This window comes from Methylomonas sp. Uni0011, assembly GCF_056850255.1.
On the sequence record NZ_JBVVNO010000025.1, the window covers coordinates 1 to 55799 of the forward strand.

Consider the following 55799-nt stretch of genomic DNA (forward strand, 5'->3'; position numbering starts at 1 on the left):
GTACAGATGAAAAATGCTTTTTGCCGTATCCAGACCCACCACGTTACTATTCATTTCGGACTCCTCGTCGCTCCGTTTAAATTCTCTGGCGCAGTATGACACCGCGTGGGGTGGGGAGGAGTCCATGCCATCATCCTACGTTCCTGACGTAGTAATTTCCAGACGATTTGAACGAAGATCACCGAACAATCGAGAGGATTAGCTTGTCATGAAAAACCGTCGCGCGTTAATCTGAGTTTCTTTAAACGACACGCCTTCAGAAACCAATCATGCACCAAGACATCCGCTGGAAACGGCGCTTCGCCAATTATCAAAACGCGCTGGCGCAGTTGACCAAGTTCATCGACAAGGGCGAACTCAACGAGCTGGAAGAACAAGGCTTGATCCAGGCCTTCGAATATACCCATGAATTGGCCTGGAACGTGTTACGCGATTATTTGCTGGAAAAGGGGCATCATCCTACGTTCCTGACGTAGTAATTTCCAGACGATTTGAACGAAGATCACCGAACAATCGAGAGGATTAGCTTGTCATGAAAAACCGTCGCGCGTTAATCTGAGTTTCTTTAAACGACACGCCTTCAGAAACCAATCATGCACCAAGACATCCGCTGGAAACGGCGCTTCGCCAATTATCAAAACGCGCTGGCGCAGTTGACCAAGTTCATCGACAAGGGCGAACTCAACGAGCTGGAAGAACAAGGCTTGATCCAGGCCTTCGAATATACCCATGAATTGGCCTGGAACGTGTTGCGCGATTATTTGCTGGAAAAGGGGCATCAGGACATACACGGCTCGAGGGATGCCACGCGCCTGGCATTCAAGCTGGATTTGATCGAAGACGGCGACAGCTGGATGGATATGATTCGCGACCGGAATCGCACCAGCCATACGTATAACCAGGAAACCGCTCAATCCATTGCCGGGAATATCAAGCAACGCTTTTTCGGCTTGTTCGTCCAGTTGCAACAAAAACTGAAAAATTTACCGGATGACACCGTTTAACTCTGAGATCAGTGACCGGTTTGGTTTAAAGCCGCACATCATCAGCGCGATTCAATGCGTATTTGCCAAACATCCACAGGTTGAACGCGCGGTTTTGTACGGTTCGCGGGCCAAGGGTAACTATCGCCCTGGTTCCGACATCGATTTGACGCTACTCGGCGAAAGCTTGACTTATGCCGACCTCTGCCGGATCGAAACGGAAATCGACGATTTGTTGTTGCCTTACACGCTGGATTTATCGCTTTACGCGCAGATCGATAATGCCGATTTGCGCGAGCATATTCGGCGCGTCGGGCAAGAATTCTATTCGTCCTGACTAACCGGTTTTCTTACCTAACAAATATCACCCTCGGCAACCGCGCTTGCCGGCTCAATTCCCGCCCTTCGCCGTCCAGCGTTTGCCAGACGATCACGTCTTCGGCGGCTTCATCGACCGTGGTTTTGAAGCTGTCGCCGCCGAGTTGCAGGTAGGCGACCAGTTCCGCCAGGCCGTGTTGCAGCGGGCGGGCGCGGCAGAGTTCGGCCAAGGTGATTTGCGCTTTGTCTTGCAGGGCGTGGCGGATGTGGCGGGCCAGTTGGGCTTTGTCGATGACGATTTGCGAGAACAGCGCGGCGGCGTCCAGGTCTTCGTCGCCGGTTTGCGGGACGATGCTTTCGATGCGCGGCTTGACGGCGGGCGTATGCAGCGGGCGTTCCATCGGCAGCTCGATGTCGGCGGCGGCTTCGGCGATCGCCATGACTTCGCCGGGCGGCTGGTTGTCGCGCAAGGCCAGGGCCTTGGCTTCGATGCCGTGCAGGATTTCCATGATGCGGCGATTTTCCAGCCAGGCTTGATCGTCGAGAAAGCGGCGCAGTTGCCGGCTGAGTTCGGCGACGGTGCGCTGGGTGTGTTCGCCGGCTTCCAGCCAGTCGTAATGCACCCGACGCAAGCGGGCGTCGGGCCTTAGTTCGGCGACCGGTTGCAGGGCCAGAACCTTTTCCAGCAGGCTCGACAGTTCCTCCTGGCGGCGGCTGGACATCAGAAAATCCCAGAAGGCGCGGAAACTCCGACCTTGGTCGGAGTCGGCGATGGTGTCGCGCTCGCCCATGATGTCTTGCAGTAATTCGCCCTTGCCGCCTTCCCATAAGGCGATGCGCTCGCGCACCCGACGGTCCAGGCCGCGAAAATTATGTTCGACTTCGCGAAAGTCGCCGAGCAGTTCCCTGGCCATTGCGGTGAATTGCTGGAAGCGGTCCTTTAACGCGGTGTCGTCCAGCAGGGCCAGATCGCCGGCGCGGATGCGGGCGATTTCGGCGTCCAGTTCGGTGCGGCGTTTTTCCAGTTCGGCGATGCGGGTTTCCGGGTCGGTTTCGCTGCCTTCGCTGATTTGTTTGAGCAATTCGAACAAGGTCAACAACCGCGATTCGGTGCCGACGAAGGCGCGTTCAGTCAGGCTGCCCAGCCAGGCGATGGCTTTTTCGGTGGCCGGCGTCAGGTCGAAAAACGGCTCGTCGGAACCTTGCCGGTAAAACTTGCGCAACCAAGCCTTGTCGTTGCCGGCCCAATCGTTCAGGTAGTCCATTGCGGGCTTAGGGAAAGTGTCGTTGCCCAGCCGTTCGCGTAACGCAAACAGCTCGTCTTCCAGCGCTTCGGCCAAATCGGCCTGACCGATCAGACGCTGGTTGGGGGCGACAAAGGTCCGGTGTAGAAAACCAGCGATCAGCGGGGCATGGTCGGAGCGCAGCAAGCGCCAGGCCGGATGGTTTTGTTTCAGCAGCTCCAGCGTGGCGTAGTCCAAACTCATGCGTCGTCACCGGCGTCCATTTGTTCGGTCAGGCTCTTGGGCAGTTTCTTTTTCACTTTCACGCCCAGTTCTTCGAGCGCGCCGGCTTGGCGCAACAGATTGCCCTGGCCGCTGCTGAGTTTGTTGACGATGCCGTCGTAAGTTTTTTGCACGGTGCTGAGTTGGTTGCCGAGTTTTTCGATGTCTTCGACGAAGCCGCGGATTTTGTCGTACAGCGCGCCGGCCTTGTCGGCGATCAGCCGGGCGTTCTCGTTTTGTTGTTCGTAGCGCCAGATGTTTTGAATCGTGCGCAAAGTTGCCAACAGCGTGGTTGGGGTAACGACGACGATCTTGTGTTCGAAGGCGTCGTTGAACAGTTTTTCGTCGCCTTGAAAGGCGGCCATGAAGGCGGCTTCGATCGGCATGAACAGCAGCACGAAGTCCAGCGAGCGCAGGCCTTTCAGGCTGGAGTAGTCCTTACCGCTGAGACCTTTGATATGGGCGCGCACCGCTTCGACGTGTTGCTTCAGGGCTTCGGTGCGTTCGGCATCGTCGTCGCTGGCACAGTAGCGCTCGTAAGCATTTAACGACACCTTGGAATCGATCACCACGTCCTTGTTATCCGGCAGGCGCACGATCACGTCGGGTTTGAACAACCGGTTGTCCTCGTCACGGAACGCGCCCTGAGTTTCGTATTCGATGCCCTTGCGCAGGCCGGATTGCTCCAGCACTTTTTCCAGAATCATCTCGCCCCAATTGCCTTGGGCCTTGTGGTCGCCTTTCAAAGCGCGGGTCAGATTCAACGCTTCCTGGTTCATTTTCTGGGTATCGCGGCGCAATGAAACGATTTCCTCGCGCAGGCTGATGCGGTCCTTGGTTTCGTTGTCGTAAACGCTTTCCACCCGCTGTTTGAACTCGCCGAGCTGCTGCTTCAGCGGCGCCACCAGGGTTTCGATACTGGTCTTGTTATGCTCGACGAATTGCTTGCCGCGTTCCTCGAAGATTCGATGCGCCAGATTTTCGAACTGGGTTTTCAGTTGATTTTCCGCATCCTGCAGCAAGCGGATTTTTTCTTCGTTATGTTTGTGCTGTTCCTGCTGGCGGGTATTTAGCTCGGCGTTTTCGGTTTTCAGAACCAATAATTGTTGCTGCAACTCTTGCACATCCGACTCGCGTTGAGCCAACAAGACCAGGCGTTCTTCGGCCACTGCCAGTTTTACTGCTTGCTGCTGTATCTGCTGTTGCTGCTGCTCAATTTGGCTAAACCAATTACGTTGCCGTTTGCCGGCTCGCCACGCACACAGCGCGTAACCTACCAACGCCGCCAGCAGCGACGCGGCCAACAGCAATCCATTCCCTGTTTCCATCAACGAGAGTCTCTTAAGTAAATTTGCAATTTATTTCGGTTTGATCGACAAATCGCCAATGGTAAAACCGATATCGAAACCCTGGCCTTTACCGATCAACACCAACGATATCTCGCCACGGGTTAGCACTTGCCGATCGATCGAGTTCTTAAAACCGAAGTGATTACCCAACGAAATGTAGTCGCCGTATATTTCGCTGAGGTATTTGACGTCGGTGAAATAGCCTTCACCTTCGATCTTGGAATAGCCGATGGTAAAACCGATGCTTTTCGACGACAGCGAGACTTTTGCCTTTTCGCCGTTACGGCAGCTTATTTCGCCGCTGCCGTCGTATTGCTTATACGCCAGAGAAAATCCCTCCAATTTGTAGGTCATGCTGCAAGTGCCCAATTTCTTTGCGCCGAACTGCGCCTGCATATCGGTCTGGCTGGGTTGAACCGGCGGCGGGGTTTGAGATGAAGGCGTTGCCGAGGTTTCGGCCGGCTGCGCTGGCGGTGCCTGGTCGAGCGGGTGAGTGATAAATTCGGCGCGGCCGGTAAGCGGAAAGACAGCGGCGAGGCAAACCAGGCCGAAAATCGCAGATCTGGTAGCCGATAACGAGCCGCCGCCCTTATTTAACCGGCCGTTAAATACCGTTCGCTTCGAGTTAATCGAAGAGTATTCCGCTGCGGGTTTCGACAGCCTCGGCCCACACCGAAAACCAGCGATAAATAGGGCCGAGTTAAGAATCGGCGCTGGCGCCCAACTTAGCCTTGTTTTCAGCGAAGCAACAAAACTCGGTCCGCCTTGAGTTTGCAGTGTGTTCATCGTTACGCTCTGATCGGATTGGAAAGATAAATGCCGGCAGCTGTCGCTAAACCGCGAACGCAACCGAAGTCGCATCTGCGGTTGGTGCTTAGCTTTGCGGATTACTTTACTCGAAAGAAGGTAAAAAAGTTACACCGGGCGGTTTTCATCAGTGGCGTCATGAGAAAGCCGCTACCGATGCTGCAACTCTGTTTAAGCGGCGAGCAACCCTTTGTCAGACCATGGTCGCCGCAAGTTCAAGCCTGACGGTTAGAGAATCGATGAATCGGCCATCACGGAGTGCCGAAACTTCTAGCCAAACAGGTCAATACCCCGGCCTGGGTTAAATTCTGCTCGCCGCAATCGACACCGGGCGTGCAACTCAGATTTTGCCAGTCGGCGGCATCGTTGGTGACTATCGCCTTGGCCCAATCCACGAACCGGATGCCGTTCAAGGCCGATGTATAAAATTCGTCGAACCGGAATATCGTGTGATTGCACCCCGGATCGATGTAAGCCCGGTAGTTTTTCGGCAAGGCCGTTTTTAAACCGGCGGCAATTGTGTTCATTCTAAAACTCCAACTCCCGAAACCGGAGACTTGGTCGGCCGGCACACCGTCGCTTTGTTCCATGATGTTCAAGAATAATTTTTGCACCACATCGTAAGCCGTAGTGTATTGAGCAAATCGTTCCTTCGGATATTGCGCTGCCAGGGTTCTGTAGACTTTCGGCAGGAAATCGGCAGCCGGAGCAGCCGGCAAGGTTTTGAATATCGGATGCAGATTGGTATCGATGTTCCAACCCGAACTGGGGCCGAATACGCCGGAAGCCAAAAAGCCGTCGGTAATCACTCCCATGCCGCCGTCGCCGAGCAACGAAACTTTGGCGTCCTTGCCCAACATTTTTTGGACCCAGGGATAGTTCAATGCAGCGCCGTAGGAACCGGCACTGGAACCGGCGACCAGGATTTTATCGATGTCTACGCCGCCGGCATTCAACGGACTGAATTTGTTTTTCCGCTCACGTTTAAAGTAATCCAGTACGTAAAGAAAGTTGTCGAAGCCGCGGTGTTTAATGGCTACCGCATCGGTCGGATCGGGATTAAACGGATTTTGGTAAACCGTATCCTTGGAGCCTAAAAATACGTCGCCAGTACAATAAGACACAAACACCATGGTCCAATTTTTATACGGGTTCTCCGGATCTTCGGCGTCCAGCAAACCGGCCATTTGATTCGGATCATTCGCCACATCGGCCGACGGCACATAGCTGGCCTGTTGGCCCGGCACAATGTTACATGTCTGGTAATTCCAGCAAGCGCCGCCGCCATTCATATACAACAAGACTTTGTCGGCCTTACCCGGTTTTACGTAAAACGAATAGGGTTGGCCGAATGCGCAACTGGGCATCACCAGTTTTTGCGTATCGCCTATTTTCACCGGATATTGGCCCGGAGTTACTTCGACTTTTTGCCAGACGTCGGCAGCTTGCGCTGCAACGGCAGACCCCAACAAACCGGCAAGTACCGCATTCAATAGAAATGGTTTCATGGTTTCTTCCTTTATTCTTTTACAGTCACTGGACATTCACCTTTCGGCCTTTCCGGCGTCGGGTTGACTCACAAGTGTAGTCCGCTGCCGGTAAGTACAGGAATGAATCAGGATGAAACGAAAGTGGTTACGAGCGCTAACACTTGCCCGCTGCCAAACTACGCGCTTTTTAGGGACAGTTTGGAATTAAAAAATAACGATCGGATCGTCATTTAGACTGTGCCCGATCGTCGGTGTGTAACGCACGAAACTGGTGCAAATCGGCCGATCGATTGGTTGAATTAAACCTAGATGTACAGGTAATAACCAATTAAAAAACCGCCGGCCCGATTTCTGACTGTTGTTTTTCAAGAGCTTAGGTCTGGTATACCTTTTTGGCGCATTTCTGGCTTAACTGTAATGGAGTCGCCACAATAACCAGGATGATGAATGGAAACGTCTAAGCGTCACTACTATGAATTAATCGGTCTGGCCGTGCTGGCCGTGGCCACAACCTCATTGTTTTGGTTCACCAATTTGGACCGTTGGGCGGCCGGTTTGTTTTTTTACCCCGGTAACGCCGGCGGGGTTTGGCCGAAACAGGATTGGTGGTTCTGGCGACTTCTTTATGATTACGCTTTTCCATTCACCATCACTGCCGGCGGGTTTGCACTTCTGACGTACCTGCTGAGCCATCTGTACGACGATTTCCGCAGTTTTCGGCGTCAGGCCTTGTACATCTTGCTGGTGATCGCGATAGGTCCGGGGTTGGTCGTCAATCTGATCGTCAAAGATCACTGGGGCCGGCCACGGCCGGTGCATACCAAGGAATTCGGCGGCGAATACGCTTACGTGCCGCCGGCAAAATTGGGCCATAGCCCGGACAAGTCCTTCGTGTGTGGACATTGCTCGGTCGGATACGCTTTTTTTGCGCTGTATTTTTTGGCACAAAACTACAAAACGCTGTATTTGGTTCTCACGTTGGGTTTGGCCTGGACTATGGGTTTTACCCGGATGACCGCCGGCGGCCATTACTTGTCCGACATACTCTGGTCCGGGTATCTGGTGTTTTTGGTGGCTTACGCCTTGTATTACGGTTGGTATCTGCGCAACCAACCGGTAACGGTGCTGGAACCGAAAATCGCGACCGGTTAAACCGCTGGGCTAACCCGACATGGCATCCGGGGCTGTGACCGAATGCCGTTTTAACATTCGATCAAATTCACCGCCAAACCGCCACGCGAGGTTTCCTTATATTTGGTTTTCATGTCGGCGCCGGTTTCGCGCATGGTCTTGATGACTTTGTCCAGCGAAACGAAATGTTTGCCGTCGCCGCGCAAGGCAATTCGCGCCGCATTGATGGCTTTGACCGAGCCCATCGCGTTGCGCTCGATGCAAGGCACTTGCACCAAGCCGCCGACCGGATCGCAAGTCAAACCCAGATTATGTTCCATACCGATCTCGGCGGCATTTTCGACCTGCTCCGGCGTCCCGCCCAACACCTCGGCCAAGGCGCCGGCCGCCATCGAACAGGCCACGCCAATTTCGCCCTGGCATCCGACTTCCGCGCCGGACAGCGAAGCGTTTTCTTTATATAAAATCGCGATGGCCGCCGCGGTCAATAAAAAGCGGATCACGCCGTCCTCGTTGGCGCCGTCGCAATATTTCCAGTAATAATGCAGTACGGCCGGAATAATCCCGGCCGCACCGTTGGTCGGTGCGGTGACGACGCGGCCGCCGGCCGCATTTTCTTCGCTGACCGCCAGTGCAAACAAATTCACCCACTCCATCGTCCCAACCGGCATGCTCGGAGTCTGCCGCGGAATTTCGCCGGTCAGTTGCCGATACAGATTGGCGGCGCGGCGTCTGACTTTCATGCCGCCGGGCAGAATGCCTTCGTCGCGTAAGCCGCGTTCGACACAAGCTTGCATCACCTGCCAGATCGTCAGCAACCGCTCGCGGATCTGAGATTCGTTGAGCCAGGCCTTCTCGTTGCTCAGCATCAATTCGCTGATCGATTTACGATGGGTCGCGCACAATTTCAGCAAGCCATCGCCGGTGTTGAACGGATAAGGCAGGCAGGTATCGTCGTTGCTCAGGCGATCTATCGCCGCTTCCGGTCCGGTCACAACGAAGCCGCCGCCGACCGAATAATAATCGGCCTGCACCAATTCGGCGCCGGATGCATCGAACACGGTCAGCCGCATGCCGTTGGAATGGTAGGGCAACACTTTACGTTGAAACAGCAAATCGGACTTTTCATTGAACGCCACCGGATGGAAGCCCAGCAACCGCACCGAACCGGTTTCGCGAATCTGCGCCAACCGCTGCGGTATCGAATCCGGATCGACCGCGTCCGGCGCTTCGCCTTCCAGACCCAGCATCACCGCCTTGTCGGTGCCATGGCCTTTACCGGTAGCGCCCAGGGAACCGTACAGTTCGACCTGAATCCGACGGACTTTGGCAATCGCGCCTTGCTGCTCCAGCTTCCGGGCAAAAGCCATTGCGGCGCGCATCGGCCCTACCGTGTGCGAGCTGGAAGGGCCTATACCGATTTTAAAGATATCGAAAACGCTGATTGCCATGGTTAACGCCTGCGGTTGGATAGAGCGGAAATATAGAGAAACTTAGCTGCCAGGACACGCCGACCGTAAAAGCTTCCCCAACCGGCGTAAAACCAAGCAATCATCGTACCGGGTAAGGCGGACGAGTAATCGCAACGCCAAAGCCGGCTGGCTTACCCCGGATTAAAGTTTCGATTTGGCAAACAGTGCGGCACCGACGATGCCGGCCTGGTTTAAAAATGCGGCCGGTTTTACCGGTGTGCTGAGTGCGAGCTGGTCCTGGAATTTATCGAGCTTTTTGCTGGCGCCGCCGCCCAGAATGATCAAGTCGGGCCAGAACAACTTTTCCATCGTCGTTAAATAAATATTGAAACGCTTACCCCAGGTCTTCCAACCCAAGTCCTCGATCTTGCGCGCCGCATCGGATGCATAACGTTCGGCTTTGACGCCGTTCTCCAAAAAGATATGGCCCAACTCGGTATTGGGCAATAACTTACCGTCGGTGAACAACGCGGTCCCCAAACCCGTACCTACCGTCACCAGCAACACCACGCCGGCTTGATCCACGCCATGACCGAAACGCATTTCGGCAATGCCGGCGGCATCGGCGTCGTTGACGTTGAAACAAGCGCAAGTTGTCGCTTCCGAAAACAATTTGTCGATATCGGTTTGGATAAACGCCTTGGAAATATTGGAGGCCGTCAAGGCGACGCCGTGTTGCACCGCGGCCGGAAACCCGCAGCCTACCGGTCCGTTCCAGTGAAAATGCACCACCAATTGCGCCAACACCGCAGCCACCGCTTCCGGAGTCGCCGGCTGCGGCGTGTCGATCCGATGCCGTTCCGACACCAATTCTCCGGTTTCGGTGTTGACTATCGCACCTTTGATCCCGGATCCGCCAATATCCACGCCAAGTACCAGCATAAGTTCTCCTTGAAAAAATGAGCCGTTACCATTTTAGGCCAATCGGCCGGCTTACAACGGGTTTATCGGCTCGAGCCCCAAATTCAGCTCATCGGACTTATAAACATTGTTGATAAGCGTGTCGGCAAAATTTGTTAAATCTTGTGGATAACATCCGGATAAAACCCACCTGAGGTGTTATCCACAATCTTGCAACAGGCGTCGATGCGCAGGATGTACAGAGTTAAAGGGACTACATCCATATGAAAAATATTATAAAAATTGACTTATCCACAAATTTTTGGCTCCTAATAGTAATAACAAAAATAAAAGATTTAATAAGTTATTTATGATTGGCTGTTGGGAGGTCGGTCCGGCTAACCAACTGTGAAGTGGCGGAAATTTACGATGATGCATCAAGGTCGACAAATACGCGGTACGAATCCGAACAGCCACAGACGAATCCAAACAAACCACATTTCCAATGAGAGACATGTCTGTTTCCTCCATAATAAGGAGAGCGAACTGTTGAAAAGAATGTTGGATAATGTCGGCAAAAGATGTGGACAACTTGTAGCCTTGTTTGCCGTTGCCGGTTTTCCACAACTGCTCAACAAGCACGGCGACGGTTAGCGTACAGAATCAATATGCTGTAAAGCTATTGATTTTTAGAGATAAAAACTATTTTTCCACAGGTTTTGCTTTCATAGTAATAACAATAGAGAAAAGATATTGATATGAAATTTATTATTGGCAGAGATCAAATTCTCGCTCCATTGCAGCAAATCGTTAGCGTTATCGAGAAACGGCAAACCATGCCCATTCTTTCCAACGTGCTGTTGCAAGCCAGCGACGACCAATTGGTAATGACCGGTACCGACACTGAAATCCAAATTGTCTCGAAGATAAATATCGAATCAATATTAAAGTCGGGGGAGATCACGGTCCCGGCGCGGAAGTTTCTGGATATTTGCCGCTTGCTGCCGCCTGCGGCCGAAGTCAGTTTCGAGTTGCAGGACGATAAGGTGAAATTGGTATCGGGGCGCAGCCGGTTTTCGTTGAGCACCTTGCCGGCCGAACACTATCCGGAGTTCAACGAATCCAACTACGAATACGATTTCATATTGAACGCCGGCAAATTAAAGAAAGCGCTGGAAAAAACCGTGTTTTGCATGGCCAACCAGGATGTGCGTTACTATCTGAACGGCTTGTTGCTGCATGTCAGCAATTCAAAATTGAAATTAGTGGCGTCCGACGGCCACCGCTTGTCGATTTACGAGGACGACATTGGCCAGGCTACCGGCTGTGAAGCCCGCATTATTTTGCCGAGAAAAGCGGTACAGGAATTGAGCCGCCTGTTGGACGACCCGGAAGCCGAGTTGAATATCCAGTTCTCCAATAATCACATCAAACTCTATTACAAGGATGTGGTGTTCTCGTCCAAATTGATAGACGCCAAATTTCCGGATTTCAGCAAGGTGTTCAACCAGAGTTTCATGTCGCCGCTGTTGATACAAAAACAATTGTTGCGGGAAGCCTTGACCCGGGTGGCGATTTTGTCCAACGAAAAATACAAAGGCGTTACTTTCGATATTGCCGACGATTCGCTGAAGCTGAGTACCCACAATCCTGAGCATGACGAAGCCGAGGAAGAATTGGTGATCGATTACCAGGGCGAGCCTTTGACGATTTCGTTCAATTCGCAATACATGCTGGATGCGGTGACCAATCTGGATTCGGAAATGGCGGTTTTGACCATTGCCAGCAATGCCAGCAGTTGTTTTGTCGAAGAGCCCGAACAAGCCCTGTTCAAATTCATCGTAATGCCGATGCGGATGTAAACCGCTTCCCGGCATGACTTTGTTAAAGTTGGATGTTCTGGCGGTGCGGAACATCCAGTCCGCCAGCATTTCGCCGTCGCCGTCCATCAACTTCATTACCGGGGCCAATGCCAGCGGTAAAAGTTCGTTGTTGGAGGCCATCTTCATCTTGGGTCGCGCCCGGTCGTTTCGAACCACCCATATCAAGCAAGCCATCGCCTTCGATCAATCGCAATTGACGGTCGCAGCGCAAAATCGGCAGCAAAACGGCTCGGTCAGCCAGCTCGGTATCCAAATCGATAGCAAGCAATGCGAAATCCGTATCGATCAGGAAAACCGCCAAAAAGCCGATTTGGCTTATGCGCTGCCGGTGCAGCTGATCCATCCGAAAAGCTACCGTTTACTGGATTCCGGACCGCAAATCAGAAGAGAGTTTCTGGATTGGGGGATTTTCAATCAAAACAGGAATTTTCTGTCTTGCTGGCGTAATTACAGTAAAGCCTTGCAGCAGCGCAATGCGTTATTGAAGAGCCGGCAAGTTCGGCAAATTTCGGCTTGGGATCGGGAACTGGCGGAATATGGCCAGATGATCAAAGATTTCCGCCTGAGCTATTTGAACGCTTTGCAGCCGGTGTTTCTGGAAATGGCCGGGTATTTTTTAGGCAGCGACGACGTGACATTGCGTGTCCTTACCGGCTGGGACGACAAATTGAATTTGGAGCAGGCGTTAAAAACCGATCTGGACAAGGACATGCGCTACGGCTTTACCCATAGCGGTCCGCATCGAGCGGATTTCCAAACCTACTTCAGCAGACGCTTAGCCAAGGACTACTTGTCCCGCGGTCAGCAAAAGCTGTTGGTATTAGCTTTGTTGTTAGCGCAAGTTACCTTGCTGAATCGGGATAGTCCCAATACCTGCTGTATCCTGATAGACGACCTTACCGCGGAATTGGATGCAGATAACAGGGCAAAATTGCTAAAATACTTGGTCGGACTTGAATGCCAAATATTTATCAGCAGCACTGGAATAGCCGACTTCGGCGATTTGAGTAACATCGATAACTACAAATGGTTTCACGTGGAACAAGGCAAGATTACCGAGCATTGATGTTTCACGTGGAACGAACAATAAAAACTAGAATCCTCCATCACCAACGCATGATCTGTCGAATGCTCTAGCAAACGACAAACCACCTTGCGGTACAACACACTGGATACCCTCATGAGTGAACAATACGACAGTTCGAATATCACAGTACTGAAAGGTCTGGACGCGGTCAGAAAACGTCCGGGCATGTATATCGGTGATACCGATGACGGTTCCGGTTTACATCACATGGTATTCGAGGTCGTCGATAACTCGATAGACGAGGCATTGGCCGGATATTGCAAAGGCGTCGACGTGGTGATTCACGAAAATGGCTCGGTGTCGGTGTCCGACGACGGCCGCGGCATCCCGGTCGACATTCACAAGGAAGAGGGCCGCTCCGCCGCTGAAGTGATCATGACCGTACTGCATGCCGGCGGAAAATTCGACGACAACGCCTACAAAGTCTCCGGCGGTTTGCACGGCGTCGGCGTATCGGTGGTAAATGCCTTATCCGAAGAACTGACCCTGAAAATCCGCAAGAACGGCAAACTGCATATGCAGAAATACGTACTGGGCGAACCGGTGGCACCGCTGGCGGTGGTGGGCGATGCCGAAGGCAGCGGCACCTATATCAACTTCAAGCCCAGCCCGACCATCTTTACCAACATCGAATTCCATTACGACATTCTCGCCAAACGCCTGCGCGAACTGTCTTTCCTCAACTCGGGTGTCAGAATCTCGCTGCGCGACGAACGCAGCGGCAAGGAAGACGTGTTCGAATTCGAAGGCGGCATCAGCGCTTTCGTGCAACACTTGAACAAAAACAAAACCCCGCTGTTCGAGAAAGTGTTTCACTTTCAAGCCGAAAAAGAAGGCGTCACCGTCGAAGTCGCGATGCAGTGGAACGATTCCTATCAGGAAAACGTATTCTGCTACACCAACAACATTCCGCAACGCGACGGTGGTACCCACTTGGCCGGCTTCCGCGCCGCGCTAACCCGCACCATCAACCAATACATCGAAACCAACGGTCTGGCGAAAAAAGAAAAAGTCGCCACCACCGGCGATGACGCCCGCGAAGGTTTAACCGCCGTGTTGTCGGTCAAAGTACCCGACCCGAAATTCTCGTCTCAAACCAAAGACAAACTGGTGTCGTCGGAAGTGAAGCCGCTGGTGGAATCGACCATGAACGAAAAACTCCAGGAATTCCTGCTGGAACAACCCCAAGTCGCCAAAGCCATCGCCGGCAAAATCATCGATGCGGCGAGAGCCCGCGAAGCGGCCCGCAAAGCCAGGGAAATGACCCGTCGCAAGACTACGCTCGACATCGCCGGCTTGCCCGGCAAACTCGCCGATTGCCAGGAAAAAGATCCGGCCTTGTCCGAACTGTTCATCGTGGAAGGGGACTCGGCCGGCGGCTCCGCCAAACAGGGCCGCGACCGCCGCACTCAAGCCATCCTGCCCTTGAAAGGTAAAATCCTTAATGTGGAACGCGCCCGCTTCGACCGGATGATTTCATCGGAAGAAGTCGGCACCCTGATCACCGCGCTGGGCTGCGGCATCGGTAAAGACGAATACAACGTCGACAAACTCCGCTACCATCGCATCATCATCATGACCGATGCCGACGTCGACGGCTCGCACATCCGCACTTTGCTGCTGACCTTCTTCTACCGGCAACTACCGGAACTGGTTGAACGCGGCCATATTTACATTGCCCAGCCGCCGCTCTACAAAGTCAAAAAAGGCAAGCAGGAACATTACGTCAAAGACGACAACGCTTTAAACCAGTATCTGATCCAAATGGCGCTGGATAAAGCCCAGTTGCAAACCGACCCCGACACACCGATTATTCAGGGGCCAGGACTGGAAAAACTCGCTACCGAGTTTGCCGACGTCATGAACGCGATTCAACGCCTGTCCAGACGTTACGACGACCTGTATCTGGAACAAATGACCTACATGCCGGTATTGAACGCCGAGATCAGAGCCAACCCGCAAATGTTGTCGGCCTGGGTCGCGCAACTGGAACGCAACCTGAATGCCGGCGACCACAAAGCCGTATTCACTAGCGAACTGAGTTACCGCGACGGCGAAGACTTCGACGTCACCGTCAACAAACGCCTGCACGGCATCACAAAAACCTTCGTTTTGCACGCACCGTTCTTTTCCGGCAACGATTACCAAAAAATTGCCGCCTACGTCGAACACACCACCAACATGTTCGGCGAACATTCGGTCATGCGCATGGGCGAACGCGAGCAACACGTCGCCAATTTCAAACAAGCTTTCGAGTGGATGATGCGGGAAGTAAAAAAAGGCCAACACATCCAGCGCTACAAAGGTTTGGGCGAAATGAACCCGGAACAACTCTGGGAAACCACGCTGGACAGCAACAGCCGCCGCCTGCTGCAAGTCACAATCCAAGACGCCATCGCCGCCGACGAAATCTTCACCACCCTGATGGGCGACATCGTCGAACCCCGCCGGGATTTCATCGTCAAGAACGCTTTGGACGTGGCGAATTTGGATGTTTAAACATGAAACCTGTGTCAGATCTCAAAATAGATGAAAAAAATCTCACAATTGCGAAATGAAATCTCATAACTCGTGAAATGGGCTCTGGCTTGGTTAACTGATCGACAAATTGAATTTGGGGGGATTAGGCAGGTTCTGAACTCAACCTAAATAACTACAAAACTTGTTCAAATGAGATTGATTGTTATTTGTTGCCATTGACGGGTAACCGGGTTGGAGTTTGAAGACACTGCCTTCCGTATTCAGCTTAGTGAGCAGGGAGTTTTTGCTAGCGGATAAAGTTGTTATCCCTGCATGCTTTTGATGGCGCCTTCGGGCGCCATTAGTATTTCTGGAAAGCCGGATTCGTTCCAAATGAATCGGCGATGTCAAATAGTAAGAACCACCAAACAGATCCAATTAGCAAGTAATGTCTAGCGACAAATCATGATCGATCTGCTTGGCGGCCAGACTTGTACGATTTTATGACTTGAATGCTTGATGCAGCGCCGGTGAACTCACTTACAACTAGATGGTAAGTGCTTTAAAGTGCGTAACTAAGCTATCATTCCCGCCATTTTTTGATAAAGCCAAGAACAAACCATGCATTGGATTGCTGCCTCCGAAAAGGACACCAACACCGCCACATTGGAAAAGCGTCTGTGGGATGCTGCCGACCAGTTCCGAGCCAACTCGGGCCTTAAAGCCCAGGAATATTCCGGCCCCATTCTCGGCCTGATCTTTCTGCGTTTTGCAGAAGTGCGCTTTGCGATACTGCGCAACAAGCTCGATGCCGCAGGCGCATCGTCCAGACGCGGTAGCCGGGTGGATGAGCCGGCTGCCTATCATGCGGAAGGCGTACTTTACCTGGAACCGGAAGCCCGCTTCGATTACCTGCTGACCCTGCCGGAAGCCTCCGACATTGGTGCCAAAGTCAACGCGGCCATGCGCGGCATCGAAAAGCACAACCCGCAACTGGCCGGTGTACTGCCCAAAACCTATAACCTGTTTACCAGCACCCTCCTCAAGGAATTGCTGAAAAAAGTCTCCGAGATTCCTGCCACGGTCGACTACGACGCCTTTGGTCGCATTTACGAATACTTCCTCGGCGAATTCGCCCGCACCGAAGGCCAAAAAGGCGGCGAGTTTTACACGCCAAGCTGCATCGTGCGACTGCTGACCGAAATAATCGAACCTTTTCACGGCCGGATTCTCGACCCGGCTTGCGGCTCAGGCGGCATGTTTGTGCAATCGGCGCGCTTTGTCGCAGAGCATCAGAAAAACCCCGCCGCCGAACTGGCGATATGCGGCGTGGAAAAAACCGATGAAACTGGACGCTTATGCCGTCTCAACCTGGCAGTGCATGGCCTGGAAGGCGACATCAAACACGGCGGCAACGTCAACAGCTATTACGACGACCCGCACAATGCCACCGCCTCATTCGACTTTGTGTTGGCCAATCCACCGTTCAACGTCAATGCCGTGGATAAAGAACGGCTCAAGGACATGGTCGGTGCTGGCCGTCGCTTTCCGTTTGGCCTGCCGCGTACCGACAACGGCAATTATTTGTGGATACAACTGTTCTACTCCGCGCTTAACGCCAAGGGCCGCGCTGGGTTTGTTATGGCCAACTCTGCCTCTGATGCGCGATCGTCTGAACAGGAACTCCGCCAGCAATTGATCGAAGCCCGCGCGGTAGACGTGATGGTCGCCGTCGGCCCCAACATGTTCTACACCGTCACTCTACCGTGCACCCTATGGTTTTTTGATAAGGCCAAAGCCCAGTCAACGCGCGCCGACAGCGTGTTGTTCATCGACGCCCGTCATATCTATCGACAAGTGGATCGCGCCCATCGCGAATGGACGCCGGCGCAAATCGGTTTCATCGCCAACCTGGTTCGCCTGTATCGTGGCGAAGCGCTCGACTTGACCGTTGGTGGCGAGGAGACTTTAAGCAAACTCAAGGAAGTCTTCGGCGAAATTACTGCCTACACCGATGTGCCCGGCCTCTGCAAAGCGGCGACGCTAACCGAAATCGAGGCCCAGGGCTGGTCACTCAATCCCGGTCGTTATGTTGGTGTCGCGCCGGGAGAAGACGTCAGCGACGAAGATTTCAAGGAACAACTCGAAGCGTTGAACGAGGAACTTGAAGTGTTGAATGCGCAGGCGCGGGAGTTGGAGCAGACGATTGCCGTGAACGTGGCCGGTATTTTGGGGGCTTGATGTTAACGTTATCAGTAGGGCGCAATAACCAACGGGCATTGCGCCGCAAGGCTTCAAACATGCGGCGCATTACGCTATCGCTAATGCGCCCTACGGATCTGGAGGCATAGGGTGCAGCTCCAGGATGTTTGTGATCTCATCATCGACTGCGAGCACAAAACCGCTCCAACACAAGAAACAGGTTATCCGTCCATCCGCACGCCCAATATCGGACGTGGTCGTTTTATTCTTGATGGTGTGAACCGAGTTTCCGAAGAAACTTATAAGCTGTGGACGAAACGCGCCGTTCCATTACCTGGTGATCTAATCATGGCGCGTGAAGCACCGGTCGGAAATGTCGCTATGATTCCCGAAGGGCTTCGTCCTTGTTTGGGGCAACGCACTCTCTTGATTCGCCCTAATCGCGCCAAGGTTGAGCCATCATTCCTCAATTACTTTCTGAACGGTCCGCATGTTCAAGGATTGATTCATGCAAAGACGAACGGAGCCACCGTTGCACATCTAAACATGAAAGATGTTCGGACGATGGAGTTGCCGTCCCTTCCTCGGCTCCCAATCCAGCGACGTATCGCCAGCATCCTTTCGGCCTACGACGAACTCATCGAGAACAACCAGCGGCGCATCAAGATTCTGGAGACGATGGCCCGTAACCTTTACCGTGAGTGGTTCGTCCACTTCCGCTTCCCCGGCCATGAGAATCATCCGCGTGTTGATTCGTCGCTTGGCGAGATTCCGCGGGGATGGGATGTGAAGAAGCTGGGCGAAGTGGTTGAACTGAACTATGGGAAAGCGTTAAAGAAGGAAGATCGGCGCGATGGTGATTATCCAGTGTTTGGCTCAAGCGGCATTGTTGGTACACATGATGCCGTGTTGGTTGAAGGTCCAGGCATCATCGTTGGCCGAAAAGGAAATGTCGGTAGCGTCTTCTGGTGTGACAACGATTTTTTCGTGATTGATACGGCTTTCTTTGTGACATCGTTGTTGCCTTTACGCTACCTGTACTATGTTCTGCCCACGCTAAATTTCATCAACAGCGACGCGGCTGTGCCTGGATTGAGTCGCAACCAAGCCTATACACTGGAAATACTCACCCCACCCCTAGCCATGCTTAATCAATTCTGCGAATTGGCTGATACTTTTGAACGGCAAACTGCCACACTCAAACGCCAAATCCAAAACCTCCGCCAAACCCGCGACCTACTATTACCCCGCCTGCTCTCCGGCCAAATCACCCTGCCCGAAGCCGCAGACGATTTAACCCAGGTGACCAGCTATGCCTGACATCGTGCCGTTGCCCGCCGATTATGCCGTTTGGTTGACTGAACTGAAAACCCGCATTCACGAAGCCCAGCAGCGGGCCACGCGGGCGGTGAATCGTGAGTTGGTGCTGTTGTACTGGCAAATCGGCGGCGACATTCTGGCCCGACAAGACCGCGAGGGTTGGGGCGCCAAAGTGATCGAACGACTGGCGCAGGATTTGCGCAATGCCTTTCCGGATATGAAGGGCTTTTCGCCGCGCAATCTCAAGTACATGCGCGCCTTTGCCGAGGCCTGGCCGGATGTGGAATTTGTGCAAGGGGTGCTTGCACAATTGCCGTGGTATCACCATTTGGCACTACTGGATAAGTTACCCGGCCTCGAAACTCGACGCTGGTACGCCGCCAAAGCCATTGAACATAACTGGTCGCGCAACGTTTTGGTGATGCAGATCGAAACCCGGCTGTTGGAGCGCAGCGGTCAGGCAATCACCAACTTTCCGGCTTCCCTGCCCAAGCCGCAGTCAGACCTGGCCCGTGAGTCTCTGAAAGACCCTTACCGTTTTGACTTCCTGGGCCTGACCGATGAGGCGCAGGAACGCGAGATCGAACACGCGCTGGTGAAGCATGTCACCGAGTTCCTGCTGGAATTGGGCGCGGGCTTCGCGTTTGTTGGAAGACAGGTGCTGTTGGACGTGGGCGGCGACGAATTCTTCATCGATTTGCTGTTCTACCATTTAAAACTGCGCTGCTATGTGGTGATCGAACTAAAGGGTGGCAAGTTTAAACCCGAGCATTTGGGTCAGCTTGGGTTTTATCTCACGGCGGTGGATCGCCAAGTCAAAAGCGAGCACGACAACCCCACCATTGGCTTGTTGCTCTGCAAGAGCAAAAACAAGATCGTGGCCGAATATGCTCTGGGGGATAAGAGCCAGCCTATGGGGATTGCTGAGTATAAGCTGCTCGACGCACTGCCTGCCGAGTTGCAAACCAGCCTGCCCAGCATTGAGGCTATCGAGCAGGCGCTGGCAAAGGATGCCGAAGAGGATGGCGAATGAACACCCACGCTTATTCCGAAGACCAACTGGTAGAGCAGCCCGCCATTGAGTTATTTGCTTCGTTGGGCTGGCAAACGCTATCGGCTTTGGAAGAAACCTTCGGAACAGGCGGTATGCTGGGCCGTGAAACTAAAGGTGAAGTGGTGTTGGTGGCACGGCTACGTGCGGCTCTGTGCAAGTTCAATCCCAAGCTGCCCCCGGAAGCCATCAGCAACGCCGTTGATGAGCTGACCCGCGACCGCTCGGCGATGAGTTTGGAAGCCGCTAACCGCGAAGTCTATCGGCTGCTGAAAGACGGTATTACGGTGTCTGTGCCCGATTTGGAACACGGCGGTCAGAGAACCGAACGGTTACGGGTGGTGGATTGGCAGCACCCGGAGCACAACGACTTTCTGCTGGTCAGTCAGTTTAGCGTTACAGGGGCACTTTACACTTGCCGGCCTGATCTGGTTGGTTTTGTGAATGGTTTGCCGTGGCTGGTCATCGAACTGAAAAAGCCCGGTGTACCGGCACACGCAGCTTTTGCCGAAAATCTGACCCATTACAAACAGCAGATTCCGGCACTGTTCTGGAGCAACGCATTGCTGATCGCTTCCAATGGCACGGATAGCCGGGTCGGTTCACTGACCGCCGATTGGGAGCGCTTCTTCGAGTGGAAGCGCATAGCCCGCGAGGACGAGCCACGACGGGTGTCGCTGGAAGTGATTCTGCGCGGGACTTGCGACAGGAGTCGCTTGCTGGATTTGGTGGAGAATTTCACGCTGTTTTCTGAGCACAAGGCGGGGTTAATCAAAATCGTCGGCCAGAACCATCAGTTCCTCGGTGTGAATAACGCCATCGCTGCCATGTTAAAAGCCCGCGAATTGGGTCATGGGCGGGGCGGCGTGTTTTGGCAAACCCAGGGCAGCGGCAAGAGCTTTTCGATGGTGTTTTACGCGCAGAAGGTGTTGCGCAAGTTGATCGGCAACTGGACCTTTGTGATCGTTACCGACCGGGTGGAACTGGACGAGCAAATCGCCAAAACCTTCAAAGCTGTCGGTGCTGTCAGCGAGGCCGAAGGCGATGCCTGTCACGCTAGTAGCGGCGAACACTTGCGGGAACTGTTGCGCGGCAATCATCGCTATGTGTTTACCCTGGTGCACAAGTTCCAGATGCCCGAATTGCTATGCGACCGCTCCGACGTGATCGTACTTACTGACGAAGCCCACCGCAGCCAATACGACACTCTGGCGCTAAATATGCGGGCGGCCTTGCCCAACGCCCTGTTCCTGGCCTTTACCGGCACGCCGCTAATCGCGGGCGAAGAGCGCACCAAGGACGTGTTTGGCGATTACGTGTCGATCTACGATTTCCAGCAGTCGATTGAAGATGGCGCCACGGTGCCGTTGTTCTACGATAACCGCACGCCGGAATTGCAGTTGATTAACCCCGACTTGAACGACGACATTTACCAACTGATTGAAGAGGCTGAGCTTGACCCTGAGCAGGAAGCCAAGCTGGAACGGGAACTGGCCCGCCAATACCACCTACTGACGCGCGACGACCGGTTGGAAACGGTGGCGAAAGACATCGTGCGGCATTTTCTGGGGCGCGGCTTTATCGGCAAGGCGATGGTGGTTGCCATCGACAAAGCCACCGCTGTGCGGATGTACGACAAGGTACAGGCGCATTGGGCTGTGGAAATCGAGCGGGTACGGAAAGAGTTGGCAGAGTTGTCTTATCAATTACGCGGTAGCGAGATGAATCCAGAGCAGGCACGCCGCGATCTGCGTATGGCAGAGCTGAAACAGCGATTGGAAGTATTGGTCAGCACCGACATGGCGGTGATTGTTTCGCCTGGGCAAAATGAAATCCAGCAGATGCAAACGTTGGGATTCGACATAGCGCTGCATCGCAAGCGCATGAATGAGTCGCAGCCGGGCTTGGACGAGCGGTTTAAGGACACCAATGATCCGTTGCGCCTGGTTTTCGTCTGCGCCATGTGGCTGACGGGCTTTGATGCGCCCAGTTGCTCGACGGTCTATCTGGATAAACCGATGCGTAACCACACGCTGATGCAGACCATCGCCCGCGCGAATCGGGTTTTTCCCGGTAAGCACAGCGGCATGATTGTCGATTACGCCAATGTGTTTGCCTCGCTGGAAAAAGCGTTAGCGATCTACGGCGCCGGCAAAGATGGCAAGAGTCCGGTCAAGGAAAAGCAGCAGTTAGTAGATGAGCTGCGGCAGTCCGTTACCCAGGCTACTGCTTTTTGCGCGGCGCATGGCGTGGTGTTGGATCAGATTGAAGCGCTGCCTGCCGGGAGCTTGCAACGCTTGCAGGCCATCGAAGATGCGATTAATGCGCTGATTTCGCCTGATCCTTTGCGGCGGGAGTTTTTCGGACACGAGCGCTTGGTCAACACCCTGTACCAAGCCGTCAAACCCGACCCTGCCGCGCTGGAGTTCGCCAGTCGCGCGGCTTGTTTGGCAACGCTCGCAGAAGCGATGCGCGTCAATCTGAACCCCAATCCACCGGATATTTCCCAGGTGATGGGTCAAATAAACAGCTTGCTGGATGACTCGATTACCGGCCACGCCATTCGCGAACAGGGGCCACCGGCCTTAGACCTGTCCAAGATCAATTTCGAAGCGCTGGCCTCACGCTTCAAGCAGTCTAAGCATAAAAATACCGACCTGGAAGTGCTAAAGGCCGCGATTCGTGCGCAACTGGAAAAAATGATCCGCTTGAATCGCACCCGTGCCGACTTTGCGGAAAAATTCGAAGCGTTAATCGAAAGCTATAACAATGGTAGCGCCTCGATTGAAGCGCTGTATGCCGAATTGCTGGCCCTGAGTAACAGCCTGAACGACGAGCAGCAGCGTCATGTGCGGGAGCATATGAGCGAGGAAGAGCTGGTCATCTTCGACATTCTGACCCGTCCCGCACCGGAACTGACCAGCGAGGAACGCAGCGAAGTCAAAAAAGTAGCCCGCGAATTATTGGCACGTTTGAAAGAACTACTGGTGCTGAACTGGCGGCAGAAATCCACGGCCCGCTCCCAACTCAAACTCACCATCGAAGACACCCTTGATTCTGGCCTGCCGCGCGCTTACACGCCGGAACTCTATCAACATAAATGCTCGGCGGTGTTCGAGCACGTGTATGAGAGTTATCCTGAGCGGGATGCTGGGGTGTATGCTCAATTCAATTAGGCCATTTCTTTGAACCGATACGAGCAATATTTAGTTCGGCCAAGCGCCAGTTGGGCAGCCTTTATTACGAGCGCACCGGGCTGTCACAAGACCAGTACACCCTCGCCACGCTCACGCAGCAACAGGCAGAAAGCCGTAATGGGCAAGACGCTCAATTCAAAGTCACTCGCTGAGATAGAAATTCCTCTCCCACCTCTCGACGACCAAAAGCGTATTGCCCATCTGCTCGGCAAAGTGGAAGGGCTGATCGCCCAGCGCAAACAACACCTACAACAACTCGACGACCTGCTCAAAAGCGTTTTTCTGGAGATGTTTGGCGACCCGGTGCGGAATGAGATGAGGTGGGAGAAAAAGCCTTGCAGCAAGGTTGCAGAAATCATCACTGGGTATCCATTCAAGAGTGACCTCTACACCGATGATCCGAATCAGCTGAGACTTTGTGGCGGCCTGATAATTTACCCGCAGGGAATTGATTGGAATAAATGCAACTATTGGCCAGCACAACTACTGCCAGGACTGGAGCGGCATCTGCTTGAAGCCAATGACATAGTCATCGCAATGGATCGTCCGTGGATCTCCAGTGGCTTGAAGGTCTGTACTGTGGATTAAATTGGTTGTGGATCACTCCTTGTTCAGCGTACAGCTCGTTTGCGAGCAAAAGACGTTGAGCAATATTTTTTGTATGCACACCTCAAGGATGCGTCGTTTACTAAGCACTGCAAACCAACAGAGACAACGGTGCCGCATATAAGTGTATTAAGGACATTCAGACGTTCCAAGTTTTATGCCCACCAAAACCATTGCAGACTAGATTCGCTTTGATCGCTGCGAAAGTCGAAAGCCTCAAATCCCGCTACCAAAAAAGCCTGACCGATCTCGAAAACCTCTACGGCGCATTGAGCCAGCAAGCTTTCAACGGCGAACTGGATTTATCGCAGGTGCCGTTGCCACTGGATAACGAAGCAGAACGGTAAAAACCCTTTCGCGATTTTCGTGTCTTTCGTGGTTAAAAATCCTGTTTTCGTGGTCAACCATCGCAATTTCAACCGGCCGTATTGATATCAAACCCTATCGCCTGCCGGTGTTGCTCCCAGGTGTTATCCAGCAACAGGAAATAGCCGAATAGCTGGTATTGGTATTCCGCCGGGTCGGTGGCCGAGTGAAACGGCACCAGCAAGGCGGTGGAGTAAATCAGTTGGCCCAGGAACAAGCCTTCGGCAATTTCCACCAGTTCGTCCAAACAGGTGCCTATCGGCGCCGGACCGCCGATCAGCGGGTAGCGGTAATGGAACTGGAATACTTGCTTCGGCTTATCCGGGCCGTTGTTCATCGGCAAGATCGACGGCCTGTCGTCCACCCCCAAAAAGCTGTAGCCCTGCCTCACGAACGGCGAGGGGCCGGCATCGGCCAATTGCTGGATGGAGGGTAGCGGCGGGTGGTAGTTCATATCCAAGACCCGGAACAGGGCGTCGGTGGGCAGGATGCGCGAGTCCTGGATGTTATTGCCGAATACCCAATGCTCGGCGGCTTCCCGTTCCCAGAACGCCTTGTCGGTTTTCGACATACCCCGGTCCCAACTGCCGCTGCGCAGATGTTCGGCGTAAACGCCCGGCTGTTGCCAATAATGTTCGCGGTTTTTCTCGACCAGGGCGTAATGCGGAAAGCTGGCCGGATGGGCTTTTAACTCGGCCACCCGCTCCGGATAGCGCTGGGCCAGGTCGTCGCTTTCGTCCAGCAGCATGCTCAATTTGCGACCGCCGATGCGTTCGAAAGACTTGCCGGCCCACGGAAAAATAAACCGGCCGATATTGGCCCACACCGCGTTCAGCAAATTCGGCGCGCGCGGATCGGTTTGCAGCTTGTCGGCCAGCGCGGCCGGAATCATGCTGTGCTCCTGCAAAGAGCGGGCGATATTGGCGATAAAACTGTCGCCGAAGCCCCAATGCAAATTCAGCGTGGCGCCGTGGTAGTAATCGAAGCCGCGGCATTGATCGTCAGCGCCATACCAACTGCGTGCTTCCGGCGCGTCGAAGCGGGTGTTGTAACCTTTACCCTGGCCCTGGACTACGCCGTCGACAATGCCGGGCGCAACGCCGGCGCGAAACAGCCGGTTCAACACTTCAAAGTGCCGCAAATGGTCGTCGAAACCGCTGGCTGCCGAAATTTTGCCCTGCTGGCGTTGCAACATCTGCAAAATGGATTCGCCGGGCAGCAGCAACTCGCGTACGTCGCCATCATCGGCTTTCGGCGACGCTTCCAGGCAAAACGTGGTGAATTTACGCTGCAACTCGGGGTCGTCGCGCCAACCGGTCGCCCAATCCACACCATCCGGTGCAACGCGCGGTTTGGCAGGCACCGGTTTGTCGTAGCCCAGCTCCTTCCAACCGCACTCGCCGGGCCGCGGCCGTAGATTGGGGAAGGCTGCGTCGGCGAAGGCTTCCCTGGCGCGTGCGGTATCTATCATCAAAAAGAAACCGTTATTTTGGTAGCCGTAATCGACCGAGTTGTCGCCGGTATAGGCTTCGCCCAACTCCCATTCCGGCGGAGGCTCGCCGAACAAGGGTATCCGCAAGGTGCCCAAACTGTAGTGGTGGCTGGCCATGACCAATTGGCCCAAATAGACGCCGTCCTCGATCTGCACCAACTCGTCGATTAAGCGGGTCATCGGGAAGGCCGGATGCAAAGGGTGCCAACGGTAATTAAGCTGATATACGGCTTTGCCGTTCATCTCTCCAACTACGGACTTACCAGGCAGGGACAGGAAAATCCCGCCGGTTTTTACATACGGAATGGCTTTTTCCTTGGCCAGATTTTGCCCAAGCAATTGGCTATCGAAGCCCTGCGCTTTGGTATCCAAAGGCCGATCCCGCAAATTCCAGAACTGGGTCAGCACCGGCATACCCAGGCTCTGAATGAAATTGGGATCGTCCGGTTCGCGGAAAAAATTCCGGCCGATGCGCGTCGTTTCCGGGTCGTAATTGGATAGCGCCACCGGATCGTGGCCGCATTTGGCGGCAAACACGTCTTTGGATACCGGCTCGAAGGTCTTGCCCATCCATAACCCGGTACTGGCGTAAGTCACATTCCACAGCGTTGCCATCCATTCCAGATGCGCTAGCATGGAACGGTTTTCGCCGTGCTGCTTGGCGGCTGCCTTGAAATAATCGCTGTCGCGGATGGACATCGACACGCCGATCATCGGCCCGTCCAGCGGCGTGCTGGTGCCGCACTTGAACAGGGTTAGCAGTTTTTCGTGGATACCGTCCCATTCTTCGCGGCGCAGGTTATCGCCCAAAATTTTGCGATAGCTGCCGAGCATAGGCAGCGCGCCGTTTTTCAGATCGTGGTTGAGAATGGCGTCGAGCGCACTAGCCAGCGCTTGCCGTTCGGGCTCCGACGCGGTTGGGAAATTGGCGACACTGAGATAGTTGTTCATGGTCCTTCCCCTGTGCTTGTTATCTTTTTGGCTTGGGCCGGAGCTAACAGCTCCGTTTAAAAGCCTTGTTGTTTTAAGTCTTTGACGATGTCCAGATATACGACGGGGATATTGAAATGCGTCAATAGCAGGCCGCGGTAGTCCACCAAGTCGCCGTGCGACAGGCCGCGGTCGGGATTGCTGTCGCCAATCAAGCCGCGAAACCGGCCCCATTGGCAGGATAGCGTGGAGACCATGCCGTCGTTGTCGCCTTCTATCCGCTTCAGCAACGCATGGGTGGCGGCAAACACCGGGTCGTCGATGGCCCGGCGCATCAGCGTGCCGTAGCTTTGGTAGTAAACGCCCGGCACGTCGGGTACTTGCCGATTGAATTCCGCCAGATAATTACGTGTCAGTTGCCTGATGGCCATACCGGCTTGCGGGCTTTTGTCGCCGGTCATTCTGGCCAGGATGTCCATCGCGCCGAATCCCAAGCGCTGCGCCAGGCGTTTGAAGAAATTGACGTTCAGCAGGTTTTCGGTATCGGGAATGTCGCCGGCCACCAAATCCGCCACGGCCGAGCCGCGATGCGGCGTGCAAACCGTGGTCAGGCTGGCCACCTTATCGGCCATATCCAGTTTGGAAATCAGATAGCGCGCTTCCAGTCCGCCCTTGGAGTGGGCGATGAGATTGATCTTGGCCGAACCGGTTTGGCTGAGTATCTGCTCGATATTCGGTTGCAACGCCATTGCACTGTTTTCGTGGCTGTTCCAGGCATCCAGTCCGCCTTGAAACACCCTGGCACCGGCGGCCTCCAATGTTTTCGGAATCCGGCCCCAGGAATTCAGCATCAACATGTCGTCGCGGTAACCGATACCGTGCAACAGCACGATGGGGTATAAAGTCCGGCAGGGTGGATCGACTGTGGTGTTGGCGTTCATGGCGACTCTCCCGCTTGCCGGCTTAGCCGGCGCAAATGCCGTACTTGGGCAAAATGTCGTGCAGCACGGTCAAGCGATGCAGTTGCAGCGCGTCGTGAAACAGCTTCCAGTGACTACTCAAAAATGCCGGCGTGTATTTATGTACGCGCATGTCCCAACTGCTGCCCAGCGCTTTTTCCTTCCAGGAATTGGCGCCTTCGGCGGCATAACTAATCTCCGCCGTACCGAAGCTGAATTTCTCGCCTTTGAAGCCGTTCTTGACGATCTCCAGCCATTGCCGATGGCGGGCTTTGTCGTCCTTGATCTTTAACTCCAGGAATATTTTTGCCAGCAGCGTTTTGTCGGCGGCCGGCAATCCGTTTTGGGCTTTGCCCAGATACTGCTGCATCACTTTGCACATCGCGTCCGCAGCCGTGCAAAAATCCGTGGGATTATCGCGAACGATCCAAACATCGCGACCGTTCCGATACTGCCAATGCAAGAACGGCAGGTCCGGAAAATCCTTGGCCCGGCCATGGCCCAGCGGCGGAATCACATCGTCCAGGATATCCTCCAGTATCTGCTGCAATTGTTTGCTGTACATGCCGGAGCTTTTCAACTCCCGTGCGTGTTCCACTTCGTTGATTTCGTGTATCACCCCGGCAAAACCCTGGTGCGACCAGGTGTCGGCATACACATGCAAGGCAATTCCCAAGCGATGCAGACTGTACGGCTTGCCTTTATCGTCGACCGCCGCTTGCACCATGTCCTTGGCCGGCGGGCTGTCGGGCAGACAGACGATTTTTTGGATAAACGTACCACCCGGATCTTCGCCCGGACCCTTGCCGCCGTTGCCCGGCAGAAAATGGAATGGTAACCAGATCAGGTGGTTGTAATCGTTGTTCAAATTGCCGACGTCGGTGCTTTTATGCGACGAATGAATCCTGGCATAAAAGGCGTTGTTATCGAAATGCACGACGCCTTCGCTGACGGCGTCGTCCACGTATTGCGCCGAATAAGCAACGATGTCGGCGTCCTGGTGAGTGAAGCCGGCGGTGCGGGCGGCGACATAAGTCACGGCATGATGGAAATCGGTTTGCATGACGACTCTCCTTGAAATCAACAGGCCTGCAAGCTATCGACGCAGCGTTCGATCTCGGCGTCGCTCATGAAGGCGGCGTACCGATAGTCGGTATCGATCCCAAAGCGCTGCAGCTTGTCCAGCCATAAGGGGTTATAAGGCAGGGCGCTGACCTGCTCGATCCGGTGCTCCCGCAAGAACCGGGCTATGCCGCTCAGATTCTCGTCGGTGGCGGTAATGTTGGGAATTAATGGAATACGGACTTTGACCGGAATCTCGGCGCACTCGGTCAGGCGCAACAAATTGTCCAGAATCGGCCGGTTTGAATGGCCGGTGTGGCGGATGCTGGCCGCTTCGTCGATCAGTTTTAAGTCGAAATAGACCAAATCCAGCCATGGCAGCAACAGGCGGGTAAAACGGCCGAAATTGAACATGCCGTTAGTTTCGATGGCGGTATGAATACCGGCGGCTTTCAGTTTTTTAAAAAAATGGTGCAGAAAATTCATGTGCGTAGTGCATTCGCCGCCGGACGCCGTGACGCCGCCGCCGGTAGCGTCGAAAAACGGTTTATCGATGGCGACTCGATAAAACAGCTCGTCCACACTCAGCCATTGCCCCACCAGCTCCAAGGCATGCTGCGAACATACCGCCGCGCAACGTCCACATTGGTCGCAACGTTCTCGATCAAGCCGCAGTTGTTGGTCTTGCAGCGTTAAGGCTTTCAATCGGCAAGCTTTAAGACAAGGTCGCTCGCACTGGTCCGGCCGGCATAACTCGGCACGAAAAGACAGAGACGGCCCCGGAGCGATGCCCTCGGGGTTTTGACACCAACTGCAACTCAGCGGACAGCCTTTGAAAAACACCGTGGTCCGGATACCCGGCCCGTCCTCACTGCTGTTGCGCTTGATATCGAAGATGAAAGCTTTGTGGTCCATCTCCGCTCTCCAATGCTAGGCTGCTTTGGGAATATCCAGGGATAACTGGATGTCCGTGGCGATAGCGCCCAATTTAAACAGATGGCCGACGTGGCCGGTCAGTTGCACCAGGTTTTCCAGCAGCAAACCGACGATATCGACACCGGAACGGCCCAGCAAACCGATAATCGACTGCACGTCCTTGAAACGCACCACCAGGTCGACTTGGCTGGGATCGTTCTCGATCCGGTCGGCCTGGTTTTCGTCCAGCACCTCTGTAGCAACCAGTGCCAGCGAATTCAAGGCCCGGCCGAACGGCGTGTCGATGTACAGGGCATCGGGATTGGGACAGAATTTGAGCAACACGTTCATGTCATCACCGCGCCGGCTGGTGCGGATCAGAAACTTGCCCTGATAGTAGCTTTGGCCGCCAGGCGCCAGGGGATCAATGATGATGAAGTTTTCCTCGAAAAAGGCATTGGCCTTGGCCGCTTGCTCGGCATCCAGCTGGCAATCGCGCAACAAATAGCCAAACCCCAAGCGCAGCGCCACGGCCATGCCGCCGGCCAACAAGCGGCCTTGGGCTTTATCCAAAACAGCCGGCAGTTCGCCGGCATCAATCGCGGCATTGGCACCCAACTTCAAGGTTTTTTGTAAATTCGGTAATAAACAGGGAAATCCGGCATGCATGACAGTTCTCCTCTTAAATTGCGTTGAGCGTATGTTGCTCGGCGCCGGTGTCCAGCCCGAAATTGGCGCGTTGAATAATCTCTTTGCGCATCTGCGGACTCAGCGTGACGAAATACGCCGAGTAGCCGGCCACGCGTATCATCAGATCCTTGAACGGCTCCAGCGCTTTATGTTCGGCCTCGCCGGCCCCGGATTCCCCGGCGGCGGCGGCGGCGCGGTCGGCGGCGACCAGATCGTTGATCGACGACACGCACATTTGCACCAGCACGCCGTTTTGGTCGGCAAAGGCCTTCATGTAACGCGAGAACAATTCGGTGTCCTCTTCGAAATGGCCGCGATCGCGGGTGGTCAAGCTCAGGTTGTAGGTGTAACCGTTCTGTACCGTATTGGCGTTGACCGATGTGACCGACAGCATGTGATCCAGCAAATTGACCGGCTCGCCGTTGGCTTTGACCACACCCGGACACGGTGTGATGCCGCTGGCGAAAGACTCGCCGCTACGCCGGCCATTCGGCGTGGCCTTGGTCAACATCCCAAAACCGGCGTGGTTGGTCATGCTCCAATAACCGGGCAGATAACGCCCGCCGCGATGGGTGCGGTATTGGGCAAATACCTCTTGCAACATTTCGGTCAGCAGGTGGGTGTATTTGACGGCGGTAGCGTTGTTGTAAATGCCGCCGGGAGTTTGATCGACGCCGGCGCCATACTTGGGGGCCAGCCGGATCATCTGTTTGATTTGATTGAGGCGGTCGGCGCTTAATGTCGGTAATGGCAACGGCGCATCTTCCGGATGCAGCCAGTTTTGCACCCGCTCCCGCAATGACGCCCAGAAACTTTTGGGCTGCAAGCTGCCGGCGTCGAAATCGGCCTGCATCGCCGCCAGCAATTCGCCGGCCGAGATTTTGCCGCCGAATACCAGGGTGTCCAACACGCAAAACGAGTCGATCACGTCGGCCAGCCCGATCACGGCAATGCCCGCCGAATTGTATTTAGCGCCGCCGGCGGAGACATCGCGAAAACTCGCTCCGTCACTGTCCGGGGTATTGGTCGGCCCGGTAAACAAGCCGGACAAAAACGGCGACTGCCGGGATTGTTCGTAGAAACGGCCGAAGTAATTGTTGCATTGCACGACGTGGCGGGCCATTTCGTTCAGTTGAAACCTAAAGGCCTCGATAAACGCTGGCATGCTATCGATTTGGAGCAAGGGCTGCGTGGTGTAGCGGGCGTCGCCGTAAAACAGGTTGGGCGATTTTGGCGCCACGCCGTCGCTGCGATGTTTGCCGCCGTACAAAGCCAGCTCCAACACTGCCGGCAACACCATCAAAGTCGAGCCGGTGTTGCCGTAATGTTTATGCGCGGCGTTTTCTTCGATGCAACCAATAGACGTGTAATCGTAGGCATCCGCCAAGGCTTCTTCCGCGCTGATACCGGCATGCGCCGCATAGTAACTGGCCATGGCCGGCACTACTGCCGCATCACCATGCAGCGCCGGCGTGGCTCGGGTCAGAATATTGACCTGGCAAATCCGTTTCAGATACGGGTCCATTACTTCAACGGGCAGCGAATTGCCTTGGGCGTCGCAGTGATGCACATCCCGATGATAGCGGGCATGCACGTTCGGGTCGCGGATAGCCAGGATCTCGGTGGCCTTGAGGATGATGTAGGTCATGTCGTTGACCGCATCGACGACCTGGCCGTTTTCATAGCGAGTGCCGCCCACGGTCAATGCCTGATTGGAGCCGCTGCCGGCGAACAGGGTTTCCGAGCCGGAGGTGGACAGCGGCACATGATCGGAACAATGCAGGAAAAAATGGCTGATCAGTTCCACCGCCCGCCGGGTATAGGCGTCCTGCGCTTGATGGTTATCCAGTTTTTGCCAATCGGCCAGATAGAATGGGTTGAGGATTTGGTCCAGGCGGCCGATGGAAAAACCGAAATTGGTGTTTTCCTGCAACAGCAGGTGGTAGCAAATCCAGACCGCGGCCAGCGCTTCGTGCAAGGTTTCGGCGGGCTGCGCCGGCACCTTGCGGCAGATGGTCGCCAGCACTTGATTGCCGGCGCGGTCGGCAGCCTCGGCCAAGTGCTGGGCGTAAAGTTTGGCGCCCTCGTATACCGCAATCACGCCCTGTAGAAACTCGACTTGCTGCGGCGTAGCCGCCGCGCCGCTGGCGATATCCTGTTTGGCGCGTTCGATCAAGCCATCGAAGCCGTACTTCAACACCCGTTCGAAATCCGGCACGGTATGGGACACGCAGGTGGCCTTGTCGGACAGGAAGAACGCTACCCTTTCCATCAATTCCTGGGCTTTCGGGGTTTCTCCGGCTTTTTTACGCAAGGGCGGATCGATCGACTCCGGATAATTGCCGCCGATCCGGTCGCGGTTCTCATAGGCGGCGCTATCGTAATCGCTGTAACGGGCCAGTTCCTGGATTGGCTTTTGCTCCAGCCAGAATGGAAATATTTCTCGATTCAGACGCTCGGCCACTTCCGGGCGAATCTTGAACGGATTTTGGGCGCGGGTGGTGACGGTTTTCAGTTCCGGCCAAATGCAATAGCCTATGGTATCGGCGTAAACCACTGGGCCGACGAAGCTGGTGGTAGTTTGGCCGGGCAGCAAGTCGTCGGCATGCACGATTGCGGTTTTGTTGACGAAGATGTGGCGTAGCGCTTGGGCGCGCCGGGTGTAAGGCGGCAAGGTTTGGCTTTCGGGCCGGCGCAGAAATTCGGTTAATAGGCGCGGCAATTCATCGCAGATTTCCGGCGTACCTGCCGGCGAAAACAGCTTTTCGCGCCAGGCGCTGACGACCGGGAATTGGGCCAGCGTGATGCTGCGGAGCGCCAAGTCCTTCAGGGTTTTAATTTTCCAGAAGTCTGGATTGGCGATGGGAAATAAATCGACTTTGCTGGACTCGGATGCCGGTCCTGCGGAACTCTTGCCGAGCTCTACCGAAATACCGCCGTCGGCTGCTGGATATGGAACAGACATGTTCACCCCCCTTTACCGCAGAGCGATCCCTCGAAAGCGTGTACCGGCAGCTTGCGGCGCGATTGCCAGCTCCCTGCCCCGGCTTTTTGTGATCTATGTCTAAATTATAGCCCAATCCTCACCAAACGTAAGGAAATATGTAGGGCGATCCCTTCAATTTCGCTGCATGAAAAAACGCCTGGCCGGACCGCAATCGGCCCACGGCACAGCCACTACAGCCGGGCCGGTGCAAAAGCGTTTCATTTCTCCAATTAGCGGCTATGCTACTGCGAAATTAATGCCGGTTCGGGCGCGTAACGCCGGGATTGGCAATCGATAATCGTCGGCCGGGAGGCGTTGAAATGTACCGATTTCTGAATGCAGTGTTGCGCGACCGGCTAGCGGGTTTTGCCGTGGCAATTGGGCTTGCGGTAGTTCTCGCACCGCTTGCCGCCGTCGCCGGCAGCCCGTTCTACCTGACCGCCGAACGCAGTTTCAGTAACAGCGAATCGCCCAGCATCCGCCTGGATTACACCGTCACCGACCAGCCGATGCTGATCCGGGTATTGAAAGCCGACAATCTGGAAAATTTTCTCGACGGCCAATTCAACGTCAGCCGCAGTTACGAGCAGCCGGTTAGCGAGCTCAATCCCGGCCATTATTTTGCAAAAGGATTGAACAACGCCGAATCGCCGCTGAAATTGCTGCGCGGCATGTTGGATGTGGAATTTCGCAAGTCCTTGAAAGACACGCCGTTCAGCGGTTCGGTACTGACCGTGACCGACAAGCCGTTGGCGGCCGTGCCGCAGCAAATCCTGGTCGCCCCGCCCAAGGGCTTTAAGGTGGTGAAAGAAACCTATCTGGACCTGTTGCGCAACGGCCAGCAAACCCACGACTTGGGCTGGTGGTTTAACGAGGACACCTGGAGCGAGCACCGCTACAAAGTTCGGCAGATCTCACTCGAGCCGTTGCCGGACGGCCTGTATCTGTTGCAGGCGGTGCAGGGCAAGACCGAGGCGCAGTGTCTGATTCAAGTCAGCAGCCTGGCGGTGCAGGTCAAGCAATCCAGCGAGCAATTGCTGGTGCGGGCGATGAACCGCGATTTGCAACCGCTGGCCAATGCCAAAGTCAGCGTCCGCGACGGCCGCGGCCGTTGGCAGAACTTGCCGGGGGTGACCGATGCCGCCGGCGAACTGCGCTTCAACAATCCCGACGGGGTGCTGGACGGCAAACTACTGGTGCGGGTCGACGCGCCGGCCGCCAACGCTAACGCAGCAGCGCGCACGGCGTTGACCGCGACCGATTTTCTGCCGACTCAGGCCAAGGACCATGCGGTATTCGTGATGACCGACCGGCCGATCTTCAAGCCCGGCGAAACCTTTTTCTACAAAGGCATCGTCCGCAATTTGCAGGACGGCCAGTTGCGGATTCCGGCCTTTCAATCCAAACAAACCGACGTGTCATTAGTCCGCGCCGACGGCAACGCCACCGGCTTGCAAGGCCACAGCCAATTGACCGACTTCGGCTCGTTTTCCGGCAGCTTCGATCTGGATCCCGGCCAGACACCCGGCCTTTACCGTTTGCTGGCCGAGATCGACCATAAAGCCTACGGCGGCGAATTTCGGGTGCGCGATTACATCAAACCGACCTTTTACCTGGAACGGCTGGAACGCAGCCAGACTGTGCAAGCCGGGCAAGCGTTCAATCTGAAATTCCGCGCCAAGCGTTACAGCGGCGGCATCCCGCAGAACGTCAAATTCGAAGTGTTTTTGTACCGCAAAAAATTCGAGGCGCCGCAATTCGTGACCGAGGCCGGCGCCGGCTTGTCGGCCGGCAACGATTATTTCGGCCAGATCAAATCCGCCGCGCCATTAACCCAGCCGCAGCGTTTGTTTAGTTCGATCGAGGCCCGACAGGCCGCCGAAGCCAGCAATCCGTGGGAAACCGCCGCCAAACTGGCCGACAACGGCGACGGCAGTTTCGAATTTACCGTACCGGCCGAAGCCCAAACCGACGCCAAGTCGCCGAAACCGGAACAGGAATGGATTTATACATTAATGGTGCGCGCCCAGGATGTCGCCGGCGGCAGCGCGATTTTGACCGACAGCATTTACGCCACGCTGGCCGAAGCCCAGCCGGCGCTACGCTTTAACAAAACCGTCGCGGCGGTTGGCGATCAGGATTTGCAGATTTTGCTGCAATCCAGTTACGCCGACGGCAAGCCGGCAGCCAAGGCCGGCGGCGTGGTCGACGTGATGCTGGAACAGCCCGGCAGCGGCAAGCGCAGTCTGGTGAAACTGGATATTGCCACCGACGCCAACGGCCAGCAAAAACTCAGCATACCGGCGCTGAAAGAGTTCGGTCGCTTGACCGCCGTGGCGCGTTTGGAGACGTTGGACGGCCGCAGCATGAGCCACAGTTCCACTTCGCAACCGGCCACGTTGATCGTCGCCGGCAACGGCGGCGAGGCAGTGGCCGAGAATCCGGAATTGGAGCTGTACACGCCAACCACAATCCTCAGCCCCGGCGAGCAAGCCAAAGTGTTTGCCTTGCTGCCAAAAGCCTGGGGCAATAACGAGGCCGGCGCGATTTGGGAAACCGTGGCCGGCGCCAAATTGTTCGATAGCCGCAGCGCCCAGGCCCAAGGCCGTAGCCGCTGGTTCGAAGTGACTGCCAAACCCGAATACGGCACCGGCTTTTACCACACCGTCACGGTCCCGGTAGCCGGCGGCAAGTACAAGGAGCAGACGCTGGGCTTCCGCATCGTGCCCTGGGATAAGCGGCTGCAAATCGCCATCGAGCCGGCTCAAGCCGAAGCCGAACCGCTCAAACCCACCCAAATCAAATTGCAGGTCAAACGCGCCGACGGCAGCCCGGCGGCGAATACCGAGCTGGCGGTATCGATTGTTGATCGCGCCGTTTACGCGGTGCAAGCCGAATTCCGCCCCGGCATTTTCGACTTTTTCTATCCGCTGCAACGCAGCAATCTGTCGACCTACTATTCCGACGACTTGCAAGGCTACGGCTACGCCGACTTGCTGCGCAAACCCAACTTTGCGCTCAGCGCCTTGAAAAGCCAAAGCAAACTGGCGAAAAAAGCCATGCGCGATACCGCCGGCTGGTTCCCGCACGTGGTCACCGACGCCAACGGCGCGGCGACGATCGACGTCGATATGCCGGCCAACGTCACCGAATGGCTGGTCACCGCTGTGGCCAGCGATAAGGACGGCCGCCTCGGCGAAACCACCGGCCAGTTCCGCACCAAAACCGACATCGCCGTCGATATGGTCGGCCCGCAATTTTTACGTAGCGGCGACGAGGTGGAATTGGCGGTCAAATTGACCAGCCATTCGCCCGAACCGGTCAAAGTCTCCGGCAATCTGAGTTTGAGTGACAATCTGCAAGGCCAGGATATCAACCTGACGCCGAGCGCCGACTTGGCCGCCAAAGCCGAGCAATTATGGCCGCTACGGTTGACCGCCGGCCCGCAAGCCGGCAATGCCAGCTTAAAAGCGGCGTTGACCGCGCCGAACACAGTCAAAGTCGGCGGTGCCGAAGAATTCGATTTGCCGATTCAGCCGGCGGCGATGGCGCAAGTCTATGCCGCCGAACGCCGCGACGGTCATTTGCATTTCGATATTCCGGAGCAGGCCCAACCGGCGCAACTGACGGTGCGGGTCAACTCCGGCCTGCTCGGCGCGGCCTTGCAGGCGGCGGCAATGCTGGTGCAATACCCTTACGGCTGCACCGAACAACTGGCGCATAGCACGGTGCCGAATCTGGTGTTGCTGGACCTGATCGAACGCGCCGGCCTCAAGCCCGAGCAATTGGGGCCGCTGGAAAAACCCTTACAGCGCGCCAAGCAGAATGCGGCGTTGGGTCTCCGTAAACTGATCCAAAATCAGAAAGCCGACGGCGGTTTTGCGTTGTGGGCCAACGATCCGGAGCCCAGCGTGCCGGTGACAATGATCGCGATGCAGGCTTTGAAATATGCCGAGGAATTGAAACTGGAAGGCACCACCTCGGCCTACAACAAAGGCGCGGAGTGGCTGGCCCAACAAGCCAACACCGAGCAAGTGCTGGACGGCTTTACGCTGGCCGCTTATTCGGCGGTGGGTTACATCTACCAGGCGCCGTGGGAGCGGCAAGCCGAGTTCGTCGAAAAAGTCGGCGCCGACCCGCAAGCCGGTGCCGAAGACTTGACTGCGGCGCTGCGCATCTCGGCGGCCTACAAAAACCAAAGCTGGCATGCCTTCAACCAACAAATGAAAAGCCAGCCCGATCTGGCCAAGCGCTTGGGCAAACGCCTGCAGCAGGCGCTGGAGGCGATCGATCCGGCCGCTTATCAGAGCCAACCCGGTCCATCGTATGAGCGGCTCGGCTTCCGCTTCGGCTTGCCCAGCATAATATCCGCCGGCCTCGGTGCATTGCAGGCCGCGGGCGACTTGCCGCCGGCGTTGGAAAGCAGACTGAAACGGCTGTTGTTGCAGACCCAGCAACACGGCTACTGGACTTCGACCTACGATACCGCGCAAGTCATCTTCAACACCCGCGAGTTATTGAGCAAGGAAGCCGCCGCCGCGCAAAGCCAAAAAGCCCGGACCTTGAAAGTCGCCAATGCATCCGCCGCGTTGGGCAGCTTGCAACCCATTCCCGGCGGCTATCTGGGCCGCTTCGACAAATTGCCGGCAGCCGCCGAACTGGCCGATCTGCAACTCGCCGATCTCAGCGAAACCGATATAGCATCCGCCACGTTGCAAGTCGAACTGCCATACCCGGCCGTCGTCGCCCGCGACAATGGCCTCAGCATCCAACGCAATTTCCGCCGGATTACCGCCGGCGGCAGCGAACCGGTCGATCTGAGCCAGACGCTGCACATCGGCGACGTCGTGGTCAGCGAGGTCAAAATCAAACGCAGCGCCGAACCCAACCGCTTGCCGGCCGGCAGCGACTTCGTCGTGATCGAGGACGGCATCCCGTCGCTGGCGGAGGGCCAGGAAAACGACCAGACCTACCTGGCCGACGCCAAACTGCAAGCCGGCGACGATAGCTACTGGGCCGGCATCAAGGAAACCCAACGCTACCCGGACCGCATCGTCCGCGTCGCCAAACTGCAACCCGGCGCCGAATTGAAGCTATACCAAGTCTGGAAAGCCACCCGCCCCGGCAACGCCTCGATCCCGCCGGCCAGCGGGTTTGATATGTACAACGAGGCGGTCAGGGGGAATGGGGTGGCTGGCAATGTTAGCGTCAAATAATATATTTGTCGGACAATCCGTTTATTCTGGGAATCTAATATGAAAAAGCAGCTACTGATGCTCATTTTGTTAACTTTAAATGCAACAGCGGTATTCGCCACACAGTGGCCTGATTTTCCGATTTTATTCTCGACTGGTACTGCAGAAAAAGAAACTCCTCCAGACATCGCAACCATAACCTTTAGCGTAAGTGTTTTTGATGAAAAATCGGAGAAAGCTCTTGCTATTGTAAAAAAGCAAAGCTTGGAAATTATTAATTTTTACTTTTCCTTAGGTTTGGATAAAGATAATTTGGAGGCTTATGATATTGATAAAAAAGTTGTGCGAGAAGATAAGGATTACACAGAACTTAAGATATTGGGGTACGAAGTAAACCAAAAATTCACTATAATATTACCCGCTCTTGATAAGTACACTACCTTTATGGACTGGCTTTTGAAAACTTCAAATTTGTCCAATATCGCTACTAAATTCGATATCGCTGAACGCAAGCAAGTAGAATCTGAATTAATTAAAGAGGCTTGCGCCGACGCCAAAAGAAAAGCCGAAAATATGGCAAATGGCATGAATGCTTCATTAGAATATCCATATGCAATTTCGGAAGATGGTTTCCACAGCTTGAACGAGTTTTTTGGGATTTCTAATCCAAATCCGCCGATGTTTAAAAAAAGTCAGCACAAAGAAAGCGATACAGCTAAGATTACATATATTCCTTCGAGAATTAAAATATCCAAAAGTGTCAACGTGATATATCGTCTTTCGAATAGATAATGAAAAAATTTAGTTTGGTTTTGCCCAATTCGATTCAGCGTCATCTAAAAGAACTGGCGACCAAGGAAGGTATATCGATTAATCAACTCATTGCCAGTGCCGTAGCGGAAATGGTTTCTGCGATCGCCACCGAGGAATATCTGCAAGCTAGAGCCGAACGGGCCGATGCATCGGCTCTTCAGGCAATTTTGGCAAAAGTACCTAGGCGGGAACCTTTGTCGGGTGATGAAATTTGATTGTTTACCCGATCCGGCAGGGAAGTGAATCGATACGACTAATTTCCGTTCGGCAATGCAAAGCAGGGTCACAAAGCAGGGTCAGGTTTAACAATTAAGCATCCTTGAAAGGATTTGCTATATTTCTAGGCCTGACCCCTTTCTGTAGAGGCAAATGTGCCCGAATTTATGGCAAAAATCCGGTTATCGAGGCAGATGTGCCCGGTTTGGCGGTTATCAGGGCAAAAGTGCCCGAAATGGCCGGCAATATCAACTTGTCAGGCAGATTTGCCTGATAATCAATAGTTAGGCGGTGGCTCTAATGACTACTAGGGGAAAGGTTAAATCTATATTTATGCACTGTGGCATTGGCTTGTCTCTCCCAGCAGTGTTTTTAGTCAATGCCTTTCTTGTGCCAGAGCCCTATTCTCATCCATTAATCTATGTGTCTATTGCGCCAACAAATCTCATGCCATTTCTGGAAAACAGAGAGCTAATGGGGGAACTTACTGTGGCGCTATTTGGAAGAATGACGCCAAACTATGCGCCCATAACAATCGTTTTCCTGATCATATTTTGGTTTATTGTGGGAGTAGTGGGTTCACTGGCATTATTTAAATTCAAGGTGCGCAACAATGCCTAACATGGCGCTCAAAGGGACGTGCCGCCTCAGGGCGGTTTTAAAGTTTTGTAATTTATCAAGCTTTAGCAGGTTGGTGAAAAACTCATTTTTGACCCTAACTCAGCCTGTATTTAGTTGAAGCATGATACTGCAGACACTATATATTGATTAAGCTGGCCAAAATTAGCGTCTGAAATATGGTTTTTCACCAACCTGTTAGGGCTTCGCTTAGCGTCCGTGAGCGGCACGCCCCTTAGCTTTACGTTAGGCCTAGATACATGAAAGATCATTGGAAAGATAGAGTTCGTCCAAATCTCGACCACATTATGTCGCTATTTGATCGACCCGAGCTTGCGGCGTTCATAACGGGACATCTCATCTTGGAGTCTGTTCTCGTTCAACTGATTGAGTTGAAGCTTACAGATGCAGATCATATAAATTTGTTTGATCTGAGCTTTCCAAACAAGGTCAATATGGCGAAGTCTAGGGGGCTTATTGGGGAGAAGATGGGTGAGTTCCTGCTTGAAATGAACTCAGTGCGTAACCGCTTAGCTCACAGACTCGGTGAACCTATTGAGTTCGATCGTATGTATTCACTGGCAAAGGTTGCACATCTAGGCGGAGTTGAGTTTTCAGACGATACGATCCACTCGGATAGGTCTAAGTCTTTGGAGTGGTATGGGGTTGAAGGAATCATTCAAGAAATCTTTCAGAACGCGGCTCAAGATCTCGCGTTTATCATCGAGGAGCTCGGTGGCGAGTTTCAGTTTGCGTAGGCACAGGCCTAACCAGCCGCTTCACCCGACCAAAAACCGCTACGCGGTTTTCGTCGGGTGAGCTTGGCGTTAGATCGCATGAAACACTCCAAGCGAATTGCTGCCGTTCTTGTAAGCACCTCTTGTGCGATTGCGCAATGTACGTCAATTGCAGCTCCGCCGTCTATCACGCTTTGTTCGCCAACTGAGGCAGTGCTTTTTAGCTGCAAAACTGGCAAAAAGAATATTTCGGTGTGCGCCACCCAGGATTTGAACGAAAGCATCGGTAGCGTGCATTACCGGTTCGGCTCGCCAAGCAAGATTGAGATGGTTTATCCGCCCGACGAGAGGCACCCCTCAAAGGCCTTTTCGGGATATTTCGAACGAGGTACAAGGACTTACTTGACCGAAATTTCCTTCACGAAAGGGAGACATCACATACGTGGTCAACGAATACTTCTCTACTTCGATGGGTGCGTGGGCGGGCGTTGGCGTTTACAGCGGAAAGCAAAGACTATCTAAGCTCAGCTGCTCCGAAGACCCTACAAACGAGCTTTTCAAGTTAGAAAAGCTCGGCCTCAACAGTTCCGATTCCCATGATGATCTACTGCCTTTCTGACTCGAGCTTGCTGCGCAATGCGACCTAACCCTGCGGTCGAGGGAACCAAACTGCTGCGCAGTTTGGTTCCCTCCGCCTTCGGCTCCGGCCGCCCCTCACCTCCACGTTAGCCCGTAGCAGGTGTCGTCGGTGTCTGGTTGGTTCGTCTGTCCGTCCTCAGTGGTTCGCGCCAATACCAATGCCCGCTTCTGTCTGTCTTGGCCGCAACAGGCTTCGCCTGCTGCTGGTGAGGTCACGGTTGCTGTGAACTGGCGCCTCCGGTCAAGCCGCAACAGGCGTGTGTCGCGGGGCCGAGCAAGCCCAGTAGGCCGGAATAAGCGTTAGCGTTTCCGGCGTGCATTAAATCGCCGGAAACGCCGTTCGGCTTATTCCGGCCTACAGATTATCCGGTTCCTTATATCGCTTGAATATTATGACGAGCCCGCGCAGCGGCGATTTGCGCAGCCTTATCGGGGAGTCAAGAGTTTTTCAATTGAAATTGATAAGCCAATAGCCCGGCGTGGGCACTCAAGCGTGCTCACCCGCAGTCAATTAACCCGAATCCGACAAAATCAATTGGAGCATAGCCGATGGGTACAAAAACCTGGATGTTGGTGGTCGCCGACTCAAACCCGCGTCAGGCGTTGGCAGCCAAGCCGACGTTGGATGTCGAGGCCAGCCAACGGCTGGCGGCCGCGTTGTTTCCGAACCAGCGGCTCGAGCCTATCGGCGAGGGTTCCCTGGCGTATACCTGTCCGCCCGACGCCCAGTTGCTGGTCGGATGTTTTCCCGGTGTGGCGGTGCTTGCCGCCAAGGAATTCCGTATCGACCGTCCGTCCAAACTGGCCCGGCATTTCAGCGCGGGCGGGGCCAATGTCACGCTGCATGCGATGCACAGCGTCGTCGATTGGTTTGCTTATGCAACCTGGCAGAACGGCCAATTGCGGCGCTCGCTGAGCCTCTCGCCCGACAGCGGGATTATCGAAGACTTGGGCGAACGCTTGTCGTTCGAAGTTCCGTTTTGGGCCGGTACCCATCCGGCGGTCGATGCGGAGGACGCAAGCTATCCGCTACCGTTTCATCCGTTGGACTTGGCGGAGGCCGCGCTGGCGGAGTTGTTCGGCTACCAACTGGAAGGCTTCGCCGATGTAGCCCTGCTCGATCCGGAATCGATTCCGCTGCTCCGTTACCGGCGGCATCGCCCGGCTTGGTGGAAGTTTTGGAAATAAAGCGCATTCGACTGCAGAGCTCAGCCGCATCCCATCACTTGAATCGTCGCTAGTTACCAAAGTCGGCCGCTCGGCGTTATACATCTATACTTAACCGCCTTCCGGCCAGGATTCGTTGTCTGCGGTAACGCCAGCAGTGCTTGGATTCAGGCTGCAAGAGCGATTGTAATCATCATCCATTGGCACCGGATGCAGGTGTCCGTCAGGCAAGCGGTTTTTCTGCATTACGACCGGCGCAGCAGCATGGGAACTAAGGCGAAGGCGTTTCGCGGCATTATTGAATACGGAAAAATATCATGAGTTTGAAAGGTTTGGCTTCAGCGTTTGCGCTAGTGTTATCGGTGGTGGCAACAGCTGTCGGGATTAGCATGCTGCAAAGCCATTTCGGCTGGTCGAATGCCACCATGTCTTGGCTTTTCTTCGCTATCGGTACGCTTGCCTCTGTGGTTTTGACGTACCAATTGAGGCATCTCGCGTTCGTCAATGCAATCCCGATCGACAAGAACCGGCCGCTAAAACTAAAACCCTTGCATTACGTCGGTTTGCTCACGATGGGAGTGGGCGCGATACTGTCGGTAGCAAGCGTCACTGGCGTATTCGTGACGTTCCAGTATGCCGACAAGTTCGTGCTACTGCTCGGCTTAGCGGTTTACATGGCCACTACCCCCGCGAACGGGCGGTCGATATTCCAAGCCAATCGGGCCGCGGACGTGTCCGCTAGGCTGAGATTGCTGGCGATCTTGGGTGCTTGCGTGTTGTTGCCGGCCATCGTCGGCTGCTTGGTCGACATCACATTGAGTACGATTCTACCCAGCGATTTTGGATTATCGGTCGGTATCGGTTACGGCGCGGTCCTGGCAATCGGCTTGGTGACTATGACCGAAATAACCCGCAACCGTGTCGGCACGCCTTACCAAGCCAATAAGCCATTCCAAAAGCTGCTGCAAAAAAGCTGGATTAGAATCCCGCTTACCCTGGCGATGGGCCTTTATATCGGTGTCAGCGGAATTGGGCTTGGCGCGGCTTACGGTTACACCCATTTTTTCGGCGACGAGGTAACCAAAGTATTCAGAGTATCGGGCTGGCATTACGGCAGTTCGCGGAGTTGCGACAAACCGGAAATCGAAGGCCGACCGTTGCTGATTGGCAAAAAGGCGCTTTGCGTGCCAAAAGACGCCAGATTGAGTATGCCGGTTGGGACGGATCTGACAATAGCAGGCCGCGAATCGGTAATGGGTTTTAACGTCGATAAAATTAGTGCTTACCGGCCGCATATCGGTCCGGCGAACTAGCCAAAAGGCTTTTTACCTTTGCATCCAAGGGCACTGAGCCATCGGGACGGACCGGCAAACCGGTATTTCCGCGAGCACAAACGGAACACCGGTGGAAAAAATACGATTGAGTTATCAAGTTAGCGCCGCCGGCCCGATCCAGCGAACCGAGACTATACTTTGAAGCGCCTTAAGTTAAAGCCTAGTCTTGAGCCTTTCCGGCAACATCTTGAATTCGCCCTTCTGAGGAGGAAACGACTATGAGCAAATTCCGCGATGCCTTATTCGCAGGCATATTACTATCGAGTGCATTTTCCGGCGTTCAGGCTCACGACGGTGCAAATTGCGCTGCGCAAAGCCGACCCAAAATCGAGTTTGTCGAGATTCAATCGGAAAAGTTGGCTTTCAATCCGGGCGTTCCGGGTGGGGTGGTCAATCAAGGCGCGTTAACCGTCAAAGCCAAGTTGTCGTTGCCGGGAAAGAGACACTGCCGCGGTAAGCACGCCGGTTTGCCGGCCGTGGTGATTTTACATGGCTCCGCCGGAGTGGATGCGCGCGGCGACTTCTATGCCAGCGAGCTGCAGCAGGCCGGTATTGCCACGCTGGAACTCGACATGTGGGAAGCCCGCGGCGTTGCCTCTGCCGCCAATCGTCCGGCCTTACCGATTCTGACCTATCCCGATGCCTTTGCCGCGTTGGAGTATTTAAGCAACCAAGCCGAGATCGACCCGGAAAGAATCGGCGTATTGGGCTTTTCCTGGGGCGGCGTCATGACCCTGGCCAGCGCGACCGAACAGGTTACTCAAAAATACGGCGGCGGCCGGCATTTCAAAGCCCACGTCGCCAACTATCCGTTATGTTACGGCTACAACAATCCGCGACTGCCTTATTTCAGTTTCGGTAGCCCGAACGGGAATCCGTTAACCGGCGCGCCGGTGCTGATCCAGATCGGCGAGTTGGACGAGTACGACGAAAGCGCCGCGCCTTGTCTGGCGTTGAAAGCAGGTCTTGCGGCCGACGAACAAGCGCTGGTGGATGTGCTTAGTTACCCAGATGCCACGCATGCTTGGGATCGATTAATGGTGCCGATTGCGATCACCGACAATTTTTCGCATTTGGGCCGGGGCGGTACGGTCAATATGATTCCGGATGTGGAGCAGGCCTATGACGCGCGCGAAAAAACGGTTCGTTTTTTTAAACGCAAGCTTTAGTCGGTAAGTTTGGGGCTGCTTGTTTGCGGCCAGGCGAATCGAATGTACGGCCAGGCGGTTCGGCCGAGCCGCAGACGCGGCTAGCCTTATCCGTTTCGGGAGTTCAATCTTTGCCTTTGATGACGGCTACCAGACCGGCTAAGCCTGAAAACATAAACCAGATGGCGGACGGTATCGGCACGTTGCTGGGAGCGACGTCGCCATCTCGGACCGCCCAAGCGTACAAGCGGTTGGATTTGTCGAGATTTCCCGATTGATAACCGGAAACCACACTGTAATTCCAGCGTCCTCCGGTATTGGGATTGTTTGGTACGAAAAGCTTCTCGGCTTCCCAATAAATCGACCATTGCACATTGTTAAAACTGACGTTTTTCTGGCTGTTGGAGTCGAGGAAGGTTGTATTCAAAAAGCCTCTTTCGCTCGGTGCAACCTCGATGCCATTGATGGTGTAATTGGCTTTGTTATCCAATTCCAGAAACAAATGTCCTATTTCGCTGCGGCTATTGTTGTAGCTGGCGTCGTACGCGCCATTGAATTTGTCGGGGCAGGTCGCATAGTTTGCGGCAGTTGAACAAGTTGCCGTGCCGCTCAAGCCTGCGGACGGCAAACGCCAATCATCGTAACCGCCATAAACCAGTTGATCCGCCCAGGCTGTTGCCTGGTCCCAAGTCATGCGGCCGGCAAAATTGGTGGTTGTGTAGCCCGAGGTATTGGCATAGTTGGCATCTTGCAACCAAGTGATGTTTTGGCTGCTGTCGTAAATCATGCCGTTGCCGCGGTCATAAAGTGCTGCATGGGCCGGGCTGGAGAAAGCAATGGCAGTCGGTATGGCCAGAAGAGGTAATCCGAGTATGGTTTTCATTAAACATCCTTACTAACAGTGACCGCATCCTAAAGCAAAAAATGCACCATCACTGAAGTCTTCATAGAATATTAAATGATTACAAATAGATAGCGGGAAGCGTTGAGAATAGCTCCGGCTGACAGCGGTAGTTTGTCAAAAATTTCGACAAATTGTTCTGCATTTCCATGTCGAAGCGAGGGATGAGCAATTCTTCGCTACTCGATCCGAAATCGATGCCGCTGCTCCGTTAGCAGCGGCACGACCCGATTTGGTGGAAGTTTTGGAAATAAAGCGGATTTGATCGAACTCTGCAGCCACGGCGGCCGCTTAAAACTTGATTTCGTTAAATTTTGCTCCCGGCGTCAGTACCTCCAACTTGGCCAAGCGATTGGTTTCCACCCGCTCGGTATCGAGCTGCAAATATTCGCGTTTGTCTGCGGTCGTCACGGTGTCGACAGCTTTGCCTGCCACCACGCTGCCGTCTGTCAGCGTCAGTTTGACGCGGTAGCCGTAGATACAGGCAATTTCCAGGTAATCGTGCAGGTTGCAGTCAATGGGTTGGGTCATGGTTGTAGCGCCTGTTCGCGGAATTCGTTGATGTCGCGATTGTCGACCCGGTCGTAAATGTCCTCCACTTTCAGCGTTAGCCCGATCGAGGTAAACGTCACGTCGTCGCCGAGAAAATAGTACTCGGATAGCCAGTGGTTGGCGCGGCGCAGGACTTGCACCGAAACGATGTCCGGTTCTATCAGCACGTATTCCTGCAACGACGGCAGGTTGGTGTAGCGGATCAGTTTGGTGGTGGTGTCGGTTTTACGGGTGGAGCGGGACAAGACTTCGACGATGATGACCGGCGCCGTCGAAAATAGGTCGTTTCCGGACATTTTGCTGCAATCTACCAGTACGTCCGGGTAGACGTAATCCTTGCCGATCTGCAGTTTGATGTCGGCCATGAACGTCGCGCAGGGCGTACCTTTTAGATGACTTCTGAACTCGCCGAGAATGTTGGCCGCGATGCAATTGTGGTTATAACCGGCACCGGCCATCGCGTGGACCTGACCGTCGATATACTCGCGCTTGACTTCGGCAGCCGCCTCGCTGGCCAGGTATTCGTCCTCCGTCAAATAAACATCGGATTGATCGGTGTGGAAAGCCATGATGCGCCCCGCCTAAAACTGTTCAAGGAAATAATCTAACGCCCGGCCGGCAGGCCGAGTGCCGGTATTGTTAGAGATCGGATTGGGAAATACAAGACGCGCCGAACCACGGCAAAGTTAACAAAGCCGGCGAAAAGACCTACTATCCAGGCTATTGCGACTGCCGGGCGGATATCTGCCATGAAAAACCACCACCGATTATTGCTCAGCCTCGGGTTGGGCGCCGCCGCCGGCCTGGCTTGCCACGGTTTTGCCGACCATGCCGGCTTGCAGGCATTCAACCGCTACCTATTGGAACCGGTCGGCCAGATTTTCCTGCGGCTGATCTTCATGATCGTGGTACCGATGGTGATGAGCGGTTTGATGCTGGGCGTTTACCAGCTCAGCAGCCACCACGGTTTGGCGCGGGTTGCCCAGCGCACTTTGTTATTTACGCTGATTGCCAGCTCGGCGTCGGTGGTGATCGGCGTGTCGCTGGTGAATCTGCTGCAGCCCGGCACCGGTCTGGATATTTCGCAACTGCTCGGCGACGAGGCCGGTGTGCACAAGATTCGCCAACACGTGGCGCAAGCCAAGCCGGTGGTGCAATCGTTGCTGGAGATCATCCCGAAAAACCCGTTCAACAGCGCCGTGCAGGCCCTGGACGGCGAAATGCTGTCGTTGATGTTTTTTTCGTTGGCGTTCGGTGCGGCGTTGGCGGCGACGAACGGCGGCAAACCGTCGCGTTGGCTGGAGTTGTTGGAGGAAACTTACGCCGCCTGCCTGCGGATAGTGGACGCGGCGATGCAATTCGCGCCGTGGGCGGTATTCGCGTTGGTGTTTCAATCCACCTTTAAATTCGGCCACCAGATTTTGTTCTCGCTGGGATTCTATGTGCTGGTGGTAGTAGTCGGCCTGCTGCTGCAACAAGCTCTGGTTTATAGCGTAATGTTAAGGCTATTCAGAGGTATCGCGCCCTGGCCGTTTTTCCGGCAGTGCCGCGACGTGTATTTGTATGCCTTCGCGACTGCGTCGTCCAACGCCACATTGCCGCGCTCATTGGAACTGGCGGAACGGGAATTGAAACTCAGCCCGGAAGTTTCGCGCTTTGTGCTGACGATAGGCTCCACCGCCAACCAGAACGGCACGGCGCTGTTCGAAGGCATTACCGTGTTGTTTCTGGCCCAGGTCTACGGCGTCGATCTATCGCTGACGCAACAGGTGCAGGTGGTATTGATGTCGATCCTGGCCGGCATCGGTACCGCCGGCGTGCCGGGCGGCTCGCTGCCTTTGATCATGATTCTGACCCAACAGGTCGGGATACCGGCCGAAGGCATGGGCCTGATTCTGGGGGTGGACCGGTTTCTGGACATGTGCCGCACCACCTTAAACGTCAGCGGCGATTTGGTCATCGCCGCGCTGGTCGATCAACCGCGGCAAAATTCAAGCTAATGCCGACCGGTTAAGGCAGCGACTCGGCCGGCGGCTGTTGGTTAAACGCCACGACGTCCTCGTTATCGACCTGCTCGTAAATGTCGGCCACGCTCAGGCTAAGATCCAGCGCTGCGAATTCGATCTGGTCACCCAGATAGTAATAAAACGACTGCCAATGCTGGTTGCGGCGGAATACCTGAATCTCGCCTTTATCCTGCTCGACCAGCACGTATTCCTCCAGCGTCGGCAGGGTCTGGCAGCGCAGACGTTTGGCGGTCTGGTCGAATTTGCGCGTGGTTTTGGACAACACTTCCACGATCACGACCGGCGCGGTTTTGTAGTAGGCGTCCTGCTGGTCTTCGCCGCAAACCACCATCACGTCGGGGTAGAAGAAATCGTCGGCGATGCGCAGTTTCATATCGGACATGAAAGTCTTGCACGGCTTGCCTTTCAGGCCGTTTTTGAACAGATTGAAAATATTACCTTCCAGCAAGTTGTGGTTCTCACTGCCGCCGGTCATCGCATAGACTTCGCCGTCGATGAGCTGGTGGCGGAGCTCGGACTGGCGTTCGCCGGCCAGATAGTGTTCCGGGCTGATGCGGGTTTTGAGTTTGGCAAGGGCCATGGTCGTTCTCTGCTAAGTTGCGGATAGCAATAGTCTACTGCGCTAAGCACCGCCGAGAAAAGCGTGCGCCGGCGGCGTGTGAAATTCTACGCTTGCAGCGCTCTGGCTCGCCCTGTATCGTTCCGGCATCTATCTGTCTTTCGACCGCACATGTCCGATTCCGCCATCCATAAACTGATTCTCGTCGACGGTTCGTCGTTTCTGTTTCGCGCCTTTCACGCCGTACCGCCGCTGACCAACAGTAAAGGCGAACCGACCAACGCCATTTACGGCGTCTCCAACATGCTGCGCAAGCTGATCAACGACTACAACACGCCTTACTTCGCTGTGGTATTCGACGCGCCGGGCAAGACCTTCCGTCACGAGTTGTACGACCAATACAAGGCCCATCGGCCGCCGATGCCGGACGAATTGCGGGTGCAGATTCAACCGCTGCACGACTTGATCCGGTCTTTGGGGTTGCCGCTGATCATCGAACACGGGGTCGAGGCCGACGACGTGCTGGGCAGTCTGGCGCAAAACGCCGCCCGCCAGGGCTTCAATGTCATCATTTCCACCGGCGACAAGGACATGGCGCAATTGGTCAACGAGCAGATCATTCTGGAAAACTCGATGACCGGCGCGGTGATGGACATTGCCGGGGTGCAGGACAAATTCGGCGTCAAACCGGAACAAATCATCGATTATCTGGCTTTGATGGGCGATGCGGTGGACAACATCCCCGGCGTGCCCAAGGTCGGACCGAAAACCGCCGCCAAATGGCTGCAGGAATACGGCACGCTGGACAACCTGATCGCCAGCGCCGACCAAATCAAGGGCAAGATCGGCGACAACCTGCGCGAGGCCTTGGGCCAATTGCCGCTATCGCGGGAATTGACCACGATCAAATGCGACGTGGCTTTGCATTACAGCCTGGACGATCTGAAACGCAAGGAACCGGATATCGCCGCGTTGAAGAGCCAGCTGGGTAGCCTGGGTTTCAGCAGTTGGTTGAAAACGCTGAACGGCGATGCCACGGCAACCGCCGCCGGACCGGTCGGGCAAGCCGCAGCGCCGAAACCGGCGCCGGTCGCAAAAGATTACCAAACCATCCTCAGCCAAGCCGAATTCGATGCCTGGCTGGCCCGGCTGGAACAAGCCGAGTTATTCGCGTTCGATACCGAAACCAGCAGCCTGAATTACAGCGAAGCCGAGATTGTCGGCGTTTCGTTTGCGATCGAAGCCGGCCAAGCCGCGTATTTACCGCTGGCGCACGATTATCCGGACGCGCCGGCGCAACTGGATCGGCAGAGCGTGCTGCAGGCCTTGAAACCGTTGCTGGAAAGCCCGGACCGCGCCAAACTCGGCCAAAACCTGAAATACGACGCCCACGTCCTGGCCAACCACGGCATCGCGTTGCGCGGTATCCGCCACGACACGATGCTGCAATCCTACGTGTTGAACAGTACCGCGACCAAACACAATATGGACGACCTGGCCAAGCACTACCTGGGCGTCGATACCATTCATTTCGAGGACGTTTGCGGCAAGGGCGCCAAGCAGATCGGTTTTGCCGAAGTGGCGATCGACCGCGCCACCGAATACGCCGCCGAAGACGCCGACATCACCTTGCGTCTGCACCAAACCCTGTCCGCCGAATTGCAGCAACGGCCCAGTTTGTGGGCTTTGTATAACGATATCGAGCTGCCGCTGGTCAAAGTGCTGGCCAAAATCGAGGAAAACGGCGTGCTGATCGACAGCGACATGCTGGCTCAGCAAAGCCAGGAGTTGGCGGACCGGATGATAGGCCTGGAAATCCAGGCCCACGATCTGGCCGGCTCGGCTTTTAACCTGGGTTCGCCGAAACAGATTCAGGAAATCCTGTACGACCGGCTGAATCTGCCGATACTGAAAAAAACCCCGAAAGGCCAGCCGTCGACCGATGAATCGGTATTGCAGGAATTGGCGGTGGATTTTGCGTTACCGCGGCTGATTCTGGAACACCGCGGCCTGAGCAAGTTGAAATCGACTTACACCGACAAACTGCCGCAGCAGATCAACCGCAAAACCGGGCGGGTGCATACCTCCTACCACCAAGCTGTGGCCGCGACCGGGCGTTTGTCGTCGACCGACCCCAACCTGCAGAACATTCCGATCCGTAGCGAAGACGGCCGCAAAATCCGCCAAGCCTTTATTGCCCCGTCCGGCTACAAAATCGTCGCGGCCGATTATTCGCAGATCGAATTGCGGATCATGGCGCATTTGTCCGGCGACGCCGGTTTGCTGAAAGCCTTTGCCGCCGGTGAGGACGTGCACCGCGCCACGGCCGCCGAAGTGTTCGAAGTGGCGCCGGATCAGGTCACCCACGATTTGCGCCGCTCGGCCAAGGCGATCAACTTCGGCCTGATTTACGGCATGTCAGCCTTCGGCTTGGCGCAGCAATTGGGCTTGCCGCGCAATCAGGCCCAGTCTTACATCGACCTGTATTTCAGCCGTTACCCCGGCGTCAAGCACTACATGGACAGCACGCGGGAATTGGCCAAGCAGCAAGGCTATGTGGAAACCCTCTTCGGCCGCCGTCTGTATTTGCCGGACATCAACGCCCGCAACGCCGCGCAACGCCAGTACGCGGAACGCACCGCGATCAACGCGCCGATGCAGGGTAGCGCCGCCGACATCATCAAACGGGCGATGATCGCCTGCCACGACTGGATCGAAACCAGCGGCGCCGACCTGAAAATGATCATGCAGGTGCACGACGAACTGGTGTTCGAAGTGGCCGAGCCCATTCTCTCGGACAGCATCGCCAAAATCACCGGCATCATGTCCGCTGCCGCCGAGTTGGCCGTGCCCTTGCTGGTGGAAGCCGGCACCGGCGCCAACTGGGACGAAGCGCATTAGGCCGGCAGGCATGAAGTTCAAGTTCTGGGGCGTCAGAGGCTCGATTGCCACGCCGGGGCCGAATACGGTCCGCTACGGCGGCAACACCACCTGCATCGAAATCACCAGCAGCGCCGGCGATCTGATCATTCTCGACGCCGGCACCGGCATTCATGCGCTGGCGCAAACGCTGCTGCACCGGCGCGATCTGACCGCGCATATTCTGATCACCCATACCCACTGGGACCATATCCAGGGCTTGCCGTTTTTCCTGCCGATGTTTCGAGCCGGTAACCGCATCAATATATACGGCGGCCTGGAACCGGTGACCCATCAGGGCATCGAGCGGGCGATGCGGGTGCAGTTGCAGCACGCCTATTTCCCGATCAGCGAAGCGCAATTGAAGGCCGAGGTGCGTTACACCACGCTGAAAGCCGGGGAGCCGATCCGGATCGGCAGCGTCCGCGTCACGCCCACCGTGCTGAACCATCCGGTGTTCAACTTCGGTTACCGAATCGACGATGACGCCGGCGGTTCGCTGTTTTTCACCGGCGACTACGAGCCGCCACTGAACCCTTATCCGGAACAGCATCCCGGTTACGAAGCGATGCAGGAATTGATCGACCAGAAAAACGAAGAAGTGATCGGGGCAATGGCCGGCGTCGACGCGCTGATCATCGACAGTTCCTACACCGACGCCGAGTATGCCGAGCGCCACGGTTGGGGCCATGGCACCTACCGTTCGGCGTTAGATATCGCGGCTCAGGCTAAAGTCAGGCAATTGTTTCTGACCCACCACGAGCCGACCCGAAGCGACGCCGATCTGGATACGATTTATTCCGGCCTGTTGCAGGCCGAGCGCTTAGGATTTCCGGTCTGGCTGGCGCGGGAAGGCGACCAATATTCCTTGCCGTACCAGCCGGACCAGTCCGGCTAGCGTTCGGCAATCGAAATCAAGGCCGGGATTTATCGCGGATGGTCTGAATGATGCCGGTGGTCGAATGGCCTGCGATGAACGACAGTATCTTCACCTCGCCGCCCGCGGCCAACACGCTATCGTGGCCGGCGATGCTGGTGATGTCGCTATAGTCGCCGCCTTTGACCAGAATGTCGGGCAGTAACTGGTCGATAACGGCTTTGGGCGTGTCTTCCGCGAACTCTACCACCCAGTCCACGCATTCCAGCGCCGCCAGCATTTCCATCCGGTGTTCCAAATCGTTGACCGGGCGTTCCGGGCCTTTCAGACGCTTGACCGAATCGTCGCTGTTGACCAGCACCACCAGGCGGTCGCCCAGGGTTTTGGCTTGCTGCAAGTAACGGACGTGGCCGGGGTGGAGGATGTCGAAACAGCCGTTGGTGGCGACGATTTTTTCGCCGTTCTGTTTGGCGGCGGCGCGTTCCTTGAGCAGTTCCGGCAGGGTGCAGACGCCCTTGTGGCGCGCCCGCGGGCCCTGCAGCGCGGCGGCCAGTTCGTCGGTATCGACCGTGGCGGTACCCATTTTTCCGACCACGATGCCGGCGCCGATATTGGCCAGTTGGGTGGCTTCGGCCAGCGGTTTTTTCGCCGCCAGGCTGGCGGCCAGCACCGAAATCACGGTGTCGCCGGCGCCGGTCACGTCGAACACTTCGCGAGCATGGGTCGGCAAATGCAGCGGTTCGGCATCCTTGCAGAGCAGGCTCATGCCGTGCTCGCCGCGGGTAACCAGCAACGCATCCAGTGCCAGGGTATCGATCAGATTCAGGCCGCGTTCGACGATTTGCGCCTCGTTGCTGCAACGGCCGACCACGGCCTCGAATTCGCCCAGGTTCGGCGTGATCAAGGTCGCATTGCGGTAAATCGAAAAGTCGCTGCCTTTCGGATCGACCAACACCGGCTTCTTCAGTTGCCGGGCCAGCGTAATGAATTGCGGCACTTGGTTTAAGGTGCCTTTGCCGTAATCGGACAGTACCGCCACCTGCGATTGCATCAGTTCGGCGTGGTATAGATGTAGCAACGGCTCGCTGTCGATTTGTTGAAAACCGTCTTCGAAATCGAGCCGGATCAGCTGCTGATGGCGGCTCATCACCCGCAGTTTGGTGATGGTCGGATAATTCGGTATCGCTTGGAACAGGCATAACACCCCGGCATCCTTCAGCAATTTTTCCAGCGCGTTTGCGGCCTGGTCTTCCCCGGTAAAACCCAGCACCGAGACTTTGGCGCCCAGCGCGGCAATGTTCAGCGCCACGTTGCCGGCGCCGCCGGCGCGGAATTCGTCCTGTTTGACATGCACTACCGGCACCGGCGCTTCCGGAGAAATACGCGAGGTCGGGCCGTGCCAGTAGCGGTCCAGCATCAGGTCGCCGACCACCAGCACCCGAGCGTTGGAATAGTTGGGTAATTGCATGGCTGTGTGAAGTTATCCGTGATTCGAAGGGTGCTATTATAGCCGCAACCCATTGCGATACAGGTGCGAAGCATGAGCGTGAAAATCTACCACAACCCGCGTTGCGGCAAATCCCGCGACACTTTGAAACTGTTGGAAGCCAACAATATCCAGCCCGAGATCGTCGAATATCTGAAAACCCCGCCGACCGCCGCCGAATTGCAGGATATTTTGCAAAAGCTGGGGCTGAAACCGCGCGAGTTGATGCGTACCAAGGAACCCGAATACAAGGAAAACGGCTTGGACGACAAGTCCTTGAGCGACGCCGAGTTGATCGAAGCCATGGTCAGAATTCCGAAACTGATCGAACGGCCCATCGTACTGAAGGACGGCAAAGCCGCCGTCGGCCGTCCGCCCGAAGCTGTTTTGAGTATCCTGTAATGGCGAAAATCCTGATCCTGTATTACAGCCGCGACGGCGGCACGGCGCGGATGGCGCAGCATATCGCCCGCGGCGTCGAGTCGGTGGCCGGAGCCGAAGCGCTAGTGCGCACAGTGCCGGAAGTATCGGCGGTATCGGAAAAAGTTGCCGATAGCATTCCCGACAGCGGCGCGCCCTACGCGACGTTAAACGATCTGGAAAATTGCGACGGTATGGCGTTGGGCAGCCCGACCCATTTCGGCAATATGGCGGCGGCGTTGAAGTATTTCCTGGATAGCTCGACGCCGTTGTGGTTTTCCGGCGCCTTGTCCGGCAAACCGGCCGGCGTGTTCACCTCTACCGGCAGCATGCACGGCGGCCACGAAACCACGCTGCTGTCGATGATGTTGCCGTTGATGCACCACGGCATGTTATTGCTGAGCCTGCCCTGCAACGAAATCGCGCTGCGGGAAACGGTCAGCGGCGGCACGCCTTACGGTCCCAGCCATTGCTCCGAAGCCGATGCCGAACTGACCGAGCACGAAAAGCGCTTGTGTTGGGTATTGGGTGAGCGTCTGGCGAAGACGGCGCTGGCGTTGAAAGGCGCTTCCTAATTTGCCGTGACGTTAATTGCGGAATCGATTCATAACAGCTGAAGCAAGTATTTAATATCGTTTGCCGGCCCGCTCCGGGTTTCGATAGTCTTGACCAATTTTTGTTGGAGGGTGAGTTCGATGAGAAGTTTATTGATCGTATTCTGCATGACTGTCGCGACGATAATCGTCGGCGGCTGCGCAGCTGCATCGCAAGGGCGTAAATTTGACGATACCTACGTCTCCCAGATCAGAAAGGGTGTCACGACCAAAGCGATGATCAGGCAACATTTCGGTGAACCGGTGTCGACGACGAAATCGTCCGATTTCGAAACATGGACTTATAGCTATTCCGATGCCTACGGTAGAGGCTATATCCAAGGCATGTCTTACGGTCTGGTCAGGGAAAAGTGTAATGGTCAACAAAAACCGGACACCACATCAGGCAGCGTTTCTATAAAATTCCTGCTCGAATTCAAGCGGGGATTGATAGCCCAATGTTGAGTGCGATCGGCGGCCGTTATAAAAAGCCAAAT

44 protein-coding genes are annotated in these 55799 nt (G+C 55.1%); 27 read left to right on the top strand and 17 right to left on the bottom strand.

Annotated elements, in window-relative coordinates:
• Positions 1-269: 269 nt before the first annotated feature.
• The 3 genes from AC0IM9_RS18815 to AC0IM9_RS18825 all read left to right on the top strand — a co-directional run bounded on the left by AC0IM9_RS18815 (position 270) and on the right by AC0IM9_RS18825 (position 1320).
• A complete protein-coding gene (locus tag AC0IM9_RS18815) occupies positions 270-476 on the top strand; it encodes a nucleotidyltransferase substrate binding protein (protein WP_482805009.1) in 207 nt (68 codons plus the stop codon).
• Positions 477-593: 117 nt separating this feature from the next.
• Complete coding sequence (locus AC0IM9_RS18820) at positions 594-1004, top strand: nucleotidyltransferase substrate binding protein (protein ID WP_482805010.1); 411 nt, start codon at positions 594-596, stop codon at positions 1002-1004.
• The gene (locus tag AC0IM9_RS18825; protein WP_482805011.1) at positions 991-1320 is read left to right on the top strand and encodes a nucleotidyltransferase domain-containing protein; all 330 of its coding nucleotides are present in this window, start codon (positions 991-993) and stop codon (positions 1318-1320) included. The genes AC0IM9_RS18820 and AC0IM9_RS18825 overlap by 14 nt, the downstream gene beginning before the upstream one ends.
• A gap of 13 nt (positions 1321-1333) precedes the next feature.
• Here the strand turns inward: AC0IM9_RS18825 and AC0IM9_RS18830 are convergent, their stop codons facing one another.
• The 4 genes from AC0IM9_RS18830 to AC0IM9_RS18845 all read right to left on the bottom strand — a co-directional run bounded on the left by AC0IM9_RS18830 (position 1334) and on the right by AC0IM9_RS18845 (position 6470).
• On the bottom strand, positions 1334-2788 hold the full coding sequence (locus AC0IM9_RS18830; protein WP_482805012.1) for a DUF3375 domain-containing protein: 1455 nt from the start codon (positions 2786-2788) through the stop codon (positions 1334-1336).
• Complete coding sequence (locus tag AC0IM9_RS18835; protein WP_482805013.1) at positions 2785-4134, bottom strand: DNA recombination protein RmuC; 1350 nt, start codon at positions 4132-4134, stop codon at positions 2785-2787. Before AC0IM9_RS18835 ends, AC0IM9_RS18830 begins: the two co-directional genes overlap by 4 nt.
• 30 nt (positions 4135-4164) lie before the next feature.
• The gene (locus AC0IM9_RS18840) at positions 4165-4509 is read right to left on the bottom strand and encodes a hypothetical protein (RefSeq protein ID WP_278210035.1); all 345 of its coding nucleotides are present in this window, start codon (positions 4507-4509) and stop codon (positions 4165-4167) included.
• 704 nt (positions 4510-5213) lie between these two features.
• Positions 5214-6470: a pectin acetylesterase-family hydrolase gene (locus AC0IM9_RS18845; RefSeq protein WP_482805014.1), complete on the bottom strand. Its 1257-nt coding sequence runs from the start codon at positions 6468-6470 to the stop codon at positions 5214-5216.
• Positions 6471-6899: 429 nt separating this feature from the next.
• On the opposite strand from AC0IM9_RS18845, the gene AC0IM9_RS18850 reads away from it, so the two are divergent.
• Positions 6900-7604 carry a phosphatase PAP2 family protein gene (locus AC0IM9_RS18850; protein ID WP_482805015.1) on the top strand — a complete coding sequence of 235 codons (705 nt, stop codon included), beginning with the start codon at positions 6900-6902 and terminating at the stop codon, positions 7602-7604.
• 50 nt (positions 7605-7654) lie between these two features.
• On the opposite strand, the gene AC0IM9_RS18855 is transcribed toward AC0IM9_RS18850, so the two are convergent.
• Together AC0IM9_RS18855 and ppgK are read right to left on the bottom strand one after the other, a co-directional pair.
• A complete protein-coding gene (locus tag AC0IM9_RS18855; RefSeq protein WP_482805016.1) occupies positions 7655-9034 on the bottom strand; it encodes an L-serine ammonia-lyase in 1380 nt (459 codons plus the stop codon).
• A 162-nt stretch (positions 9035-9196) separates the two neighbouring features.
• Positions 9197-9937 carry a polyphosphate--glucose phosphotransferase gene (gene ppgK, locus AC0IM9_RS18860; RefSeq protein WP_445372066.1) on the bottom strand — a complete coding sequence of 247 codons (741 nt, stop codon included), beginning with the start codon at positions 9935-9937 and terminating at the stop codon, positions 9197-9199.
• A gap of 716 nt (positions 9938-10653) precedes the next feature.
• Between ppgK and dnaN the strand changes: the two genes are divergently transcribed.
• The 9 genes from dnaN (at position 10654) to AC0IM9_RS18905 (ending at position 24048) form a co-directional block, all read left to right on the top strand.
• A complete protein-coding gene (gene dnaN, locus AC0IM9_RS18865; RefSeq protein ID WP_140913238.1) occupies positions 10654-11757 on the top strand; it encodes a DNA polymerase III subunit beta in 1104 nt (367 codons plus the stop codon).
• A 13-nt stretch (positions 11758-11770) separates the two neighbouring features.
• Complete coding sequence (recF, locus tag AC0IM9_RS18870; protein ID WP_482805017.1) at positions 11771-12844, top strand: DNA replication/repair protein RecF; 1074 nt, start codon at positions 11771-11773, stop codon at positions 12842-12844.
• A gap of 114 nt (positions 12845-12958) precedes the next feature.
• The gene (gene gyrB / locus AC0IM9_RS18875) at positions 12959-15364 is read left to right on the top strand and encodes a DNA topoisomerase (ATP-hydrolyzing) subunit B (RefSeq protein WP_482805018.1); all 2406 of its coding nucleotides are present in this window, start codon (positions 12959-12961) and stop codon (positions 15362-15364) included.
• Between the two features lie 582 nt (positions 15365-15946).
• Positions 15947-17566, top strand: coding sequence for a class I SAM-dependent DNA methyltransferase (locus tag AC0IM9_RS18880; protein ID WP_482805019.1), 1620 nt, complete (start codon positions 15947-15949; stop codon positions 17564-17566).
• Positions 17567-17677: 111 nt separating this feature from the next.
• Positions 17678-18847 (top strand): restriction endonuclease subunit S, encoded by a 1170-nt coding sequence (locus AC0IM9_RS18885; RefSeq protein WP_482805020.1) that lies wholly within the window; start codon positions 17678-17680, stop codon positions 18845-18847.
• Positions 18840-19880, top strand: coding sequence for a PDDEXK nuclease domain-containing protein (locus tag AC0IM9_RS18890; RefSeq protein ID WP_482805021.1), 1041 nt, complete (start codon positions 18840-18842; stop codon positions 19878-19880). The genes AC0IM9_RS18885 and AC0IM9_RS18890 overlap by 8 nt, the downstream gene beginning before the upstream one ends.
• Positions 19877-23074, top strand: coding sequence for a type I restriction endonuclease subunit R (locus tag AC0IM9_RS18895; protein WP_482805022.1), 3198 nt, complete (start codon positions 19877-19879; stop codon positions 23072-23074). Before AC0IM9_RS18890 ends, AC0IM9_RS18895 begins: the two co-directional genes overlap by 4 nt.
• Before the next feature lie 138 nt (positions 23075-23212).
• The gene (locus AC0IM9_RS18900) at positions 23213-23683 is read left to right on the top strand and encodes a restriction endonuclease subunit S (protein ID WP_482805023.1); all 471 of its coding nucleotides are present in this window, start codon (positions 23213-23215) and stop codon (positions 23681-23683) included.
• Between the two features lie 191 nt (positions 23684-23874).
• Entirely contained in the window at positions 23875-24048 is a 174-nt protein-coding gene (locus tag AC0IM9_RS18905) for a restriction endonuclease subunit S domain-containing protein (RefSeq protein ID WP_482805024.1), read from the top strand.
• Positions 24049-24116: 68 nt separating this feature from the next.
• On the opposite strand, the gene AC0IM9_RS18910 is transcribed toward AC0IM9_RS18905, so the two are convergent.
• The 6 genes from AC0IM9_RS18910 to AC0IM9_RS18935 are packed head-to-tail and all read right to left on the bottom strand — an operon-like array spanning position 24117 to position 33080.
• Positions 24117-26510 carry a hypothetical protein gene (locus AC0IM9_RS18910; RefSeq protein WP_482805025.1) on the bottom strand — a complete coding sequence of 798 codons (2394 nt, stop codon included), beginning with the start codon at positions 26508-26510 and terminating at the stop codon, positions 24117-24119.
• A gap of 56 nt (positions 26511-26566) precedes the next feature.
• Positions 26567-27430: an esterase/lipase family protein gene (locus AC0IM9_RS18915; protein ID WP_482805026.1), complete on the bottom strand. Its 864-nt coding sequence runs from the start codon at positions 27428-27430 to the stop codon at positions 26567-26569.
• A 22-nt stretch (positions 27431-27452) separates the two neighbouring features.
• Positions 27453-28511, bottom strand: coding sequence for a DUF6765 family protein (locus AC0IM9_RS18920; protein WP_482805027.1), 1059 nt, complete (start codon positions 28509-28511; stop codon positions 27453-27455).
• A 17-nt stretch (positions 28512-28528) separates the two neighbouring features.
• Positions 28529-29425, bottom strand: coding sequence for a glycyl-radical enzyme activating protein (locus AC0IM9_RS18925; RefSeq protein ID WP_482805028.1), 897 nt, complete (start codon positions 29423-29425; stop codon positions 28529-28531).
• 15 nt (positions 29426-29440) lie between these two features.
• On the bottom strand, positions 29441-30094 hold the full coding sequence (locus tag AC0IM9_RS18930; RefSeq protein WP_482805029.1) for a hypothetical protein: 654 nt from the start codon (positions 30092-30094) through the stop codon (positions 29441-29443).
• A gap of 13 nt (positions 30095-30107) precedes the next feature.
• On the bottom strand, positions 30108-33080 hold the full coding sequence (locus AC0IM9_RS18935) for a pyruvate formate lyase family protein (RefSeq protein WP_482805030.1): 2973 nt from the start codon (positions 33078-33080) through the stop codon (positions 30108-30110).
• A gap of 341 nt (positions 33081-33421) precedes the next feature.
• On the opposite strand from AC0IM9_RS18935, the gene AC0IM9_RS18940 reads away from it, so the two are divergent.
• The 8 genes from AC0IM9_RS18940 (at position 33422) to AC0IM9_RS18975 (ending at position 44989) form a co-directional block, all read left to right on the top strand.
• Positions 33422-38317 (top strand): MG2 domain-containing protein, encoded by a 4896-nt coding sequence (locus AC0IM9_RS18940; protein ID WP_482805031.1) that lies wholly within the window; start codon positions 33422-33424, stop codon positions 38315-38317.
• Positions 38318-38356: 39 nt separating this feature from the next.
• The gene (locus AC0IM9_RS18945) at positions 38357-39088 is read left to right on the top strand and encodes an SIMPL domain-containing protein (RefSeq protein ID WP_482805032.1); all 732 of its coding nucleotides are present in this window, start codon (positions 38357-38359) and stop codon (positions 39086-39088) included.
• Positions 39088-39324, top strand: a complete 237-nt coding sequence (locus AC0IM9_RS18950; protein ID WP_482805033.1) for a toxin-antitoxin system HicB family antitoxin — start codon at positions 39088-39090, stop codon at positions 39322-39324. The genes AC0IM9_RS18945 and AC0IM9_RS18950 overlap by 1 nt, the downstream gene beginning before the upstream one ends.
• Before the next feature lie 301 nt (positions 39325-39625).
• Entirely contained in the window at positions 39626-39946 is a 321-nt protein-coding gene (locus tag AC0IM9_RS18955; RefSeq protein WP_482805034.1) for a hypothetical protein, read from the top strand.
• Positions 39947-40203: 257 nt separating this feature from the next.
• Positions 40204-40701 carry a DUF4145 domain-containing protein gene (locus AC0IM9_RS18960; protein WP_482805035.1) on the top strand — a complete coding sequence of 166 codons (498 nt, stop codon included), beginning with the start codon at positions 40204-40206 and terminating at the stop codon, positions 40699-40701.
• Between the two features lie 1167 nt (positions 40702-41868).
• Positions 41869-42507: a DUF6928 family protein gene (locus tag AC0IM9_RS18965; RefSeq protein WP_482805036.1), complete on the top strand. Its 639-nt coding sequence runs from the start codon at positions 41869-41871 to the stop codon at positions 42505-42507.
• A 296-nt stretch (positions 42508-42803) separates the two neighbouring features.
• On the top strand, positions 42804-43799 hold the full coding sequence (locus AC0IM9_RS18970; RefSeq protein ID WP_482805037.1) for a hypothetical protein: 996 nt from the start codon (positions 42804-42806) through the stop codon (positions 43797-43799).
• Between the two features lie 239 nt (positions 43800-44038).
• Entirely contained in the window at positions 44039-44989 is a 951-nt protein-coding gene (locus AC0IM9_RS18975; RefSeq protein WP_482805038.1) for a dienelactone hydrolase family protein, read from the top strand.
• A gap of 103 nt (positions 44990-45092) precedes the next feature.
• On the opposite strand, the gene AC0IM9_RS18980 is transcribed toward AC0IM9_RS18975, so the two are convergent.
• The 3 genes from AC0IM9_RS18980 to AC0IM9_RS18990 all read right to left on the bottom strand — a co-directional run bounded on the left by AC0IM9_RS18980 (position 45093) and on the right by AC0IM9_RS18990 (position 46990).
• The gene (locus AC0IM9_RS18980; protein WP_482805039.1) at positions 45093-45851 is read right to left on the bottom strand and encodes an Lcl C-terminal domain-containing protein; all 759 of its coding nucleotides are present in this window, start codon (positions 45849-45851) and stop codon (positions 45093-45095) included.
• Positions 45852-46160: 309 nt separating this feature from the next.
• Entirely contained in the window at positions 46161-46400 is a 240-nt protein-coding gene (locus AC0IM9_RS18985) for a Rho-binding antiterminator (protein WP_482805040.1), read from the bottom strand.
• A complete protein-coding gene (locus AC0IM9_RS18990) occupies positions 46397-46990 on the bottom strand; it encodes a Uma2 family endonuclease (protein ID WP_482805041.1) in 594 nt (197 codons plus the stop codon). The genes AC0IM9_RS18985 and AC0IM9_RS18990 overlap by 4 nt, the downstream gene beginning before the upstream one ends.
• Positions 46991-47170: 180 nt before the next feature.
• On the opposite strand from AC0IM9_RS18990, the gene AC0IM9_RS18995 reads away from it, so the two are divergent.
• The gene (locus tag AC0IM9_RS18995; protein ID WP_482805042.1) at positions 47171-48421 is read left to right on the top strand and encodes a dicarboxylate/amino acid:cation symporter; all 1251 of its coding nucleotides are present in this window, start codon (positions 47171-47173) and stop codon (positions 48419-48421) included.
• 10 nt (positions 48422-48431) lie between these two features.
• Here AC0IM9_RS18995 and AC0IM9_RS19000 read toward each other — a convergent pair whose 3' ends face one another.
• Positions 48432-49028 carry a Uma2 family endonuclease gene (locus tag AC0IM9_RS19000; protein WP_482805043.1) on the bottom strand — a complete coding sequence of 199 codons (597 nt, stop codon included), beginning with the start codon at positions 49026-49028 and terminating at the stop codon, positions 48432-48434.
• A gap of 150 nt (positions 49029-49178) precedes the next feature.
• Here AC0IM9_RS19000 and polA point away from each other — a divergent pair, with 150 nt between their 5' ends.
• Positions 49179-51908 carry a DNA polymerase I gene (gene polA / locus AC0IM9_RS19005; RefSeq protein WP_482805044.1) on the top strand — a complete coding sequence of 910 codons (2730 nt, stop codon included), beginning with the start codon at positions 49179-49181 and terminating at the stop codon, positions 51906-51908.
• 10 nt (positions 51909-51918) lie between these two features.
• A complete protein-coding gene (locus AC0IM9_RS19010) occupies positions 51919-52824 on the top strand; it encodes an MBL fold metallo-hydrolase (RefSeq protein ID WP_482805045.1) in 906 nt (301 codons plus the stop codon).
• Positions 52825-52840: 16 nt separating this feature from the next.
• Here AC0IM9_RS19010 and hldE read toward each other — a convergent pair whose 3' ends face one another.
• On the bottom strand, positions 52841-54271 hold the full coding sequence (hldE, locus tag AC0IM9_RS19015; protein WP_482805046.1) for a bifunctional D-glycero-beta-D-manno-heptose-7-phosphate kinase/D-glycero-beta-D-manno-heptose 1-phosphate adenylyltransferase HldE: 1431 nt from the start codon (positions 54269-54271) through the stop codon (positions 52841-52843).
• 72 nt (positions 54272-54343) lie between these two features.
• Here hldE and arsC point away from each other — a divergent pair, with 72 nt between their 5' ends.
• From arsC to AC0IM9_RS19030, 3 genes are all read left to right on the top strand, one after another.
• Positions 54344-54691: an arsenate reductase (glutaredoxin) gene (gene arsC / locus AC0IM9_RS19020; protein WP_482805047.1), complete on the top strand. Its 348-nt coding sequence runs from the start codon at positions 54344-54346 to the stop codon at positions 54689-54691.
• Entirely contained in the window at positions 54691-55284 is a 594-nt protein-coding gene (gene wrbA, locus AC0IM9_RS19025; protein ID WP_482805048.1) for an NAD(P)H:quinone oxidoreductase, read from the top strand. The genes arsC and wrbA overlap by 1 nt, the downstream gene beginning before the upstream one ends.
• A 120-nt stretch (positions 55285-55404) precedes the next feature.
• Positions 55405-55767 (top strand): hypothetical protein, encoded by a 363-nt coding sequence (locus tag AC0IM9_RS19030; RefSeq protein ID WP_482805049.1) that lies wholly within the window; start codon positions 55405-55407, stop codon positions 55765-55767.
• The last annotated feature ends 32 nt before the right edge of the window (positions 55768-55799 follow it).

Coding starts and splice junctions, on each gene's coding strand:
- AC0IM9_RS18835 (WP_482805013.1), bottom strand. CDS start 4,134: ATGGAAACAGGGAATGGATTGCTGTTGGCCGCGTCGCTGCTGGCGGCG.
- AC0IM9_RS18825 (WP_482805011.1), top strand. CDS start 991: ATGACACCGTTTAACTCTGAGATCAGTGACCGGTTTGGTTTAAAGCCG.
- AC0IM9_RS18960 (WP_482805035.1), top strand. CDS start 40,204: ATGAAAGATCATTGGAAAGATAGAGTTCGTCCAAATCTCGACCACATT.
- AC0IM9_RS18850 (WP_482805015.1), top strand. CDS start 6,900: ATGGAAACGTCTAAGCGTCACTACTATGAATTAATCGGTCTGGCCGTG.
- AC0IM9_RS18915 (WP_482805026.1), bottom strand. CDS start 27,430: ATGAACGCCAACACCACAGTCGATCCACCCTGCCGGACTTTATACCCC.
- AC0IM9_RS19000 (WP_482805043.1), bottom strand. CDS start 49,028: ATGGCCCTTGCCAAACTCAAAACCCGCATCAGCCCGGAACACTATCTG.
- ppgK (WP_445372066.1), bottom strand. CDS start 9,937: ATGCTGGTACTTGGCGTGGATATTGGCGGATCCGGGATCAAAGGTGCG.
- dnaN (WP_140913238.1), top strand. CDS start 10,654: ATGAAATTTATTATTGGCAGAGATCAAATTCTCGCTCCATTGCAGCAA.
- AC0IM9_RS18910 (WP_482805025.1), bottom strand. CDS start 26,510: ATGAACAACTATCTCAGTGTCGCCAATTTCCCAACCGCGTCGGAGCCC.
- AC0IM9_RS18830 (WP_482805012.1), bottom strand. CDS start 2,788: ATGAGTTTGGACTACGCCACGCTGGAGCTGCTGAAACAAAACCATCCG.
- AC0IM9_RS18985 (WP_482805040.1), bottom strand. CDS start 46,400: ATGACCCAACCCATTGACTGCAACCTGCACGATTACCTGGAAATTGCC.
- AC0IM9_RS18995 (WP_482805042.1), top strand. CDS start 47,171: ATGAAAAACCACCACCGATTATTGCTCAGCCTCGGGTTGGGCGCCGCC.
- AC0IM9_RS18815 (WP_482805009.1), top strand. CDS start 270: ATGCACCAAGACATCCGCTGGAAACGGCGCTTCGCCAATTATCAAAAC.
- AC0IM9_RS18930 (WP_482805029.1), bottom strand. CDS start 30,094: ATGCATGCCGGATTTCCCTGTTTATTACCGAATTTACAAAAAACCTTG.
- AC0IM9_RS18925 (WP_482805028.1), bottom strand. CDS start 29,425: ATGGACCACAAAGCTTTCATCTTCGATATCAAGCGCAACAGCAGTGAG.
- AC0IM9_RS18900 (WP_482805023.1), top strand. CDS start 23,213: ATGGGCAAGACGCTCAATTCAAAGTCACTCGCTGAGATAGAAATTCCT.
- AC0IM9_RS18940 (WP_482805031.1), top strand. CDS start 33,422: ATGTACCGATTTCTGAATGCAGTGTTGCGCGACCGGCTAGCGGGTTTT.
- AC0IM9_RS18935 (WP_482805030.1), bottom strand. CDS start 33,080: ATGTCTGTTCCATATCCAGCAGCCGACGGCGGTATTTCGGTAGAGCTC.
- AC0IM9_RS18965 (WP_482805036.1), top strand. CDS start 41,869: ATGGGTACAAAAACCTGGATGTTGGTGGTCGCCGACTCAAACCCGCGT.
- AC0IM9_RS18950 (WP_482805033.1), top strand. CDS start 39,088: ATGAAAAAATTTAGTTTGGTTTTGCCCAATTCGATTCAGCGTCATCTA.
- AC0IM9_RS18895 (WP_482805022.1), top strand. CDS start 19,877: ATGAACACCCACGCTTATTCCGAAGACCAACTGGTAGAGCAGCCCGCC.
- gyrB (WP_482805018.1), top strand. CDS start 12,959: ATGAGTGAACAATACGACAGTTCGAATATCACAGTACTGAAAGGTCTG.
- AC0IM9_RS18890 (WP_482805021.1), top strand. CDS start 18,840: ATGCCTGACATCGTGCCGTTGCCCGCCGATTATGCCGTTTGGTTGACT.
- AC0IM9_RS18970 (WP_482805037.1), top strand. CDS start 42,804: ATGAGTTTGAAAGGTTTGGCTTCAGCGTTTGCGCTAGTGTTATCGGTG.
- recF (WP_482805017.1), top strand. CDS start 11,771: ATGACTTTGTTAAAGTTGGATGTTCTGGCGGTGCGGAACATCCAGTCC.
- AC0IM9_RS19030 (WP_482805049.1), top strand. CDS start 55,405: ATGAGAAGTTTATTGATCGTATTCTGCATGACTGTCGCGACGATAATC.
- AC0IM9_RS18975 (WP_482805038.1), top strand. CDS start 44,039: ATGAGCAAATTCCGCGATGCCTTATTCGCAGGCATATTACTATCGAGT.
- AC0IM9_RS18990 (WP_482805041.1), bottom strand. CDS start 46,990: ATGGCTTTCCACACCGATCAATCCGATGTTTATTTGACGGAGGACGAA.
- AC0IM9_RS18840 (WP_278210035.1), bottom strand. CDS start 4,509: ATGACCTACAAATTGGAGGGATTTTCTCTGGCGTATAAGCAATACGAC.
- AC0IM9_RS18880 (WP_482805019.1), top strand. CDS start 15,947: ATGCATTGGATTGCTGCCTCCGAAAAGGACACCAACACCGCCACATTG.
- wrbA (WP_482805048.1), top strand. CDS start 54,691: ATGGCGAAAATCCTGATCCTGTATTACAGCCGCGACGGCGGCACGGCG.
- AC0IM9_RS18845 (WP_482805014.1), bottom strand. CDS start 6,470: ATGAAACCATTTCTATTGAATGCGGTACTTGCCGGTTTGTTGGGGTCT.
- AC0IM9_RS18920 (WP_482805027.1), bottom strand. CDS start 28,511: ATGCAAACCGATTTCCATCATGCCGTGACTTATGTCGCCGCCCGCACC.
- AC0IM9_RS18945 (WP_482805032.1), top strand. CDS start 38,357: ATGAAAAAGCAGCTACTGATGCTCATTTTGTTAACTTTAAATGCAACA.
- AC0IM9_RS18955 (WP_482805034.1), top strand. CDS start 39,626: ATGACTACTAGGGGAAAGGTTAAATCTATATTTATGCACTGTGGCATT.
- AC0IM9_RS18855 (WP_482805016.1), bottom strand. CDS start 9,034: ATGGCAATCAGCGTTTTCGATATCTTTAAAATCGGTATAGGCCCTTCC.
- AC0IM9_RS19010 (WP_482805045.1), top strand. CDS start 51,919: ATGAAGTTCAAGTTCTGGGGCGTCAGAGGCTCGATTGCCACGCCGGGG.
- arsC (WP_482805047.1), top strand. CDS start 54,344: ATGAGCGTGAAAATCTACCACAACCCGCGTTGCGGCAAATCCCGCGAC.
- AC0IM9_RS18980 (WP_482805039.1), bottom strand. CDS start 45,851: ATGAAAACCATACTCGGATTACCTCTTCTGGCCATACCGACTGCCATT.
- polA (WP_482805044.1), top strand. CDS start 49,179: ATGTCCGATTCCGCCATCCATAAACTGATTCTCGTCGACGGTTCGTCG.
- hldE (WP_482805046.1), bottom strand. CDS start 54,271: ATGCAATTACCCAACTATTCCAACGCTCGGGTGCTGGTGGTCGGCGAC.
- AC0IM9_RS18820 (WP_482805010.1), top strand. CDS start 594: ATGCACCAAGACATCCGCTGGAAACGGCGCTTCGCCAATTATCAAAAC.